The organism is Halomonas sp. Bachu 37 (assembly GCF_039691755.1).
Classification (GTDB): domain Bacteria; phylum Pseudomonadota; class Gammaproteobacteria; order Pseudomonadales; family Halomonadaceae; genus Vreelandella; species Vreelandella kashgarensis.
In genome coordinates this window covers 689,326-746,769 of record NZ_CP137552.1, presented here as the reverse complement: position 1 = coordinate 746,769, position 57,444 = coordinate 689,326, and the positions used below count along the sequence as shown (strand labels likewise).

The window sequence follows — 57,444 nt, the reverse complement described above, 5'->3', positions numbered from 1 at the left end:
AACCTACTTATGATCTAAAACTCTACGATCTAAAACCCTCGGAGATCTGAAACTCTCGGCGATCTGAAACTCGGCGAGAAGCCGCGCCTGTCAATGTTGCTGTCGGCGTAAACGCCATTGCCGCGCCACCAGCCCATGGCGAGGGGCGGCAAGCAAGGTAAGCAAGAATATCCCGGTGGCAACCAGCACGATGGCGCCTCCCGACGCCACGTCGAAGGTTACCGAGAGCAGCAAGCCAACAATGGCGGAAACTACGCCTATTGTCACGGAAATCGCCATCATCACGGCAAAGCGCTCGGTCAGCAGATGGGCGGTGGCACCGGGGGTGATCAGCATGGCCACCACGAGAATGATACCCACGGTTTCCAGGCTGGCAACGATGGTCAGGGTCAGCAGCAGAATCAGGCCATAGTGAATCACACTGGTATTGAAGCCCAGGGCCTGCGCCTGCTGTGGATCGAAGGTGTAGAGCAGTAGCGGACGATAAGCCAGCCATACGGTCAACAACGCTATCACGCCAGCCACCAGCGTCAGCAGCAGCGCCGATTGCTGGACGCCCAGCACATTGCCGAACAAGATGTGCATCAAGTGAGTGCTCGAGGAAATCTTGCTGATGATGACGATACCCAGTGCAAAGGCACCGGTAAACATCAGCCCCATGGCCGCATCCGACTTGATCCGCGTATGTCGCTCGATGGCTCCGATACCGACCGACGTCAGCGCGCCGGTGATAAATGCCCCAACGAAGAAAGGCCATCCCAATAAATAAGCGATAGCGACCCCCGGCAATACCGCATGGGAAATAGCATCGCCTAGCAATGACCAGCGCTTCAGCACGACGTAGCAGGAGAGCATGCCGCAGATGGCGCCCACCAAGATCGAGGTCAGCAAGGCGCGCTGCATGAAGTTGTAGGAGAACGGCGCCGAGAGAGCGTCGGGCAAGAGGTTGATTACCATCATCAGACCGGCAATCAGTGCCTCCACCAAGCCATTGCTCAGATTTTCAAGCAGTATCATGGGGCTTCCTCTACGGGCTCGTGTGTAGCATGACCCGTTGCCAGGCGTGCCAGCATGGCATCGTTCAGCATGTCGGCAGGCTTGCCGGCCCCTACCACCACTCGATTGATCAGCAATACGTGATCGGCATATTGCCGCGCACTGGGCATATCGTGGGTTACCATGACGATAGTGCGCCCCGCGCTTCGCTCGCGCGCCAACACTTCCAGAATCAATCTTTCACTGGGGGCATCGACGCCGGCCAAGGGCTCATCAAGCAACAGTATCTTGGCCTGCTGGGCAATCGCCCGAGCCAGTAATACCCGTTTTTTCTGCCCACCGGACAACGCGCCGATGGGGCGTTCGGCGTAGCTCGTCATGTTGACCGCCTCCAGCGCCTCATTCACGGCTTTGCAGTGGCGCGGATGCGCCCAGCGGGCCGGAAGCCGGCGACGCCAGAAGGAGTCGGCACGCATGTGGCCGTAGCGACCGGTCATGACAGTTTCCCGCACAGAAATAGGGAAATCCCACTCCATGTTGTCATGCTGAGCCATGAAGGCGATATTTCCCGCCTGCCGATGGGCGGCGACAGATTCACCGAATACCCGCAATTCCCCGCGCAAGGGTCGCATATTGCCGATCAGCAGATGAAACAAGGTGGACTTGCCGGCCCCATTGGGTCCGACAATGGCGGTCCACTGCCCTTGGGGCAAGGCCAGGTGAAGGTCGCTCAGCACCGGCTGGCGGTGATAGGCGGCATAAATTCCCGTCGCCTCTATCGCCGAGGCGAGTAACGGTTCACTCACTGGCAACTCCCAGGTTAGCCCGTATCAACTCGGCGTTATGGCGCAGCAAGTTTTCGTAGTTCGGGGCATCACCATCGGGGTCGCTTAATGAATCGACGTACAATGGACCGGCGATGGTCACGCCTGTTTCACTGGCGACGCTTTTGACATGGCGATCAGAGATGGTGCTTTCCCAGAAGATGGCGGCCGGCTGCATCTCGTTGATCTTGTCCACCACGCGCATCACTTGGCTGGGTGCCCCTTCCGTTTCAGAATTCATTCCCCAGATGCCGTCATGTTCCAGCTCGAAGGCCTCGGCGAAATAGCTAAACGCGGCTTCACTGGTGATCAACAAGCGCTTCTCTTCGGGTATTTCGGCCAATACTTCTTTCAATTCACCATGCAGCTCGTGCAGTGACTGCGCCAATTCATCCGCCCGAGCATGGTACGCCTCGGCCGCGGAGGGGTCCGCTTCCGCCAGCGTCTCGGCGATCGCCTGGGCATAGGCCGCACCGGCACGCGGATCCATCCATACATGCGGGTCGGGCTCGCCGCTAAAATCCCCGGTCACGATAGGCTGGGCCGGGTAGCCGCTGGCCTCGGCCAGCCCCACCACGGTCGCTTTTTGTGAAACCGTGCTCTCGACCTGGTACATCCACTGCTCGAGGTTGTAACCGTTATAAAAGATTACATCGGCTTTTTCGAGAGTCATGAAACTGCTGGGAGTCAGTTCCCACTCATGCACTTCCGCTCCCACCGGGGTCAGCACACTCACGTCGGCATCTTCACCTGCCACCTGGGCAACCAGATCCCCGATGACCGAAAAAGTCGCCGCTACCCTTAGCGGATCATCGCTTGCCTGGGCTCCCACGACATGGAGCGAAAGCAGTAAAACACTCGTTACAACCCTCTTGGTCTTCACCGACCCCCTCCTCGAGCTTGGCCAAAACGTGGAAAACACGCAGTGAATAAAGGCAAATGTAAGACAGCCAAAAGCATCATGCAAATGATTTAGCCTTGGCTAACTTCCCTTGAAAACCGATCGGCTCAAGCCTTGCTCCAGTCTGCTCGGTTGCTGGTGACAAGCAAGTTGGTTATATTCCGCGCATGAGCGACTCCTCGACGACCCCCCCATCCAGCTCGCCACACCATGTCTCGGACGCCCTGCCGCCAACCGAGCAGCACGCACGCCAGTACGAAACCGTGCGCAATGCCCACGAGACGGAGCTGGTCGAGGATTATGTCGAATTGATCGGGGATCTGCTGGAACATCAGGGCGAGGCACGCTCGGCGGATATCGCCCAGCGGATGGCGGTAAGCCAAGCGACCGTATCGAAAATGATTCGGCGGCTCAAGGAGTTGGGGCTGGTCAACAGCAAGCCCTATCGCTCGCTTTTCTTGACCGAGGCCGGCCGGGTCATGGCACGTAATTCAAGAGAACGCCACGATATCGTGCTGCATTTCCTGCGTGCACTCGGTGTCAGCGACACCACCGCCCGCATCGATGCCGAAGGCATGGAGCATCATGTCAGTCAGGAAACCCTGGAGATCATGCAGCGCTTCACTGAGCAGCACCGCCCTGCATGATCCGACCTGCCTCGCCTACTAGCCTGATCTCGGCTTGGAGAATGCACTCGGCTCGATGCTGCCCACGCGGCGACCGATGACCATCTCCGTAACCCAGCCGACCAGAATCGACGTATAGCCTTGCTGGCACGCTTCGCTGCTCATGGCGTGGTCGGCCCCATCCAGAATGCGATGCGTCAGGGAATGCGCGCGCTCGAACGCCCTGCGATAGCTCATGGTAGTCGCATGAGGGATAAGGTGGTCGTGCTCCGCCTCGACAATCAGAACATCTCCCTCGAATGCAGCACACGCCGCCAAGGCCCGGTTCTCGCTCGGGGAGACGGGCGCATTTCGATACTCGGCGATATCTTCTCGATCGAGCTGTCCTTTAGGCACGCTCCAATTTTCGTCTCGATAGAGTGCGGGCACGCTTAACGAAAGCCATTTCACTGGGCGTCGCGTGGTCAATATCGACGCCAGATAGCTGCCGTAGCTATTGCCCACCACGGCGATATCTCCGCCATCGATGGTCGGATGGCTGGCGAGCTGATCGTAGGCGGCGATGACATCCTCCAGATTATCCGCCCGGCTGACGGATTGTTGCTGAGCCAACGTCCCCCCATGGCCGCGCAGATCGAATGTCAGACAAACACAGCCAAGCCCGGCGATCCCTTTGGCGCGGTGCAGGTCGTGCTCCTGGCTGCCTCCCCAGCCGTGCACGAACAGTACACCGGGAGTGCGCGACTCAGGAGTGAGAAAGGTTCCGGCAATCTGGTCATCTTCTACCGAGACCTTAATGGCTTCGCTGTACGTCGACATAGGAATCTACCGTTACACACTTCGTGATGGGGCCGACCTGTGCATCATCACCGCTGAAGAGAATGGTCGCATGAGAAGGCGGTGCCTGCTGGGTACCATAGATTTCCATCGATGAGGCCCGAATGACCTGACCCTCCGCCGCCGACCGCAGGGCTTCCAAGGCAAAGACTTCCGCACTGCTGGCGCCACCGATACGCCATGATTGTTCCAATACGCCGGAGATATGACGCCCCTGACTATCACGGCCATATGCCACGTCGTAATTGCGCCGCGAGGCGAAGAAACCGGGAAAGCACTTCGTTGCTGCAACGTCATAGGTCTGTGCCTGGGCTACCGCCAGCCTGATCTCTTCAGGCAGATCGAGCGCAAGTAACGTATCGAAACCGCCCTTGACGATGACCAGGTCCGTTCCGCCATAGACCATGTCTCCACTGTTGTCTTCGGTAAGGTGCTGGGTACCGAAATAGGAAATGAGCAGCTCGCCTACCCGTACCTGGCCAACACTATGGGTGACGATGTCTTCAATGTGTTCCTCCAGCACGAGACCGTAGGTCGCTATCTCATTTTCATCCAGTGTCGCCAGTATCTCCTCGAGCTCCTCGAGGCGGCTGATCAGCGCCTGACCTCGCCCGGCAGTAGAGCGCACCAGCTTCGTGCGCAGCGGCCCCCTCTCGAGCAGTTGCGCTCCTGCTTTGCGCGCATCATCCAGTGAAAACACGGAGAATCCGGCAAATACAGCGTCGCTCACTTGCCGAGCGAAATTGCTGGACCACCCCTGCGGCGCTTTTGCATCGAGGCTGATAAGAGGATGCGTAATCGATTTCGTCGCGATGAATGGCTGAGGCACGACACCGCCGAACAGATCATGCTCACTTCGTATGCCCAGCCGACGCGCCTTGTCTACATCGGTAATGGTGTCGATGGGGACAAAATACACGTTGTCGTCGTCATGCAGGGATGGATCGTACTCGCCTGCGAACTCCAGCCCTTGAAGCTTCGCAAGCCTCTTGGCAAGTTCGCCATGAGTGATTCGTTCATGCTCGGTTTCGTGAACATGATCGGGATAGACCACGACCCTGCCACACGACGGTTCAATAGGCGTCATTCTCCCGCTCCATGAGTCATGACAGTCATACCAGGAGCACCCCGCTACTATTCGCTCTGGCCTTATTGCGTGACGACACGGGTGATCAATGGAATCGATACGTTGCCTGATACAACGTAGTTAACGGCAATGATTTATCCAAGCGAGCAGCCTGGAGCTGAACAGGGCGAACTGGTGTGAAATGACCTTAGGCTCAGGCTAGTCACTGGCTTTATCGGTCTGTTGCGGACAATACAAAGGATAGGTGCAGGTAGCTGATCTAGTCAAAGCTGGCGGCTGTCGATGCTCAGTTTAGAACTTTTTTGAGAGAACATTTTAGTCAATGCGTCAGGGGGCTAATGAGATCGTTGCTGAGATATTTGTGCCGCCTCCTCCATAAGCATTGGTGTCGCATTTTGAGGCATCGGATGAAGGGTCCACATGGGGAAGTTTAGGACTGACATTTTTAGGAATGCGCCCAACCTGGGGGTGGCAATTGATCCAATTCCTACGAGCCCCTTCCCAAAATTGCCGACCTTCTCGACCTTCAAGGATAGTAAAACAGCCGGGGAATTTCTTATTCAGATTCTCAATCTCTTTGATTGCCCCTCTCTCAACCAGCACTTTTGCCGGCCAGGCACCGTCTCCCATCCATGCGATCACATTATCCGAGCAAGACTCCGTTGTTGAAAGTGCAGCCCGAAACCGACTTGCAAAACCATTACCATGGGGCTTTTCACGGTCATCATAGGCAAACACGGACTTTTGAAACGACCAGCCATGGGGAGTCGCCGAACGCATTTTCAAGCCAAAACCATGATACACGCCGTGAGGAGCTCTTTTTTTATCTGGATGTGGCACAGGCTTAGTTCGAATCAATACTTCATTAAGTGTTACCAGATTTTTTCGATAAGCATCGGATGATCCTCCTGCCGGATCTGTCGCTACTGCTTGCATCACACCGTCAAATAGCGTGTCCTCGACAAGCATAGTCTGCATTTGGGTCTCCTCAATGGCATCGTCATAAATGTTTGAAAACCATGTGTTGCGCACAATATGACGATTGTAAGACGTGACTGCCTTGTGTTTGCGAGGAACGAATAAGCCGACTCCATCCTCTCCGACGTTGTCTATGCGCGCACCATCGATGATCGACCTATCGGATACCAAAAGTATTGCTCGCCCACGAGGTCTTTGCTTTGCCTCCCTCCAATTCATTTCAGGATCGTTGGTTCCAATAAACGTACCGCCCGTAAAGCAGACAGGAGTAGGCAGTGAACTGCCGTTGACAGAGCCACTACTTATTTTTACAGGAAGGCCGTTGGGTGCATCAGGAAACTTTCGTTGGTGCCAAATTCCATCTCTGGCGTCAAACCGGGCTTCTACCGGCACCCGCTTGCTGCCAACGGCGTAGAGATTGAAATTATCATACTTATGGTCACCACTGAGGTCCGTAATAGGCCCCTTATAGGTTTTAAGGCATGAGAATGTGTCATCGACATACTTATCCATGTCAGGGGCAGCAGAGCTATCTTTTTTATCCGCAGCTGAGTCATCTTGATTCTGGTCGGACTGTCTCTCCTGGTTGATTTTTTCAGACATCAACTGCTCCCCCAAACCCTTGGCCTCATTTTGATAAAAGGCAGCCATAGGTCCGATGACTAAAAAGAGTCCCAGAAATTTAAGTTTATATTTCATAGTCTCCCTGGCGATCAGTCATCAACATCAAGTTTATAATTTGGCTTTCAGCAGTCTCTTTTTGCTATAAACCGTTGTCTAACATCAGGCTTGGAGAAATACTGTTAGGCTTAATTTCAACGAACGTATCGATACCCGACGCACTGACTAAGCGAAAATCCGGGTGTACAGAGGGGTCTTGGCTTCGTAACAATAATGAAAGCCCTCGGGCTGCGCTTCAAAAGACACGACAGCATCCGAGTATTCAAACTGGAACAAGCATCAAATTCGAGCGAGGACTCAACGGTTAGCACGCCATAGTTTTTGACGCTGACAAATTTGTAGAGATTTTTGACGAGGGAGGGGCGGAGCTTTCGGCGATACATGGCATCACCATTTCTGTAGTTGTGCCACTAAGAAATAGTTTATGCCAAGTTTTTTTGCAAATTATGACAAGTCTTGTGAAAACTGTGCCAAGTTTCGTTGAGAACGACAACAGAAGAAATGGAGGCGGCCCCAAAAGCCACATCCCGGCACACGCATCCACCACTACCGTTGCTCCCTTCCGGGCCTGGCGGGGTTCGCAGTTTAGCGTTGCGAGAGGACCTAAGGGGCCACCATAAACGCAGCGTCTATTCAAACGCCTGACTGAAGCTGGTGGCTACGCCCTGATTTGAACAGGGGACCCCATCATTATGAGTGATGTGCTCTAACCAGCTGAGCTACGTAGCCTTTCCGCCTTCAGCGGGTGCAGATTATGCCTTGCTTGGCGGACGAAGGCAAGCCGGATAAAGGCTTGCCTTGCGCAGAGGCGGGAGCAGGCCTTACTTTTCCAGCGCTGCGCGAACAGCAGAGGTGCCGTCTTCACCATCACGAGTGGTCACCCCTTCCAGCCACTCGTCGAGCAATTCATCGTTCTCCTGCAGATAAGCACGTGCCGCCTCGCGCGGGTCCTCGCCCTCATCCATGAGGGCGCTCATCACCTGGTTCTCCATTTCCAGAGTGAAGGAGAGGTTATTCAGGAATTCACCCACATTGGGACATTCATCGGTGTAGCCGCCGCGGGTGTTGGTATAGACCGTGGCGCCTCCCAGGTTGGGGCCGAAGTAATCGTCTCCGCCCTCGAGATAGGCGATATCGAAGTTGGTGTTCATCGGATGGGGTTCCCAGCCCAGAAATACCATCCACGTCTCATCGGGCACCCTGGCGCGCAATTCAGACAACATTCCCGCCTCGCTGGAATCGATCACCTGCCAGTCCGACAGATCGTGGGCGTCATCCTCGATCATCTGCTCGATCATTTCATTGCCATCGTTACCCGCCTCGATGCCATGAATACTGCGTTCGAATCGCTCGGCATGTTCGTTCAGGTCGGCGATGGATGTCACGCCGGCATCATGTACATACTGGGGAACCGCCAGTGTGTACTTGGCGCCTTCAAGATTGGCGGCAAGCCGATCGACCTCGCCACGTTCGACATACGGGTCGCTGATGGAGGCCATGGAAGGCATCCAGTTACCCAGAAACACGTCGAAATCATTGTTGCGCATCCCTGCGTAGGCGATCGGCACCGAGACTGTATCGATGCTCGTGGCATAACCCAGCGCTTCCAGAACTTCCGTGGCAAATGCGGTCGTGGTGGTGATATCGGTCCAACCAACTTCGGCAAATCGTACTGTCTCGCACTGCTCCGCTTGAGCCATCACCGGAAGGCTGACTGTGCCACCCGCCAGCGCCATGGCGGCGAGCAGAGTTTTCGGCGTAAGAATTGAGGTTTTCATAGAGGCTCCTGATATTTAGTCGACGCTCTGTTTATTAATTGAACGTTCAATAAAAAAATGCAACCATATGTAGGTAACCATGCTCACGCTTGGCTTTCAAGTGCCGGCGCTAACACAGTAGAAAGACGCAGTAGCTAGACAGGAGTCCGTTGTGCCCAAGGTTGGAATGGAACCCATACGCCGCAAGCAGTTGATCACGGCCACAATGGTGGCGATCGACGAAGTCGGCCTGGCGGAAGCCACGGTGATGCGTATTTCCCGCCACGCCGGCGTCTCGGCAGGCATTATCAGTCATTATTTCGGCGGCAAGGATGGGCTTCTGGAAGCGACCATGCGCCAGATCCTCACCGACTTGAGCGATGCCGTGGCCGCCAGGCGCCGGAATCTCGTCGATGATTCCCCACGCGCCCATATTGGCGCCATCATCGAAGGTAATTTCGATCGCACCCAGGTTACCGGACCGGCCGCGAAGACCTGGCTGGCCTTCTGGTCCAGCAGCATGCACAAGCCCATGTTGCAACGGCTGCAGAATGTCAACGACCGCCGTCTCTACGCCAATCTCTGTTCCCAGTTCCGCCGCGTCATGCCTCGGGAAAACGCACGTAATGCCGCCCGTGGGCTAGCCGCCATGATCGATGGCCTATGGCTCCGCGGCGCCCTGACGCCCGAAGGGCTCGACGCCGACCAGGCACGCCGCTTGGCACATCAATATCTCGACCAGCTGTTGGCGTATCACCTCCCTGATACCGCTACATCTTCGTCCGCAAACCCGACTGCACAAGGAGCTCGGCATGACTGATTACGCCTCTTTCTCCGCTACCAATACTCGCTCGAATACTCACTCCGACATGCTTCCGCTTTATATTAATGGCCGTCGGGTCGATGCCACCTCCGGCGAAACTTTCAGCGTCACCAACCCTTTTGATGGCAGCCCGCTGGCGGACGTGCAGACGGCGAGCCAGGCCGATGTCGATGCCGCCGTCGAATCCGCACAGGCCGGACAGCGCCAGTGGGCCGCAATGACTGCCATGGAGCGTACGCGCATCATGCTGCGGGCCGTGGCGATCCTGCGCGAGCGCAACGATGAGCTCGCCGAGCTGGAAACCCGCAATACCGGCAAACCGATCAGTGAAACCGCCGGTGTCGACATCGTCACCGGGGCCGATGCCCTGGAATATTACGCCGGCCTGGCGCCCGCCATCGAAGGTAGCCAGATACCGCTGCGCGAAAGCTCCTTTGTCTACACCCGCCGTGAACCGCTGGGCGTGATCGGCGCGATCGGTGCCTGGAACTACCCCATCCAGATTGCCTGCTGGAAAGCGGCTCCCGCGCTGGCGGCGGGCAACGCCATCGTCTTCAAGCCCAGTGAAGTCACGCCGCTCACTACCTTGGCGCTTGCCGAGATATTCACCGAGGCTGGTCTGCCCGATGGGGTCTTCAACGTGGTGCAAGGCGATGGCCGCGTCGGCGCCATGCTGACCGAGCACCCGGGCATCGCCAAGGTGACATTTACCGGCGAAGTGGGCACCGGCAAGAAAGTCATGGCGGCGGCTGGCGGCTCCACGCTCAAGGAAGTCACCATGGAGCTGGGCGGCAAGTCACCGCTAATCGTGTTTGCCGACGCCGACCTCGATCGCGCCGCCGATGCCGCGATGATGGCCAACTTCTACTCCACGGGTCAGATCTGCACCAACGGTACTCGCGTGTTCGTCGAGCGCAGTATCAAGGAAGCCTTTGAAGCCAGGCTGGTGGAACGCGTCAAGCGTATAAAAGCCGGCGACCCGATGGACCCGAGTGTCAACTTCGGCCCGTTGGTGAGCTTCGAGCATCAGCAGAAGGTGCTCTCCTACATTGAGCTTGGCAAGGAGCAAGGCGCTCGCGTTCTGATCGGAGGCGATACCTGGAATACGGGCGACTTCGCCAATGGTGCCTGGGCCGCACCCACGGTTTTCACCGACTGCACCGATGACATGCGCATCGTGCGCGAAGAGATCTTCGGTCCGGTAATGTCGGTTCTCGCCTTCGATGACGAGGATGAAGTCATTCGCCGCGCCAACGACACCCATTACGGCCTTGCCGCAGGGGTATTCAGCGAAAGCCTGAGCCGGGCGCACCGCGTGATTCATCAATTGCAGGCCGGTATCTGCTGGCTCAATACCTGGGGCGAATCGCCTTCGGAAATGCCGGTGGGTGGCTACAAGCAGTCGGGAATCGGTCGTGAGAACGGTATCGAAACCCTGGGCCATTACACCCAGACCAAGTCGATCCAGGTGGAGATGGGTCCCTTCGAATCGGTGTTTTAAGGAGCCGTTTATGAGCCAACGTGAATATGACTACATCATCATCGGTGCCGGCTCGGCGGGAAACGTGCTGGCCACACGCCTGACCGAAGATCCCGAAATTCAGGTATTGCTGCTGGAAGCCGGCGGTCCGGATTATCGCTTCGATTTTCGCACCCAGATGCCCGCCGCCCTGGCTTATCCGCTACAGGGCAAGCGCTATAACTGGGCATTCGAAACCGACCCCGAGCCGCATATGGACGGCCGCCGCATGGAGTGCGGCCGCGGCAAGGGCCTAGGTGGTTCATCGCTGATCAACGGCATGTGCTATATCCGCGGCAATGCGCTGGATTACGACAACTGGGCCAAGGAGCCGGGCCTGGAAGATTGGGACTACCTGAGTTGCCTGCCCTATTTCAAGAAATCGGAAACCCGCGATATCGGCCCCAACGACTATCACGGCGGCGATGGCCCGGTAAGTGTTACCACTCCGAAAGGGACCAACAATCCGCTTTACCGCACCTTTATCGAGGCGGGCAAGCAAGCGGGCTATCCCGAGACCGATGACGTCAACGGCTACCAGCAGGAAGGCTTCGGCCCCATGGACCGTTTCGTCACGCCCAAGGGTCGTCGTGCTTCAACCGCCCGGGGCTACCTGGATAGCGCCAAGCAACGCAGCAACCTGACCATCGAGACCCACGCGCTCACCGACGCGATCGAATTCGAGGGCAAGCGGGCCGTGGGCGTGCGTTACGAGCGCAAAGGGCAACCACAGCAGGCCCGCGCCCGCCGTGAAGTCCTGCTCTGCGGCGGCGCCATCGCCTCGCCGCAGATTCTGCAGCGCTCCGGCGTTGGCAATCCAGAGTTGCTCAAGCAACTCGACATCCCCGTGGTACATGAATTGCCTGGCGTGGGCGAGAATCTCCAGGACCATCTGGAAATGTATATCCAGTACCAGTGCGAGGAGCCAATTTCCCTCTATCCGGCACTCAAGTGGTACAACCAGCCCAGGATCGGTGCGCAATGGCTGTTCAACGGTACCGGCGTCGGCGCCAGCAATCAGTTCGAATCCTGCGCCTTCATCCGCAGCCGCGATGAGGAACAGTGGCCCAACCTGCAGTACCACTTTCTGCCCATAGCCATCAGCTATAACGGCAAGAGCGCGGTGCAGGCACACGGCTTTCAGGCTCATGTCGGTTCGATGCGCTCGGAAAGCCGTGGCCGGATTCGCCTGGTGTCGAAAGATCCCCACGCCGCACCCAGCATCCTGTTCAACTACATGGCGAAGGAAAAGGACTGGCAGGAATTTCGCGATGCGATTCGCCTGACCCGTGAAATCATCGCCCAGCCTGCCTTCGACAAGTATCGTGGCCGCGAGATCGCACCGGGCCCGGAAGTACAGAGCGATGAGGAGCTGGACAACTTCGTCAAGCAGCATGCGGAAACGGCCTATCACCCCTGTGGCAGCTGTCGTATGGGCGAAGGCGAGATGGCCGTCACCGATGGTCAGGGGCGCGTTCATGGCCTCGAGGGGCTACGCGTCGTGGACGCTTCGCTCTTCCCGGTGATCCCCACCGGCAATCTCAACGCGCCGACGATCATGCTGGCGGAAAAAATCGCTGATCGTATTCGCGGCCGCGCCCCCCTGCCCCGCGCCAAGGTGGATTATTACGTGGCCGGCCAGACGCCAGCCAAGCGTGCGACGACTGCAGCGTAGATAGCATTTTTCTGTAGCTTTTACTTATCTTTATCCCGTCTCAGGCCTTACTCTGTGGTAACAGATAAGGCCTTTTTTGTTCGCTACAGCAAGGCCGATAGGACTTGCAGTGAACCAAGCCCCTCTGCCACTATTCAAACAACTGTTCGAGTTTCTGCTTTCAGCATAACAAACCATGGAGATTACTCATGCTCACCCTTCTGCTCATCGTGCTGGCCGTGGTCGGCCTGCTGGTGGTGATGCGCCGCGAAGCCGGTGCGCTACCGGCACTGGCAGTGCTCGGTATTCTAGGGCTGGTTGGCCTGGCGCTGGATGCCGAAGTCATCGGTGTCATCCTGTTGATCGGAGCCGCCGGGGTAGCCGCTGCGGGCCTTCCCGCACTGCGCCGCACCTGGCTGACGCCGCGCCTGTTCGCCATGTTCAAGAAAGTGGCGCCCAAGGTGTCCGCTACCGAGCGTACCGCCCTGGAAGCGGGTACCGTCTCCTGGGACGGCCAGTTGTTCTCGGGTAAACCGCAGTGGAACACGCTGCTCGAGTACAGTGACGCCGGTCTTACCGAGGAAGAGCAAGCGTTTCTCGACAATCAGTGTGCCGAGGCCGCCGGCATGTGCAATGCCTGGGAAATCGCCCGTGAGCGCGCCGACCTGCCCCAGGAATTGTGGGACTTGCTCAAGCGCGAAGGCTTCTTCGGCATGATCATTCCCAAGGAGTACGGCGGCTTGGGCTTCTCCGCCAAGGCACAATCCATGGTGCTGCAGAAGCTGTCCGCCAACGAGACCCTGATGGTCACCGTAGGCGTTCCCAACTCGTTGGGCCCGGGTGAGCTGCTGCTCAAGTATGGCACCCAGGAGCAGAAGGATCATTACCTGCCACGCCTGGCCGATGGCCGCGAAATTCCCTGCTTCGGCCTGACCGGTCCTCGCGCTGGTTCCGACGCCACTTCGCTGCCCGATACCGGGATCGTCTGCAAGCAAGAGGTCGATGGCCAAGAAGTTCTCGGCGTGCGCCTGAACTTCGATAAGCGCTGGATAACCCTCGCTCCCATCGCCACCGTGGTGGGGCTGGCCTTCCGTCTTTTCGACCCCGAGAACCTCCTGGGCGCCGATGAAGATCGCGGTATTACCCTGGCGTTGATCCCCCGCGACACTGCCGGCATGGAGATCGGCCGCCGCCACCACCCCATCGGCAGCCCCTTCATGAACGGGCCGATCAAGGGCAAGGACGTTTTCGTTCCGCTGGATACCATCATCGGCGGCCAGGACATGATCGGCCAGGGCTGGCGGATGCTGGTCGAATGTCTCTCCATCGGTCGCTGCATCACCCTGCCCTCCGGTGCCACCGGCACCGCCCGTTATGCGCTCGGCTGGAGCGGTGGTTTCACTCGCGTACGGCGTCAGTTCAACGTCCCTGTGGCCGAGATGGAAGGCGTACAAGAACCGTTGGCTCGAATCGCCTCCCTGGCTTACATCGCCCAGGCTACCGTCTACCAGACCGCCAACCTTATCGACCATGGTGAAAAGCCTGCAGTACCCTCGGCGATTCTGAAAAGCCAGCTGACCGAATTCCAGCGCGTCCTCCTCAGCGATGCCATGGATGTCCACGGCGGCAAGGCAGTAACCCTTGGCCCGCGCAACTACCTGGGCATCGGCTACAGCGCCAACCCGGTGGCGATTACCGTGGAAGGCGCCAACATCATGACCCGCAACCTGATGATCTTCGGTCAGGGCGCGATTCGCTGCCATCCTTACGTGCTCGAAGAGCTTGCCGCCAAGGATAACAACGATGCCAAGGCGTTCGACAAGGCCTTCTTCAGCCACACCGGCTTGATCTTCGGTAACGCCGCGCGAGCCTTCACCCTGGGTCTCGGCCTGGGCAAGGCCAGTGTGCCCTTCGATGCACCGGCGGCGGTCTATGCCAAAGACGTCTCGCGGCTCTCGGCCGGTTTCGGCCTGTGCGCCGATGCCGCCATGGCCAGCCTGGGCTCGGCGCTGAAAAAACGCGAAATGCTCTCCGCGCGCCTCGGCGATGTGCTGTCCAACCTTTACCTGACCTCCATGGTGCTCAAGCAGTGGCAGGCGGGCAGCAAGGTCGAAGGCGAAGAAGCGCTTCTGCACTACAGCTGTCGTTTCCTGCTGCATCGCGCCGAGCAGGCGTTCGTCGAGATCTTCGACAACCTGCCCAACCGCGCGCTGGGCAAGGTGCTCAACGCCATCGTGATGCCCACCGGTCGCCGCTGGGACAAGCCCCACGACGATTTCGCCCGCGATATCGCCCACCGCGTTTCCACGCACAGTGCATTGCGCAGCAAGCTGCTCGAGAACACTTGGGATACTGATGACGGCCAGGTACGCAACCCGCTGGCTCGCTACAATGCCTTGCTGGTGGATTACGATCGTGCGGAAACGATCTATCGTACCGTCAACAAGGCCTACGCCAAGGGCGAGCTGCCGCAGACCGCCTTGCATCCTGAAGCGCGTATGGAAGCCGGCCTGGAGAAAGGCCTGGTCAGTGAGGAAGATGCCGCCTTCATGCGCACCTTCGAGGCCGAAGTGCTGGAAATGCTCACCGTGGATGATTTCGCCTACGAGGAGTTCGCCAGTGACAAGAGCTCCTTGATCGACCACAACGCCAAGGCGTCTTCTTCGGAACCCGAACAGGCGTAAATCGAAACGATATCGTCTACTTGCCGACGGCCCTTGCAATGCACGGGCCGTTTTTTCGTCGGTTACCGCTGCCTTACTTGTTTGTCTTCTCTTTGCTTGTCTTTCATTGGCTTGTCTTTTGTTGCTTTGTTTTCACCTGCCGCTTATTCAATTGCGCAAGCAAACGAAGATACTGACGCAACCGGCCCATTGCGTGTTCGTTATTGATACACTATCTTTCGAAAACGAAAATAAGAGCATTCTTCACTATCCACCTCTCCTCAAGGTTCGCTTGGTAAAGCGATGATTCCTCAACTGCGTTTGGGTCGACTATGAAACTTCGCAACAGCAATCTCGACAGGCTTGCCAACGACGATTTCGATGTGCTGATCATCGGTGGCGGCATCAATGGTGCCTCGGCCGCCGCGGCACTGGCGGGCAAGGGCGCCCGGGTTGCCCTGATCGATCGCGGCGACTTTGCCGGAAGCACCAGCATGCATTCTTCAAACCTGGTGTGGGGAGGTATCAAGTACATGGAGAGCCAGGATTTCGCGCTGGTGCGTAAGCTGTGCAAGAGCCGTAACCACCTGATCAAGCATTATCCTTCCACGGTCGAGGAGATCCGCTTTCTGACGACGATTACCCGAGGGTTTCGTCATCGCCCCGGTTACCTCTATATCGGCACCTGGCTCTACTGGCTGCTGGGCAACGGTTTTACCCGTATTCCACAGTTACTTTCTCCCAAACGCATCAAGGCAACGGAACCAATCATCGACGCGAGCCAGGCCGTCGGTGGCGTCGAATACTCCGATGCCTATCTGCACGACAACGATGCCCGCTTCGTCTTCAACTTCATTCGTCACGCGCTGGACCACGGCGCCAGCGCGGTCAATTACGTCGAGTCTCTGGGCGCCGAATACCGGGACGGAACATGGCATACCCAGGCACGCAACGTGATCGATGGCAGTACATTCACGATTCGATCCAAGGTACTCGTCAACGCTGCCGGCCCCTGGGTCGATCAACACAATGAGCTGACTGGGCAGAAGACCCAGTATCAACACCTGTATTCCAAGGGCATTCACTTGATCGTGCCCCAGCTGACCGATTCCCAGCGCGTACTGGCCTTTTTCGCCGACGATGGGCGGCTTTTCTTCGTGATTCCCATGGGCAATCGTACCTGTATCGGTACGACCGATACCTACATGGAGCATCCCGAGGTGGAGATTACGCAGGACGATATCGATTTCGTCCTGGACAACATCAATAAACGCCTGACGCTGGACAAACCGCTGACTGCCGACGACATCATCTCGACCCGTTGCGGGGTGCGACCGCTGGCGGTAAAAGCGAGCCAGGACAGCGAACGCGATTTTCTCCAGCTGTCGCGCAAGCATGTGGTGGACATCAATCCCGTGAGCGCGCATATCAGTATCTTCGGTGGCAAGCTGACCGATTGCCTCAATGTCGGCGATGAAATCAGCAGGGAGATCAAATGCCTGGGTGTTGACCTACCCTTCCCCGACGACAAGTGGTACGGCGAACCTCCCGCCGCGGTCAAGCAAGCCTTCATGCAGCAGGCGGCGAGGATGCGCCTTGACGACATGACGCCTGCCACCTCATCGGAACCCCTCAGCAAGCGTTTATGGCGTCGTTATGCGGCCCAGGCCCTGGATATGCTAGAGCAGATCCGCGTGGACCCGCGCCAAGGGGAACTGTTGATCGAAGGGACGGAGTACATCCGTTGCGAATTGCGCCAGGCCCACCGCAGCGAAATGATTACCCGGCTGGATGACTTCCTGCGCCGCCGCGCCAAGATTGCTCTGGTAGTCGGCCATGAGGAATTGCGGAAATCGGAAGGATTGAAAGAAGCCTGTCGGATGCTGTTCGGTGACCAGGCGCAGCAACGCTTCGATGAGTACTTTGCCAATCCCCCCGACTCGGTGCGATTTACATCGCAGCAGCCCTCTCCCGAGCCGCTGCATGTTTCCAGTTAAGCTTTCCCGGTCGAGCTTCTTTTCGCTTGAACTAGGAAGTGGAACGCACCCGCGAGACGGCGTCCAGCCACCCCTGGTAAAGCGGCTCACGGGTGGCTTCGTCCATCTTCGGCACGAAGCTTCTCTCACAGCGCCATAACTGCTCGATATCCTCGAGCGTGCGATACCAGCCCAGGCGCAACCCGGCCAGATAAGCCGCCCCCAGGGCGGTGGTTTCGAGGATATGGGGGCGATCGACTTGTACGCCGAGCATGTCGGCCAGGAACTGCATCAGCCAGTTGTTTTCCACCATGCCGCCATCGACCCGCAAGCGGCCAGGCGAGGCCTCCATGTCGTCGTTCATGCAGTGCTGGAGATCGCGGGTTTGGTAGCATACCGCCTGCAATCCGGCGGCGACGATTTCCGCAATACCGGTATCGCGAGTCAGCCCGAAAATGGCGCCTCGAGCCTTGGGGTCCCAATGGGGAGCGCCAAGACCGGTAAAGGCGGGCACCAGGTAGACACTATGGCCAGTGCGGGTTTCCTGCGCCAGCGCTTCCGTCTCGGAGGCATCGGCGAACAGGTTCAAGCCGTCACGCAGCCATTGAACCGTCGCCCCCGCCACGAAAATACTGCCCTCCATGGCGTAAGTGGGCTTGCCATCGAGGCGATAGGCGATGGTGGTCAGCAGACGATTGCGCGACACCGCTGGCGTATCACCAGTATTGACGATCATGAAACAGCCGGTGCCGTAGGTGCTCTTGCCCATGCCCGGCTGGAAACATGCCTGCCCCACCAACGCCGCCTGCTGGTCCCCCGCCACCCCGGCAATGGGCAACTCGGTTCCCAGCCATTGCGCCTCGGTCATGCCGAAGTCGCAGCTGGAATCCTTGACCTCGGGCATCAGGCTTGCAGGAATGTCAAACAACTGCAGAAGCTCTTCGTCCCACGCCTGGGTATGAATATTGAACAGCGCCGTACGCGAGGCATTGGTTGCATCGGTGACATGCCGCTTGCCCCCGGTCAGTCGCCAGATGAGAAAGCTATCCACGGTGCCGAACGCCAGTTCGCCACGCTCGGCACGCGTTCTGGCCTCGGGAACGTTCTCCAGCAGCCAAGCCAGCTTCGTGGCCGAAAAATAGGGGTCGATCAGCAGCCCGCTTTTGGCCTGGACAAGCTCGGCATGGCCTTGATTGTGTAAAGACTGGCAGTATTCCGACGTCCGACGGTCCTGCCACACAATCGCATTGTAGAGCGGCTTGCCCGTATGGCGATCCCACAGGAGCGTGGTCTCGCGCTGATTGGTAATCCCGATACCCGCCAGCTCCTCGGCGGTGACTTCCGCCTTGGCAAGCGCATCGCGACAGGTCGCGATCACCGTGTCCCAGATAGCCTCGGGATCGTGTTCGACCCAACCGTCATGGGGAAAGTGCTGGGTGAATTCCTGTTGCGCTATCGCCACGACCCGGGCCTGACGGTCGAAGAGAATGGCGCGGGAACTGGTCGTCCCTTGATCTATGGCGAGAATATAAGAGGACATGGAAGGCTCGCTTTATCGCATGGTTTTTGTGTTGTACCTGGTTTTTTGTCTCGTGACCGGGTTCATCGTGTCGTTATCTAGGCAAGATAGACCGCCACATCATGTTGAACGAGAAGCCGCTCGATCGATTCCGGTGGTCTACGGTCGGTAAACAACGCATCCAGTTGAGAGATATTGCCCTGGCGCACCACCGGGTTGCGATGGAACTTGGAGTAGTCGGCGGCCAGATAAACGCGCCGGGAATTGGCGATGATCGCCTGTGCCACCCTCACTTCCTGATAGTCGAACTCCAGCAACGAGCCGTCTTCATCGATACCGCTGATGCCGATAATGCCGTAATCGACCTTGAACTGGTCGATGAAGTCGATCGTCGCCTCGCCGATGATCCCACCATCGCGAGAGCGCACCTGGCCGCCAGCGACGATGACCGTGAAATCCTCCTTGTGCTGCAGGATCGCCGCCACGTTGAGGTTGTTGGTGATGATTTCCAGCCCCTGGTGTTCCAGCAGTGCCTGAGCGATGACTTCGTTGCTGGTGCCGATATTGATGAACAGCGAGGAGTGGTCGGGTATATGCTGGGCCAGGCAGCGAGCGATGCGTTCCTTCTCTTCCAAATGCAAGGTCTTGCGGGTGCTGTAGGCGGTATTGACCGTGCTCGATTCAACCCCGACACCGCCATGCACGCGCCTCACCCGTCCTTCATTGGCCAGGGTATTCAAGTCACGTCGAATGGTTTGCGGGGTTACCGCAAAATGGCCGGTGAGCTGCTCGATGCTCATGTAACCCTGCTGGCGAACCAGTTCGACAATGGCATCCTGGCGGTATTGTTGATTCATGGACACGGCCCGTTACGTTAGTCGTTCACATCCGAGCATCACAGGGTAGCAAAATTTTCATAACCTGATACCGAGCGATCCCCGAAAGATGCCGGTTCCAAGCGGCCGCTCAGCCCGAAAGCGGCCATACCAGCAGGATCATCGGTATGGCAGTCAACAGGACCACCATTGAGAGCGGTAGCCCCAGTTTCCAGTAATCACCGAATCGGTAACCACCCGGTCCCAGTACCAGGGTATTCGACTGGTGGCCGATCGGCGTCAAGAAAGCACATGAGGCGCTAACCGCCACCACCATGAGAAACGGGTCCAGCGAGGCATCGAACCCCCTGGCCAGGCTAGCGGCGATAGGTGCCATCAACAGTGCAGCGGCAGCGTTGTTGATCACGTTGGAAAGCACCATCGACAGCAGGAAAAGCCCGACCAGGGTAAAGATGATCGGCAGGTTCTCCCCCAGGCTCAGCATCACTTCGGCTACCAGAGCGGCTCCGCCGCTGGTCTCGAGAGCTTGGCCCACCGGCAGCATGGCGCCCAGCAGCACGATTACCGGGCCATCGATCGCCTGATAGCCATCGCGCAAGGGCAACACGCCGATCAATAGCGATACCAGGGCTGCTCCACTCAAGGCGACGGCAGCAGGCAATAGATCCAGCAGCATGATGGCTATCGCCAGGGCAAAGATGGCGATGGAAGCAATCAGCATACGCGGCCGCCCTAATGTCAGGTCCCGCTTGGCCAGGGGCAGGCAGCCCAAGGTGGCCAGACTATCGGCAATCTCGTTTTCACTGCCCTGGAGCAGCAATACGTCGCCGGTACGAAACTGGATATCGCGCAATCGTTGCTTGAGCCGGCTGCCATCGCGAGCCACTGCCACCAGGTGCAAGCCGAACTGATTGTGCAGGCGCAATTGGCGAACGTTGCGGTTTATCATCATCGAATCGTTGCGAACCACGGCCTCGATCAGTTGCAAGCCTTCGGTATCGATTTCAGTGGCATCGGGCTTTTCCGACTTGGCTTTCTCTTTCTCGCGTTTCTTCTTGGTTTCCCGTTCGGCTTCATCTTCGAGCTCATCAGCCTCGACCGGCTCGGGAATGGCGCTCAGGCCGGCCTTGTCTTCCAGCAGTTTCAGTTCTTCCGGGCCCGCTTCCAGCAACAGGATGTCGCCCTCTTCCAGGGCTCCATGAAAGGCGTAACCGGCTCGTCGATTGTCGTCGCGAACTACCGCCAGCACCGGGATCGTCTCCTCCAGGGCGTCGTGCAACTCGCGCAGCGTCCAGCCCTTGGCCTTGGTATCCTCGCCGACCTTGAGCTCGACAAGGTAATTGGCGGTATCGAACATCTCCTCCGTGGTCGCTTGCGCTTGGCGCCGTGGCGTCAGGCGCCACCCCACCAGCACGATAAAGACCAGGCCTGCGACAGCCACCGTGGCGCCCACGGGAAAGAAACTGAACATGCCGAAGTTCTCGCCGGTCTCGTTGCCACGATATGTTGAAATGATGATGTTGGGAGGCGTTCCGATCAGCGTGGTCAAGCCACCCAGCAGCGAACCGAAGGCCAAGGGCATGAGTAGGATCGAGGGTGAAGTATCGTGCTCGCGGGCAAGGCGTATCGCTACCGGGAGCAATAGGGCCAGCGCTCCGACATTATTCATGAGACCGGAAAGCACCAGGACGGTGCCGGTAAGCACGAGCAGTTGAAGCGTCAGGCGTTCGCCGACTTTCAGTACCTGGTTGGCGATGACATCCACCACGCCTGAGCGCTCGAAGCCCCGGCTGATCACCAGCACCGCCGCTACCGTTATCACCGCCGGGTGACCGAACCCGAGAAAAGCGTCTTCGGCAGGTATCAATCCCAGGGCTACCGAGCTCAATAGCGCTGCCAGAGCCACCAGGTCGTAGCGAAAGCGCCCCCAGATAAATGCCACCAGCGTCAAACCCAGAACAATAAATACCCAAGTACTGTCCGCCAGTGACATTGCCGGCTCCTCGTTGCGATCAAAAGGTAAGCGTGATCAAGACGAGCAGCAAAACAGCCTTGAGCATAAAAATCCAGTGCCGGTCACATCCCGGGCCTCCCGCTGGCAATGCAAGCCGGCCTGGCGCCTCTCGCTCAAGCTTCAGAGCCACCCCGAGGCGGCTCGGAGAAGGGCAGTGGAGCGCTGCCGCGACGCACCTCGAAGACGTTGAGCGTCATCGCCACCAGAGCGTAGTAACCGAACACGCCCACCAATTCGACCACCGCCGGCTCGCCGAAGGTTGCCACGGCCTCGTCGTAGAGCGCCTCGTCGACGCGCCGGGTGGTATAGAGTGACTCACCCAGGCGTACGACCAGCGCTTCGTCGTCGCGTACGAAGTCAGGCTTGCGCCCTTCGCGCAGGGCCTCGATCACGGCCTCGGAGACGCCCGCCTCGCGGGCGATGGGTGCGTGGATCTGCCACTCCGCCTGTGACTGCCACCAGGCGGCGGTGAACAGGATCGCAAGCTCGGTGAGCCGCAGTTCGAGGCGGGTGTCATAGCGACAGAAGGCGCCCAGGCGCTGGGCGTGATCGGCCAATGCCGGGCTGTGAATCCAGGCCAGAAAGGGGCCGTCCAGATTGCCGCGCGGGCCGCTCAGGATGGCGTCCAGCACGCGACGCTGCTCGGGCGCCATGTGCGCCTCGTCGAGGGGCGAGAGACGGGATTCGATGGACATCGGGTGGGCTCCTTTACGGGTGATCGAGAACGGTCTTGAGGGTCGCGTCGAGCTTATCGACGATCTCGTCCAGGTGGTATTCCTCGAGGATGAACGGCGGCGCCAGCAGGATGTGGTCACCCCGCTGACCATCGAGGGTGCCGCCCATCGGGTAGCACATCAGGCCGTGATCCATGGCCGTACGCTTGATGTCGGCATGCAGCTTGCGGGACGGATCGAACGGCGTCTTGTCGGCGCGCTCGGCCACCAGTTCGAGGCCGCGGAACAGCCCTCGCCCGCGGATATCGCCGACATGGGGATGCTCGCCGAAGCGATCCTCGAGCCGCCGTTGCAGTTCATCGCCCAGCCTGCGCACACGGGGCAGCAAGTCGCGGGATTCGATGGCCCGCTGCACCGCCAGCGCCGCGGCACAGGCGGTGGCATGGCCGATGTAGGTGTGGCCGTGCTGGAAGAAACCCGAGCCCTCGGCGATGGCCGCGCGAATCCGCTCGCTGACCAGTGTCGCGCCGATCGGCTGGTAGCCGGCCCCCAGGCCCTTGGCAATGGTCACCAGGTCCGGCGACACGCCCTCCTGCTCGGCGGCGAACAGGCTGCCGGTACGTCCCATGCCGCACATCACCTCATCGAGGATCAACAGGATGCCGTGGCGATCGCAGATCTCGCGCACCCGCTTGAAATAGCCCGGCACGGCGGGCACTGCACCCAGCGTCGCGCCGACCACCGGCTCGGCCACGAAAGCCATCACCCTCTGTGGCCCCAGTCGCTGGATCTCGGCCTCGAGCTCTTGTGCCAACCGCTCCCCATAGGTTTCCGGCGTCTCGCCCGGGGCCTGGCCGCGATAGGCGTAGCAGGGGCTGACATGGCTCACCTCCACCAGCAGCGGCTCGAACTGCCGTCGCCGCCAGGCATTGCCGCCGGTGGCCAAGGCGCCGAGCGTGTTGCCGTGATAGCTCTGGCGCCGCGCGATCAAGTGACGTCGCTCTGGCTCACCGCGCTCGATGAAGTACTGGCGAGCCAGTTTCAGCGCCGCCTCCACCGCCTCGGACCCGCCCGACACGAAGTAGACCGATGACAGCCCTTCCGGTGCGCGCTCGACCAGGAAGTCGGCCAGCGCCTCCATGGGCTCGGTGGTGAAGAAGGAGGTATGTGCATAGGCCAGCTGCCCTACCTGCTCGCGGATCGCCTCGATGACCTCGGCATCGCTGTGCCCCAGACAGGACACCGCGGCGCCACCGCAGGCGTCCAGGTAGCGCCGACCATCGGTATCGATCAGGTACGGGCCCTCGCCGCCCACGGCGGTGGGATAGTGCTGTTTCAAGTGACGGTGGAACACGTGGCTCATGCTGTTCTCCACGAACTTAAGCAAATATAAAATTCATTCTGTATAAAAGGAAATATATTTGCAAATACTTCCAATGCCGGACTGACGACGAACACCTCGAGGGCTACAATGCCCTCCTCGCTCGCCACTCTTTTTGTCACTATTCATGCCACTTTTTGCTTGCCGCCAGGAGCCCGATCCCCGCCATGACGTCCCCCTCGCCCCTCCGACCGGATACCCTCGCGGACCTCGAGCGCCTGCTCGCCGACATCGAGGCGGGAAACGCCTCGCTACGCCTGGGCAAGCGTTCACGGCAGGTGCTGTCGGCGATGATCTCCGCCCCCCAGCAAACCGCCGTCTCGTCGATCAGTGACCTGGCGGAGCGACTGGGGGTCAGTCCGTCGACGCTGTCGCGCCTGGCCCAGCGGCTGGGATTCGACGGTTTCGGGGGGCTGCAGGATGTGTTTCGGCGCCAGGTCACCGAGGGCAAGAGTTTCTACAGCGACCAGGTGTCCCGCTTGCTGGATGGCACGGGCGAGAGTGACGCCCTTGCCCGGCTGGCTCGGCTGGGACGTCAGGAGAGCGCCAATATCGGCGACATGGTGTCGGGAATGGATGGCGAGACCTTCACACGCTGCGCACGGCAATTGGTGGAAGCCCGGCGGGTGAGAATTCACGGCATGCGCCAGTTCGCCTCGCTGGCCTCATTCATGGCCTACGGGCTGGGCATGCTGCGCCCCGATGCGGCGCCGCTCGACGCCATTCGCCATGGGGTCGCGGATGCCCTGGCCCAGCTCGGCGAGGACGACGTGCTGGTGGTGGTGAGCTGCTTTCCCTATACCTCCAGCGTGCTGGCCACCGCCGAGGTAGCTGCCCGACAGGGCATTCACGTCATCGCCCTGACTGATGCCGCCGGCTCGCCGCTGGCCAAGATCGCCCACGACAGCTTCACGGTACCCAGCCACAGTCTGTTCTTCAGCAACAGCATGTGTGCCTTCATGTTACTCGCCGAGGGGCTGCTGAGCGAAGCGGCGAGTCTGATGGGCGATGCGGGCCTGGCTGCCCTCAAACGGCGCGAGCGATTGATCGGCGAGCTCAAGGAATCGCTGTGACTCCAGCCCTGGCCAGGGCCAGCCAGGATCAGAGCACAAAAATGGTGGAGCCAGTGGTCTTTCGGGCCTGGAGCGCATCCTGCGCCTTGCCGGCCTCGGCCAGCGGGTAACGGTGGCTTATATCGATTTTCACCTTGCCGCTTTCGAGCATGTCGAAGTACTCCCGGCACATCATTTCCAGACGCTCACGGGTGTCGGCATAGCCGTTGAGGCTAGGTCGAGTGACGAACAGCGAGCCCTTCTGGTTGAGGATGCCGATATTGACGCCATCCACCGGACCGGACGAGTTACCGAAGCTGACCATCAGCGCACGAGGTTTCAAGCAGTCCAGTGAGGTTTCCCAGGTATCCTTGCCCACCGAATCGTATACCACGTCGCACATTTCGCCGTCGGTGAGCTCGCGCACCCGCTCCACGACATCTTCTTCGGTGTAATTGATGGTCGCCCAGGCGCCATTGGCCATGGCCAGCTCCGCTTTCTCTGGCGAACTGACGGTACCGATCAATTTCACACCCAGCGTCTTGGCCCACTGGCAGGCGATCGAGCCGACACCACCCGCTGCGGCATGAAACAGGATCGTCTCCCCGCCCTTGAGAGGATAGGTCTGGCGCAGCAGGTACTGCACCGTCAAGCCCTTGAGCATGCTGGCGGCGGCGGTCTCGAAATCAATCGACTCCGGCAGTACCACAACCTTCTCCGCCGGCAGGGTGTGATGTTCGGCGTAGGCACCCAGCGGCCCTTGAGCGTAAGCCACCCTGTCGCCTTCCTTTAGATGGGTCACATCTTGACCGACGGCATCCACCACTCCAGCGCCTTCCGTGCCCAGGCCCGAGGGTAGTTGTGGCGCGGGATAGAGGCCAGTACGGAAATAGATGTCGATGAAATTCAGGCCGACCGCCTCGTTACGCACCCGCACTTCGCCGGGGCCGGGTTCCACCGGCGAGGCATCGACGACTTCCAGAACGTCGGAACCGCCGGTGCGAGAAAACTGGATACGTTGGGACATGAGAACACCTGTTGAGTGGCAAGGGATAGCGCAAACCATCCAACCGCGTCATGGCGAAGAAATCAACCATCCGACATACGGCTATCAACCAGCCCGCGCCATCCTCGAAGTGTCATCCCGTCATGCTAGGCTTTCCATCATCCTTTACGTTATTCAAAGCCGAGAGCGCATAAACATGATCCATCCCGCCATTTCGCTACCCCGCTTGATTGCCCATCGCGGTTTTTCCGCCCAAGCGCCGGAGAACACCTTGTCGGCGGTGCGGGCCGCCAAAGAGGCAAATTGCTCCTGGGTCGAGCTGGATGTTCAGCTGCTGGGCGACGGCACACCGGTCATCTGGCATGACGCCGATGTGGCGCGCTGCTCCGATGGGCGCGGCGCCTTGCAAGACTTCAACTGGGCGAGTGCTTCCAAATTGGATGTCGGGAGCTGGTTCGGCGACTCCTTCAACGGCGAGCGTATGGTCCAGTTGAAAACCATGCTGTCATTGCTCGACGAGCTGGACATGGGCGCCAACCTCGAACTCAAGGTCAACAAGGGCCGCGACGCCATCGCTCTCGTGGACCGCGTGATTCCCATGATTCTCGATGCGCTCCCCGCCGAACGCCTGGTCGTGTCGTCGTTCGACTTGAACGCGCTCAAGAGGACCCGCGAATTGGCCGGCCCGGACCGCCTGGCACTGGGTAGCCTGTTTACGAGTCTGCCGCCGGATTGGGCGAAACGATGCCAGGCGGTGACGGCCTATAGCATTCACGTGCATTGGCCGCGATTGAAACGTGCCCAGGCCCAGGCAATGCGAGAAGCCGGTTACCAGGTGCTATGCTACACCGTGAACGACCCGAGCGCTTTCGAACCCCACTGGGCATGGGGAATCAAGAGCGCTATCACCGATGTCCCGGCGAGTTTCCAGCGCTTTCTCGGTGACGAGACCACACAGTGACGTCAATCAGTCAATGTCCTGGTTCAGCCCAAGCCATCGAGGTGCCTTATGGTTAGCGCAACGATTCCTCTCAACCCCACCGTCGAGAAAGTCACTCGTCGCATCGCGGCCCGCTCCGCCGAGCGGCGGGCACTCTACGAGCGGCGCATGGAGGAACAGCACCGCCGTGGCGTACACCGGGCCGAACTCTCCTGCGGCAACCTGGCCCACGGTTTTGCCGCTTGCGGCGCAGATGACAAGAACAGCCTCAAGCTGATGAATAGCGCCAACCTGGGCATCGTCTCCGCCTATAACGACATGCTTTCGGCGCATCAACCACTGGAGAGTTTTCCGGCCATCATCAAGCAAGCCGCCCGCGCCATGGGCTCCACCGCCCAGTTCGCCGGCGGAGTTCCCGCCATGTGCGACGGCGTGACCCAAGGCCAGCCGGGCATGGAACTGTCACTCTTCTCCCGCGATGTGATCGCCATGGCGACTGCCGTGGCTCTTTCCCACAACATGTTCGATGCCGCCCTTTATCTGGGAGTGTGTGACAAGATCGTGCCCGGCTTGTTTATCGGGGCGGCTCGCTTCGGCCATTTGCCAGCGCTGTTCGTTCCCGGCGGCCCTATGGAAAGCGGCTTGCCCAACAAGGAGAAAGCGCGCATTCGCCAGCTCTACGCCGAAGGCAAGGTCGGCCGGGAAGAGCTGCTGGAAGCGGAGTCCCAGTCCTACCATAGCCCCGGCACCTGCACCTTCTACGGTACCGCCAACTCCAACCAGCTGATGATGGAAATCATGGGACTGCATCTACCGGGAGCGTCCTTCATCAACCCCGGCACGGCGATGCGCGAAGCTTTGACCCGCTACGCCGCGGAGCAGGCCGTGCGCAACAGCCAACCCGGCGGCGACTACCGGCCGTTCTATCGCCAGGTGGATGCCCGTGCCATCGTCAACGCCATGGTCGGTCTGCTGGCCTCGGGCGGCTCCACCAACCATACCCTGCACCTGGTGGCGATGGCGGCGGCGGCTGGCCTGACCATCGACTGGGATGACTTCACCGCCCTATCCGCGGTGGTGCCGAGCTTGACGCGTATCTACCCCAACGGCCAGGCGGACGTAAACCATTTTCAAGCTGCCGGCGGCATGAGTCTGCTGATTCGCGAACTGCTGGGCTCGGGCCTGATCCACGGCGATATTCCCACCGTTTTCGGTACCGACCTCAGCGCCTACACTCAAGAGCCGTTTCTGCAGGACGACAAGCTGGTCTGGCGCGAGGGACCGCAACAGAGCCTGGATACCGGGGTACTTCGTCCGGTAAGCGCGCCCTTCGCTGCCACCGGCGGATTGACCGTGCTCGACGGCAATCTGGGTCGCGGTATCATCAAGATTTCCGCCGTGGACGAGGCGCATCGCGTGGTGGAAGCGCCGGTAAAGCTCTTCGAAGACCAGAACCAGCTCCAGGCGGCCTTCGACGCCGGCGAGCTCGATCGCGACGTCATCGTGGTGGTGCGCTTCCAGGGCCCTAAGGCCAACGGCATGCCCGAACTGCACAAGCTCACCCCCTACCTGGGCGTACTGCAGGATCGCGGTTTCAAGGTCGCCCTGGTCACCGACGGGCGCATGTCGGGCGCCTCCGGCAAGGTTCCGGCGGCGATCCACGTCACGCCGGAAGCCGTCAATGGGGGCCCACTGGCCAAGCTAAGAGAGGGGGATGTCATTCATCTGGATGCCAATACAGGCGAGCTGAATGCCAAGGTGTCCGCCGACGAGTGGGCGAATCGCAAGGCTGCAGACGCCCATTTGGCGCATTACCACAGCGGCCTGGGTCGAGAGCTCTTCGGCGGCTTCCGCCATCTCGCCGCGGACGCCGAGGAAGGTGCCGGGGTGTTCGGGGGCTTCGAGGCCGAGGTGCTAACCCTGGAGCTGGAAAAGATCGCTCAGGAGGATCAATGACCCGCCTGGCTCTGATCGGCGATATCGGTGGGACCAACGCCCGCTTCGCCCTGGTCACACCGGGCGAGGCCGAGCCGCGGCACGTTCACACTCTGCCGAGCGCCGACTACCCCGGCCCGGTGGAGGCGGCACGCGACTATCTGGCCCTCGTCGGACTGAACGCCGACGACGCGCCGCGGGAGGCGTGCCTCGCCTTTGCCTGCCCCGTCGATGGCGACCGGATGAGCATGACCAACGGCCCCTGGGCCTTCTCCCGCCGGGCGGTCCAGCAGACGCTGGGCCTGTCGCGCTTCAAGGCGATCAACGACTTCACCGCCCAGGCCCTGGGCGTGACATGCCTTGCGCCCGGTGACATCATCGCGGTGAAACCCGGCAAGGCGAAGCCCGACGCCGTCCAACTGGCGTTTGGCCCCGGCACCGGGCTCGGCGTGGCCGGGCTTTTTCCCGGCCGCCACTGGCACCTGCTGCCAAGCGAAGGTGGCCACGTAGCCTTCGCCGCCACCGACGCGCACGAGCACGGCCTGCTGCGCCACTTCCAGAGGCGCTACGATCGGGTCTCGGTGGAGCGCATCCTCAGCGGCCCGGGGCTGCTCGAACTCTACCTGGCCCACTGCTCGCTGGCGGGCACCCCGCCTCGCTGTGCGTTCCCCGCCGAGGTCACCGTGGCCGCCGATGAAGGCGACGCCTTAGCCCGTGAAACCCTGCTGCGCTTTCTCAAGATCCTCGGCGATATCTGCGGCGACGCCGCCCTGACCCTCGGCGCCCGTGGTGGTGTCACCCTGTGCGGAGGAATCCTGCCGCGGCTGCGCGACTGGCTACCAAAAAGCCGCTTCGCCGTGGCCTTTGCCGCCAAGGGGCGCATGAGTGCCTATACCGCCGCCATCCCGGTGCGCCTGGCCGTCTCCCCCTGGACGGGGTTGCTGGGTGCCGCCGCGGCCTTGCGCAATCCCCAGATCCATTGACTGAGCGGCGGCCCGGCGCCCCTGTACCTGCTGGGCATTACCCTGAGGCGGACAGAGCTGAGTGGGAACTTATAACAGTACAATAGCTATACGAAATCGCCAAAAAAGCTTTACAAAACCACTACAAAAGACTGATAGTCTGGCTTCTTATGAAGCCAAGACAGGTCAGCTTTCATGCGTAACAACGGCCCCACGACCCAGAAAGAATTTTCGCTGCGGGACGACGACGTCCTGATCTCCAAGACCGACCCTCGTAGCTACATCACCTACGCCAACCGTCGTTTCATGGAGATCAGCGGCTTCGACTACGACGAGCTGCTGGACTCACCCCACAACCTGGTCCGCCATCCCGACATGCCGCCCAGCGTCTTCGCCGACATGTGGCGCGACCTGCAGGCGGGCCGCTACTGGTCGGGGCTGGTCAAGAACCGGCGCAAGAACGGCGACCACTACTGGGTGCGCGCCAACGTGGTGCCGATTCGCGAGAGTGGAGAGCTTCAGGGCTTTGCCTCGATCCGGGTCAAGGCGGGGGCCGAGGAGATCGCCCACGTCGAGGAGGTCTATCGCGACATCCGCGAGGGCGGCGGCCGCTACGGGGTCAGGCACGGCAAGCCCTACCGCCGCGGACTACTCCACGGCCTGGCCCGTCTCGACCGCCATGGCCTGCAGACGCGCACCGCTCTCGTCAGCAGCGCCATGCTGCTGGCCACGGCCAGCATCGGCATGGCGGCGGCGTGGCGGCTCCACGACGTCGCACCCGATGCCGCGCTGTGGCTGGGCGGGGCGGGTGTGGTCGGCGGCGCGCTCATGGCGACGCTCAACTGGCGGGCCGGCGAGGCGACCCGGCGCTCGCTGCAGCGGGCCAATGACTTCGCCCTGCAGGTGGCGGCCGGCAACCTCAAGGCGGAGCTGCCGGCGCTGGGCCGGGGCGAGCTGAGCCAGATGCTGGGTTCGCTGAACTTCATGCGCCGCTCACTGGAGGGGCTGATCGGCGATGTCAGTGGTCGCGTCGGAGTGGTGAGCCCCGCGGTGAGCGGGCTTATGCGCAACAACGAGGCCATGGCCGGCCGCCTCGAGCAGCAGGCCGCCTCAGTGCAGCAGACCGCCGCCAGCGCCGAGCAGATCAGCGCCACGGTGAGCCAGAGCGCCGCGCACGCGCGGCAGGCCAGCCAGGCCACGGTGGGCAACGTCGCGGAGGTGGACCAGGCGGCACGGACCATGCAGGCGCTGGCCGCGTCGATGCAGGCCATCACTCGCCAGGCGGAGAACATGGCCGGCATCGTCGGCACCATCGACTCCATCGCCTTCCAGACCAACATTCTGGCACTCAACGCCTCCGTCGAGGCGGCCAGGGCCGGCGAGCACGGCCGCGGCTTCGCCGTGGTAGCCCAGGAGGTGCGCAAGCTGGCCAGCCAGTCGGCGGACGCCGCCCACCAGGTGCAGGGGCTGATCGGCCGCGCCCGCGACGAGATCGAGCAGGGACAAGAGCACACCGGCGAGGCGGAGGCCGCCATGCAGCGCATCCGCGACGCCAGCCACCGGGTCAACGACCTGATGCGCGACATCAGCACCGCCACGACCGAGCAAAGCGAGGGCATCGGTCAGATCAGCCAGGCCATCGGCGAGATCGACCGGGCCACCCAGGCCAGCGCCGGCAGCATGCACGACTATCGGGCGGCTACCGCCTCGTTGAACGCGGAGGTGGAGGCACTGTCCCACAGCGCCCTGGCGTTCCTCTCCCGGCCCGCCGCCACGGCCGGCTCACTGACGGCGCCGCGCACGCCCGCCGGGCCGACTCCCCACGCGGCACGGCGAGACCTTCCCCCCTCGCCACGCAGACACAGCGTCGTCGCGCCGACGGAGCAAAGCGAGGCGTGTTAACGTCGCGCAGCAACCTCAAAGATGGAATCGCTGCGCCGCCTGACGTGCCAATTCGCGGATTCCATCCCAGTCTTCCGCTTCCACCATGTCCTTGGGGGTCAGCCAGGAGCCACCGACGCACATCACGTTGGGCAGCGAAAGATATTCCCCGGCGTTGTCCATGGAAATACCGCCGGTGGGACAAAAGCGCGCTTCGGGAATCGGCGCCCCGAAAGCCTTGAGCGCCTTGGCGCCGCCGCTGGATTCCGCCGGGAAGAACTTGAACCGGCGATAGCCATACTGCCAGCCGGTCATCAGCTCGGATACGGTGGCAACTCCCGGCAGCATGGGCACCGGACTACCGACCCCATGGCGATAAAGGGCTTCGGTAGCCCCCGGCGTCACCACGAAATCCGCGCCGACCTGCTCGGCCTGGCGGTACTGGGCGGGAGTCAGCACTGTGCCTACGCCGATGCTGGCGGCAGGAAGCGCATCGCGCAGCCGCTTGACGGCTTCGAGCGCACACTCGGTTCGCAAGGTGATCTCCAGCACACTCAAACCGCCCTCCACCAATGCCCGACACATCGGCACGGCATCTTCCAGGCGCTGGATGGTAATCACCGGAATGATCTGCGCCTTCAAACAGATGCTGTCGAGTTCCGCGGTACGCGTGGAAGGGAGTTGTTTATCCAATGTCATGCTCAAGGTTCTCCGAAATCGTCAGGGGGCCCAGTAAATTGCCAACGGACAAGATAAAAAGGCCCGGATAGGTAGCTTGCGCACATCATCACCGGTCAGGGCTCTGGCCAGCACTTGGCGCTTGTCCTCTCCGGTGATGTGCAGAAAATGCCGGCGCGCCTGATGCAAGCGTGCCGCGCTCAAGGTAATGCGCGGCTGTGGCTGGCTGGGAGTGCGTACCGCCACCAACGCATCGTCGGACGCCAACGCCAGTTCCAGCTCACGGCTATCGGGAAAAAGAGACGCCGTATGGCCATCGGCACCCATGCCCAGGACTACGACCGAAGCAGGCCAGGCAAGTGTTTCGACTTGCTGGCAAAGCGTGTCCACGCCCTCCTCGGGCGTGCCGTCCGCGGTGGTCAAGGCGAAGAAGGTGGCACTTTCGGCCTGTGCCTGCAGCAGGTGTTCACGCACCAGACGCGCATTGCTGTCGGAGTCGACTTCACTCACCCAGCGCTCGTCAGCCAGGGTGATATCGACGCGCTCCCACGGTAGCTGCTGCACTGCCAGCGCCTGGAAGAACGCCACGGGAGTCGAGCCTCCCGAAACCACCAGCAATACGCGCTGCCGAGTGACCAGGTCGCTTCTCAGGGCTTCCGCAACGGCTTCGGCCAGTTGCTCGGCAAGTTGCCGACGCGCTTCGCTCATGATTACCTCCCTAGCGGCTTTGGTGTGATACCGCTCAGTAGTCTTCGTACCAGCTGCGGCCATCTTGGGTGATCATGGCGATAGACGCCACCGGCCCCCAGGAACCGGCGGGATACCGCCGGGGTGGCTCCTCACGCGCTTCCCATTCGGCAATCAAGTGGTCACACCAGCGCCAGGCATGTTCCACTTCATCGCGACGGACAAACAGGTACTGCTGCCCTTTCATGGCTTCCAGCAGCAGGCGCTCATAGGCGTCGGGTATGCGGGACTTGGAAAACGCGTCGTTGAAATCGAGATGCAGCGGACCGGGACGCAAGCGCATACCCTTGTCCAGCCCACTATCCTTGGTCAGCACCTGCAAGGCGATCCCTTCCTCCGGCTGCAGGCGGATGATCAACTTGTTGGTCGCCAGTCCGCGCTGGTCGGGGTCGAAGATATAGTGAGGCTGCTGGCGAAAGTGGATGACGATCTGCGAGAGTTTCTCGGGCATGCGTTTACCGGTACGCAGATAGAACGGCACCCCGGCCCAGCGCCAGTTGGCCACTTCGGTCTTCATCGCCACGAAGGTCTCGGTACGGCTTTCGGTATTGGCGCCCTCTTCTTCCAAGTAACCGGGGACATTCTTGCCGCCGCTGTTGCCGACCGTATATTGACCGCGCACCACATCACGGCCCAGCGCTTCGCCGGTAAATGGCTTGAGGGCCTTGAGCACCTTGACCTTCTCGTCGCGGATGGCGTCGGCATCCAGGTTGGACGGCGGTTCCATGGCGATAAGACACAACAACTGCAGCAGGTGATTCTGTACCATGTCGCGCAACTGGCCCGCCTGGTCGAAATACCCCCAGCGCCCTTCGATTCCCACCTTCTCGGCGACGGTGATTTCGACATGGGAAATGTGATTCTGATTCCATTGCGTCCCGAACAGCGGGTTGGCAAAGCGCAGCGCAATCAGGTTCTGTACCGTCTCCTTACCCAGGTAATGATCGATACGATAGATCCGCGACTCCGGAAAGACATCGCCGATGGCGTCGTTGATATCGGCGGAGGACTCCAGGTCATGGCCGATGGGTTTTTCTACCACCACCCGACAGGATTCATCCAGGCTATCGCTGCGTTGCAGATGCCGACAGATATCGCCGTAAAGCGACGCGCCTACCGCCAGATAGATCACCAAGGGTGATGGGCGTCTTGTTTCGCGCCATTGGCGAATGGCGTTATAGCCTTCCGTCTGGGTGAAGTCGAGGCGCACGTAATCCAGCCGGGCAAGAAAACGCTCGAGCACAGTATCGTCCAATTCCACGGGCTTGGTATAGCGCGTGAGCGTAGTTCTGACTTGTTCCTTGAACGCGTCGAGCTCCAGATTCTGCCTGGCCAGTCCCAGCAATCGCGTGTCGTCAGCCAGCAGGCCTTCACGGTCCAGATGGTAAAGCGCGGGTAAAAGCTTACGCTGGGAAAGATCTCCCAGCGCGCCGAATAGCGCCAGATCGACGGTTTCCTGAATTTCCTGGGTTTTCGCCCCCGAAGCGTTGCGATGGCTCATAGCCTTACCTTGCCCCATCAAATTTCACTCTAGCGAATCAGAATGCGCCAATTGACGTTTTTTTTGAACCCGGCCAGTCTTTCAACTGTGGTCGGGCTGTTGCAACTATGTACTGCCTAAGCTGGGATCGCGCGACCCGTAACACACCAGCCATCAATCAGGAGAAACGGCATGGCACCACGAGTGAACTATGGGCCTGACGATGCCCTGCTAGTCATTGACATGCAAAACGATTTTTGTGAAGGCGGCGCGCTCGCCGTGACCGGCGGAGCCGCCTTGGTGCCGGGCATCAACGACCAGATCCAGGCGGCCAAAGAAGCCGGCGCGTTGATAGTGGCATCGCGTGATTGGCATCCGGTGGACCATGTCAGTTTCACGCACCGAGGAGGAAACTGGCCGGTTCACTGTGTTCAGGATACCCCCGGCGCCGCCTTTCACCTGGGGCTCGCCCTGCCCAACGATGCGATACGGGTCAGCAAGGCCACGGCATTCGATCGTGACGCTTACTCCGCTTTCGATGGCACCGGCCTCGGTGGCTATCTCAGGGAGAAAGGGATAAAACGGGTCATACTGTGCGGGCTGGCGCTGGATGTCTGTGTGCAGGAAACCGCGCTGGAGGCCCGCCGGGAAGGATTCGCCACACTATTGCTTTCTGCCCTGAGCGAGCCGGTCTACAGCGAAGCCCGAGAGGCCTGCTACCAGAACCTGCAGAATGCCGATATCGAGATCGTCGCTTGAGTCCCGCACCAGGTCATGACCAACCGCCAGCTGCCGGCATGAATACCGGCTTTCCGAAGATTTCGCCCTGGTGAAGCCGCTGACCGTAAAGCCGCTCCAGGGCGTCGAGGGTCAGCATGGCGTCTTGCGGCCCCCAGCACGCCTCGCCATCGGGGTAAAGCAATAGTAGATTGTCGCACCAGCGAGCCGCGAGATTGACGTCATGTAGACACATCACCACCGCGCACCCCGCTTTGGCCTGGCGGTGGAGAAGTTGCATGGCGGCGGTCTGGTGCTGCAGGTCGAGATGATTGCTCGGCTCGTCGGCCAGCCATACCTCGGGGTTCTGCGCCAGTACCGTGGCGAATGCCAGGCGCTGGCGTTCTCCACCAGAAAGCGTGGTGACCAGGCGGTGGGCCAGGTGCTGGATACCCAATTGGCGCAAGGCGTCGTGTACAGCCTGGAGGTCGTTGTCCCCTTCCCGTTGCCACAGGGAAAGAAAGGGATGGCGCCCCATCAAGGCCGTCTCGCGAACCGTAGCGGGAAAGCCATCGTGGCGCTCCTGAAATACCACGCCCAGGCGCTGGGCCACCTGTCGCCGGCGCCAATCGGTCATGGCCTTGCCATCCAGCCACACGCTTCCCGAGCAAGGTTCACGCAACCCCGCCAGCGTGTGCAACAAGGTGGTCTTGCCCGCCCCGTTGGGGCCGAGTACCCCCCAGATTTGTCCAGGCTCGAAGGCGATATCCAGCGCCCTGCCCTCACTACGCTCAGGAATATCGATTACCAGACCACACGCCTCCAGCAGACCCATCAGCGACTCCGATAGAGCAGATAGAGAAAAGTCGGCACCCCCAGAAGCGCCGTAATCACGCCGACCGGCAACTGCTCGGGAGCGATGACGGTACGGGCCATTGTGTCCGCCAGCACCAGGAAGGTCCCGCCGGCCAGCGCACAGGCAGGAAGCAGCATGCGCTGATCGTTACCCCACACCAGGCGCAGCATATGCGGCACCACCAGGCCCACGAAACCGATGCTGCCCGCTGTGCTCACTGCCATTGCGGTAAGCAATGCCGCCACGACGTAGATCAACCATTCCAGGGGTTTTACCGCGACCCCCAGCGCTGCCGCCTGCAGCGGGCCACGCGCCAGGACGTTCAAGCTGCGCCCCAGGGGTATGCCCGCCAGGCAAACCAGCCCCAGCAGGACGAGGGCGGACCAGGGAGAGCCGGCATGGGAAAGATCGCCCATCATCCAGTAAAGCATGCCGGGCAACCGCTCCATCGGGCTTACCGCCAGCAACAGCGTGATCACCGCGCCCCAGCCCGAAGCCACCACCACACCCGTCAACAGCAGTCGCGAGGGCGACCAGCTACCGGTGCCGTGGGCCAGGCCGAAAACCAACAGGGTCGACAGCATGGCACCGACAAAGGCGGAGCCCGAGACAAGCATGCTGCCAAGCCCTGCCAGCATAGCGGCCATTGCTCCCACCGCCGCTCCCCCCGAAAGCCCCAGCACGTAGGGGTCGGCCAATGGGTTGCGCAGCAGTACCTGCATCAATGCCCCGGCGACCGCCAGTAGCCCGCCGGTGGCGAAAGCGGAGAGCGAACGCGGCAGGCGCAGTTCCAGAACCAACAGCTGGGTAAGTGGCTCGGCACGGCCTTGCAACAGCGCCATCCATTCGCTGCTGGAGATCGTCATGCTGCCGATAGCCAGGGACACCATCAGAGCTATCATCGCGGCGATCGACAATATCAGCAGAGTGGGAAACAGCGGTCGTGTCATGCAGAGCTCGGTATGAGGGGATCAACGCCGCATGCGAGCGTCTTGCAGTTGCTCGCATAGCAAGGCGGTGCCTTCCGCCAGTCGTGGAGTGGGACGCTGAAGCAACGAAGGCGGCACCAGAAACAGATTATCACGCTGCACCGCGGTCAACTCGGGATAGACCCGCCACTGTTGCAGCCACTGGGTGTCATCCTCACCCCTGCCGCCGCTGACGATGGCGTCGGGATCAGCGGCCAGCACCGCCTCCAGGTCAACCGGAGGCGCCAACCGCTCCAGGCCCGCGAATATATTGATTCCGCCGCAACGTTCGATGGCATCGCTGATCCAGTGTTCGCCATTGACGGTCATCAAAGGCGAGTGCCACACCTGATAGAAGATCGTGATCGGGTCTTTTTCACCATAACGCTGCTGCAGCTGCGCCATGGCTTGGCGAAACCGCTGGGCCTCTTGCTTGGCCTGATCCCCGGTAGCGGCCAGCACTCCCAATCGCTCGATGGCGCCGGCGATTCCCTCGACGTCGTTGGGCTCGAGGTAGAACATCGGTATGCCCAGGGCCTGCAGGGTTTCCATCTGCGATGTCGGATTGCCGCTCGCCCAGCCCAGCACCAGATCTGGCCGCAGGGCGGCCAGGGCTTCAAGATCCAGACGCGAATGTGAGCCGACCCGGGGAAGCTCGGCCGCCTGGGGCGGATAATCGCTATGGCTTACCACACCCACCAGGGCCTTCCCCGCTCCCGCTGCGTAGGCGAGCTCGGTCGCCCCCGGCGATAACGCCACGATTCGCCGTGCCGGCGTCTCCAAGCATACGCGTCGCTGCTTATCGTCAACGGCGCAGCGCTCGGAATCGTCGGCTAGCGGCTGAGAGATACCGTCGGACTGGGCCGTGGCGGCTTGCCCTCCCAGCAGAAAGGCAAGCACCAGTAACAAAGCTCGATTCATGTGACTCCACACCCCCCGAGCGCTTTTATCGAGCACCTTTATTGAGCCCCGTAACGCAGCGTCAGGAACACGCTACGCCCGGCATTCTGGTAGTCGAAGGGAGACGATTCGAAAGTGACTGGATCGAAATCGGAGCCTCGAGCGGTGACGTAATCCTTATCCAGCACGTTATCCACCGTCACCCGCGCCGACCAGTACGGGGCGAAGGCCCAGCCCGCCCGCAGGTTGAGCAGGCCAAAGCCGCCAAGGTGTTCTTCGTTGACAGCATCGTTGTAGCGATCCCCCAGGGCGATGAGCGACGCGCCCACCGTCCAGTCGGCGATCTCGCGATCCACATCCAGGCGCAGGCTCTGCTTGGCCCGACGCACCAGGCGGTTACCGCTATCGCGATCTTCCGGGTCGGTATAGGTCAATGCCGCCTGCAGGGTCCAGTCATCCAGTTCGGCCCCTGCCGAGAGCTCGGCGCCGCGAATCCGCGCCCGATCGACGTTCTCGGGAAGATAGTTCTGATCCAGTCCGATCAGATCATCGAGGTCGGTCTGGTAGGCGGCCAGATCCCAGAAATAGTTGCCGTAGTTGCCCCGCACACCGAGCTCGAACGTACCCGATGTTTCCGCCTTCAAGTCGGGATTGCTGTAGCCGGGGTAGTAGAGATCATTGAAGGTGGGCGCGCGAAAGGCGGTGCCGTAACTGGCGCGCAGGGTGTGGTGGCTATCCAGTTCGTAACCCAGGGCCAGGCTCCCGGTGACCTCCTCGCCAAACGCCTCGTTATCGTCGTAGCGCAGGCTCGCCTGGGAAATCAGCGGCGAAAAGTCCAGCAGCGCCTGGGTGAAGACCGCCGCATTGTCGCGGTGACTCTCATCGAAACGGGTGGTGCCTGTCACCCTGTCTTCGCTGTACTCCGCTCCGGCGATGAAACGGTGAGCTCCCATGCTCAGGGTGTTTTCCCAGCGTGCGGTGTGCGTGCGAGTATCGAAAATGGCTCGCCCGGACAAGGCCTGGCTATCGCGTTCATCGCGGGCTTCCGACAGGCTGAGCCGCGTCGACCAGTTGGAGCCAAGCGGTGCTTCCGCGTAGACGCCCAGTACCTGCTGGGTGAAATCTTCATCCGCCGGTCCCGATTGGTGATATTCGGTATTGCCCCGGGCGCGCAAGCCGAGCAGCCCCAGCGTCAGGTCGTTATCAAAAGTATGCGATAGCTTGACCAGCCCGGTGGTGTTATCGAAGCCCTTGTCGCCCTCGCCTTCGCGAACTTCGATGCCACCGGTAGTGAAATGGCTGCCGGCAAAGCTGTAGCGGGTGCCGCCTTCGCTGCCCGAGAAAGTGGCACTGTAGCGCTGGGTGTCGAAGGAACCGCCACCGACGGAAACAGACGGATGGGGACCACCCTCATCGGCGGTCTGGGTAAATAGCTGCACCACGCCGCCGACCGCATCGGCGCCGTATAAGCTGCCCCGCGGACCACGCACGATTTCCACCCGCTCGAACAGTTCGGGATCAAGAAATTCCCAGGAAGCCGCACCGCTGGTGGCCGAGCGCAGGCGGATACCGTCGATCATCATGACATTGGCGGCACTGCCCGTGCCGCGCAGGAAGACACTGCTCTGCTTGCCGTAGCTGCCCTGGGTAGTGACATCCACCCCCGGCTGAGCGCGCAGCACATCCGTGATGGCGTCCGGATTCTGGCGACGCAAGGCGTCTTCGTCGATTACCGTTACCGAAGACAGGCTCTGTTCGGCGGTGACCGGAGCCAACGCGGCGGTGACCACCAGCGGATTCAGCGTCTCGTCGTTCGGCGTCTGTGCGTGAACAGCCGTTGCCAGCGCCGTCAGGCTGAATGCCGCCAGGCCGCAAGAGGCGAGAGAGAGGTTTTTCATGAGGAGGAGTCCCTTGCTTGGTGTGCGCACCCGCACCCTTTTTTCATTGGTGACCAAGTCGGGACAGACGTAAACGAGGAAGGCAGTCTTGCAGTCAAGATCAATCACTGCGGACGCGCACCACCCCGCAGCCGCCCACCGCAACTCGGTATTATCCTCCAGGCCGGTCTCCGGGCTGACGAATGAGCATTGCGCTCCGACTAGCCGCCTTCCCATGCAATGACACAGTGGCATGAAGGCTAGTCTCGATTCGATCACCGTTGCGGGGGCAGCGTCGGAATGGCTTCTGGAGCGCACCGACTTCCCGTTTCACTGGCATAGGCATAGCGCCAGCACCTGAAAGTGCCGGTAAACTATCAATCCCGCCTCGAACCGTCAACGCCGGTGGGTTCGTTACCACTCCAGGCCAGACGAGCGGCATTGCCCATCACGCTCAACGAGCTGGCCGCCATGGCGGCAACCGCGACGAGCGGGGGGATCGCCATCGTCACCGCCAGCCCTAGTGCCAGGGTATTGTATATGGCCGACAGCACCAGGTTCTGGCGCATGACCCGACGGGTCCGGCGAGCGATATCCAGCGCCTCGACCACGCCCGTTATTCCCGGGTTGAGCAGCTGGATCGCCGCGCTTTCCCGCGCAGCGCTGCTGGCGCCTTCCGGGGCCATGCCGACTCCAGCAGAAGCCAGGGCCAAGGCATCGTTGATGCCGTCGCCGACATACAGCACCGGGCCGGGAAGCGCCTGGAGCAGGCGCGCCTTGGCTTCGGGAGAGCGGCCGGGGAAGCACTCCCGGGATGAAAGGCCGACACTGCGCCCCAGCTCGTGCACCGGCCCGGCCCGGTCGCCGCTGATCAAGGCCAATACCATCCCCTGGTCACGCAGGGTCTGCAGCGCGGGGACCGCATCGACACAGGCCGACTCGCCTAGCGTAAATGTAGCCACCCAGCGTAGATCCCGGCATAGCAGTACTTCGCTGGCAGCGGCCTGGTTGGAAACGCCATGAACAGAAACGGGAAGCTCGGCTCCCAGGGACTCCAGCCACTCGCGGCGCCCCAGATGCAGCACAGTGCCGTCTTCAAACGCTACCCACCGCCCTTCCCCGGGCTGCTCTTTGCTCTCGAGTGGCGGGGCATCCTGAGATGACGAAGAAAAAGCCTGGTCATGAGCCCAGCGCCGTATCGCCCGGCTCAAAGGGTGTTCGCTATCCCGAGTGGCCCGATTCGTCAGGCAAGCCACCTCATCGATGGGAATACTGTCGGCGTGACGATACTCCCTTAGCTGGGGTTCGCCGGGGGTCAGGGTACCGGTCTTGTCGAAAGCTACAGCACGTGTCATCGCCAGGGTTTCAAACACCGCAGGGTCGCGAAACACCACGCCCCGGGCAAGCGCCCGGCTGCTACCCGCAAGGCTTGCCAGCGGCACGGCCAGCCCCACCGCGCAAGGGCACGCCACAACCAGCACGGAGAGCGCACGCACCAGCGCCTCATCCAGCGCCACTCCCGTCAACAAAGCCAGCACCAGGGTCACGCCTGCCAGCCCTAGCGCCAGAGGACTCAGCCATGCAGCGAAGCGGTCGGCAAGCCGCTGCAGCTCCCCCTTGCGCGCTTGATAGCGCCACATTTGCTCGCGCATGGCATCCAGGCGGCGCCCGCCCACGCCCGCCGAAACCTCGAGCTCGAACGCAGGCCCCACATTACGACACCCGGCGTGAACCTTGTCTCCCGGCAGCATCCGCCGGGGAGTGCTTTCTCCGGTCATGGGCGCGGTATCGATCCATACGGGGACGTGGCGAATAATGCCATCCACCGATAAATGGCCCTCGGCCTCGATTTTCACCACATCGCCCGGCTCGACTTGCGGCAATGCACAGGCCTGCCAGTGCCCCGCCTCAAGCCGCTCGAGCGGCCCATTGGGAATATTCAGGGCGTCCAGGGCTCGTAATCCCCGGTGGCGACACAGAGTATCGACCAGCCGCCCGACCAGTAGAAGCACGATCAACATCACTGCGGTATCGAAATAGACGTCGGCGATGCCTTGGCTCAGCAACCATAGAGAAACCGCAACGGCGCCGAGTACGCCCAGACTGATCAATACATCCATGCCCGGCCTGCCCGCTCGCAGCGTTCGCCAGCCCGCCCGATAGAACGGCAAGCCGGCATAGCCGACCACGGGAACGGAAAAGGCAGCGGAAACCCAGGCCAAGACCAGCTCAAGCGATGAGGTAGGCAAGGCGCCAACGTAGATCAACAATGACGCCAGCATCGTCCACATGCCGAAAACCGTCGCCACCAAGAGACGCAACGCCAGGTAGCGGCTCTCTCTTTCCAAGCGGCCGTGGGCGTCCAGGGTGGACTCCGGTGGCGTCAGTCGGTAGCCCAGCCGTGACACCACAGGTGCCAACGTTTCAAGAGAAAGCGTCGAGGCGGCGCCGCTGACCAACAGGCTGGCGCTGGGGTAATGTACGCTCGCCTCTCTTATGCCGGGCAGCCGCTGGAGACACGCCTCGACGGCCAGGGCACAACTGGAGCACCACATCCCCTCCAGGCTGAAGAGCGCTTCTGCGTGGCCGGCCTCGCCGGCGGAAGCACTCTTCTCAGCATGGGGCGCCTGGTCAGAACCAAAGGACGTCATGGGCGGGGTTTCAAAGCCATAGCTTCAAAGACACGGAGGAACGCCGATTACCGGCACGCCCACGAACAGCACCGCTACGGCAGAAGTAAGATAAAGGCCGGCAGAGACCAGGGCGCAGAAATGTGCCGCTCTTACGCTGGTATGCCGTGACGCGCCAAGGCAGCGCCAGGCCAGCAAGCCAAGCCCTGCCGCACTGGCCACGGTCAACAGCCCCAGCACGACGTTGAGCCAGGTGAAGGGGCCTTGGTCTGTAGCCGGGGGAGCCACACTACACACGACCGCATGTCCGCCGTACATGGTCACGAACCATGCACTCCACAAGGTGAGGCCCATGACCAGATGGAGCGGATGCGTCCAGATGCTCAGTTTCATGGCGAGCCCCCCAACAGCCGGGGAAGCAGCGCGATGGAGCCCACCAGCAGCCAGTAAGTGCCGACATTGTAGCGCCACAGCTGCGCCACCACCGCCGGTTCGAAAGGCGCGTGGGCGCCCACGAAGCCGTACCTCACTCGCATGCCCTGCATCAGAGCCAGAATGGCGCCCAGCCCCCCATGCACAAGCAGGTAGCCCAGACCTACCGCCAATACCGCGTCATGGGCGGTTCGGGTGACGTCCAGTTCGGCCGCCCACAGCGCCAGCCCTACCACCGCCACCTGGCCGAGACCCAGCGCACCGATGGCGAACATGCCCGGCCCCAGGCCGTTGTCGGCACGGCGGCGCAAGCGGCGCAGCATGACCTCCAGCCACCCCATTCCGGCCGTCACCAGCAGCCCACCGATGACCAGCAGGGTCAGCGAAAGCGGTGATTCATCGGGCATGCGCCATAGCGGTGAGACAGTCCATAGGTAGAACCAGCCGAATAAAAAGGACAGATAGAACGACGCGTTGGCCAAAAGCGTCACCGACATCGTCCATAAGCCGGGCCCATCCATGGTTCGCGAATGCAAAGGAGGATCGCCCAGTTCACGGTGCGCGTCCGGTGCGGCCTTGGGGTGAGCCCCGTTTTCCCATGACCAGCGCAACAAAAAGCCCGCCGCCACCAGCGTGGCGATACCCGCCAGCGGATACAAGCGCAGCAACAAGCTGATGCACACCACTGCCAGGGCCAGTGCGGCGAACAGCGGCCACCAGGAGTTGCCCGGCAGGTGAATCACTTCACGCACCTTTCCGGTCAACGGATCGGTTCCCCACAGCTCCCGGCGGCCATGATTCGCTACCGCCAGGCCATGGCGGCCTTGGGCGATCGTTCTGGGTAGATCGGGCCGGTCCCACAAGGGATCGCGACCTTCCACCTCGGGCAGGCTGACGAAATTGTAGGGACTCGGCGGCATGGTAAGCGCCCACTCGAGCGTACCGGCATTCCAGGGGTTCTGCTTGGCGGGCTTGCCGAAACGAAAGTGCAGCGCAATATCCAGCAACATCATGGCGATCCCCGCCGAGAGGATGAAGCCGCTTACCGAGGAGAGCAGGTTGAATATTTCCCATCCCTCCTCAGCGCCATAGGTGTAGACCCGCCTCGGCATGCCCAGTAAACCTGTCCAGTGCATGATCAAGAACGTGCCGTTGAAACCCAGGAAGGTCAGCCAGAAGCCCCATTTGCCCAATGTCTCCGACGGCATTCGACCGGAGAACAGCGGCAGCCAGTAATACAGCCCCCCGATCAGGGGAAAGAACATTCCTCCCACGAGAACGTAATGCATGTGGGCCACGACGAAATGGGTATCGTGAACTTGCCAGTCGAAGGGAACCAGCGCCAGCATCACCCCGGTAAGCCCTCCGCAGACGAAGATGACCAAAAACCCCACAATCCACAGCATGGGCAACTGCATGCGCGGTTTTCCCAGCCACAAGGTAGCCAGCCACAGAAATATCTGGATACCCGTGGGTACCGCAACCAGCATGCTGGCGGCGGAAAAGAAGGTCAGGGCCAGCTGCGGGATGCCCACCGTGAACATGTGATGGACCCATAACCCGAAGCTGATGAAACCGGTGGTGATGACGGCGAAGACCGCCCAGCCGTAGCCCACGATGGGGCGCCCGGCGAAAACCGGGATCAAGGTCGACACGATCCCCGCCGCAGGCAGAAAGATGATGTAGACCTCGGGATGGCCGAAGAGCCAGAAAAGGTGCTGCCAAAGTATCGGGTCGCCACCGCCGGCCACATCGAAGAACGGCATGCCCGCCGCGCGCTCCAGCTCCAGCAGTATGCTGCCGAGGATCAACGGCGGAAAACCCACCACGATCATCAGCGCCATCGCCAGAATGTACCAGGCGAAAAGCGGCATCTTGTGCAGAGCCATGCCCTGGGTACGGGTCCGCAAGATTGAGACCGTAAGTTCCACCCCGGCGGACAATGCCGATATTTCCACGAAGGTGATACCCAGCAGCCAGAAATCCGACCCGAGCCCGGGGGAGTACTCCTTGCTGCTCAGCGGGGTATACATGAACCAACCGCTATCCGGTGCCGTTTCCAATACCAGACTCGAGAGCAGGATCAGGCCGCCGAAGAGATAACACCAGTAGCCCAGCGAGGTCAGCCGCGGACATACCAGATCCCGCGCGCCGATCATCTTGGGAATCATGTAGATCGCCAACCCCTCCAGCATCGGAATGGCGAAGAGAAACATCATCACCGTGCCGTGCATGGTGGTGACCTGGTTATAGATATCCGGCGACATGAAATTCTGCCCCGGGAACGCCAGCTGGGCACGAATCAGCATGGCCAGCAGCCCGCCCACCAGGAAGAATGCCATGCCGGTGAGCATGAAACGCAGCCCCAGAGTGGTGTGGTTGACGATGGTGAGAGCCTTTATCCCGCTGGGATTGCCCCAGACGTCATAAAGCTCATCGTGCAGGCGCTGCGTTTCTGCCGTGTAGGATTTCGGTTTGGATTGAGTCATGGGTTCAATGTCTCCAGCCAGGCGCCTATTGCATCCAGGGTCTCCGCTTCCATGTCATCGTGGCTCGGCATGCGGTTGCCCGGCTTGAGTTGCTGGTGGTTTTTCAGCCAGCGTGCGATGGCGCCCTCCTCCATTGCCAATGTGCCAGCGCCCAGGGCGGGGCGGGTGCCAACATCGGACAGATCGGGGCCGTCTTCGCCATCGGAGAGGCCCGCCACCCGGTGACACCGTGCACAGTTGTCCATGAAAGCCTCGCGTGCCGGCGCCTGAGCCTCGGACCGCACGGCCAGAGACTGTAATGATTCACGCTGACGTTGCGCCAGCCAGGCTTCGTAGTCGTCGCGCTCCATCGCCTCCACATACAACTGCATATGGGCGTGTTGCGTACCGCAGAATTCCCCGCACTGGCCGCCAAAGACACCGGCGGCATCGGCTTCCAGACGTATCCGGTTGGTGTGGCCTGGCACCATGTCGATCTTGCCACCAAGCCGTGGCACCCAGAACGAATGGATGACGTCCGCCCCGGTGACATGAAAGTCCACCGGCTCGCCCACCGGCATCACCAATTGGTTGGCGGTCACCACCTCGCCGCCTTCCGCGCCCGGGTAACGCACCTCCCACCACCATTGATGGCCGATAACCTCGATGACATCGGGCGGGTCATTCAAGGGAATCGGCAGCATGCGTTGCCCGGCGGGAATACCGAAAGCCAGCAGCGCCACGATGGAAACGCCGGGCAACAGCAGCCCACCGCCGACGATCCAGCGCCGGGCGATTCGCCGCTCCTGCTCCTGGGTGCGCTCAGGCCTTTCTCCTCGGCGAAAGGCATAAAGCCACAACACCACGACGACGACGAATACCAGGGTAAAGAACCCCAGCATCGCCCACCACACCAGGGCCACATCGGCGGCGGCCTGCCCAGCGGGCGCTAAAATGGACTTGTCACCGGCGCATCCACTCAGCAACACTATGATTGAACCAAGACCCAAGGGAACAATCCCACGCCGGAACCAATGCTCAAGGATGTGAACATGGCGGAAATCAAAGAACATACGATCAAGAGCCGGGCCGCTATCATCGGCCACCCCTTGCACCCGCTGATGATCCACTTTCCCGTCGCCGCGCTGATGGCCCTGGTGGCAAGCGACTTGGGCTACATTCTCAGCGGCGATCCTTTTTGGGCTCGTGTCAGTCTCTGGCTCGCCGGAGTAGGCGCCTTCGGTGGCTGGATCGCCAGCATTGCAGGCATCATCGATCTGGTGACGGTCAAGGGAATTCGGCGGCTGGTGAATGGCTGGAGTCATGCCATCATCGCGGTGATGATGCTGTCGCTGGCCTCGCTCAACTGGCTGATGCGTTTCAGTGATACGGATCTCATCCTGCCGTGGGGGTTCGCGGTCTCGCTGGTGACCAGCGTCATGATTGCCCTGGCAGGCTGGCTCGGAGGGCGCCTGGTGTACGAACATGCGGTTGGCGTGGAACTGGAGAAATGAACGACACCCACTGATGCCGCCGCTTATGCAAGCAGGCATGCGGAGCAGGTACGTTTGAAAAAAAGTCGTCAGAAAAAGCTTGGGCATAGCGGCTCAACTCCACTCCATGGGTTTTGCCAGGACCAGAAAAAGCACCGACACGATACAGCCCGAGGCCAGCAATCCACTGGCTATGCAGCCCCGCTTGACCCCTTTGAACAGACCCGCCTCAAGGCGCAGGATCCACCAGCCAAGCCCGCCATGCGCTGCCACCATCCCCATGACGGCCATCAGCTTCAATACCAGCCAGCCACCCAGCACGCCGTACCATAAAAACAGCAAGGTGCCGGAAAAGATGGCCAGCAGCGCAGCGGGCGTGGCAATGGAGTTGTAGAAAAAACGCGGCATCTGCGGCGAGCCCTGGGCAAAGCCCGCATCGACTCGTGCGCGCATCGACTGGGTGACCAGGGCGGGCAGGTAAATCAATGAACCGCACCATATCACCAGCGCAATGATATGCAGTAGTTTAAGCCAGGGCATCGCAGCATCCTTGCGTTGACATCAGCATGATCGGTTACTCGCAACGTTGAGTAACCTTACCTTAGCACTTCGTTATCGCAAGGCCACTATCCTCCAGGCCCGCGAAATTATCTTACACGCACTTCATAGCCGGTAAACTTACGCAGGTTTATCACGCCGCTATCCAGCATCAGGTACTGACCTTTTATTCCCATCAGGGTGCCGCTGACCTTAGGCTGCTTGTCGAAGTTGTGCGACACCACCTTGGTGGGAAACGTCTGGACGGGATAGTGAAAACGGAGTACCGGATTCACGATTTCCTTCACCGCCTCGCTGCCGAAGCGTTCACGCAACTGGGCAAGCCCTGGTGCCAGCAGGGCGAGCAAATGCCTGCGCTCGGCCTCCAGGTCGATCTCCGCGACCGCCCCCTTGAGCATGGCTCGCCAATTGGTGCGATCGGCAACCTGCTCCTTGAACAGCATCTCGACCAGGCCCGACTGCAACCGCGTATCGACTTCGAGGATCGGCAGCGCCTGGATGGCACCCTGATCCAGCCAGCGCGTCGGCATCTGCGTCTTGCGGGTGATTCCGACCTTGAGCCCCGATGAGTTGGCAAGATAGACCACATGAGGCTGAAAGCAGAACCGCTCCCCCCACTGCGGCTCCCGGCAAGTTCCCTGGTGGTAGTGGCAGGTTTCCGGCTTGACGATGCAGGTATCGCACTGCGCCAGTCGCTTGAAACACGGATAACAGTGCCCCTGGCCGAAACTCTTGCGCGTGGCGCGACCACAGTTCGTGCAGGCAATCGCCCCGCTCCACTCCAGCGACAAGGGCGTACCGACGCGTTCGTTGAGCGGCAGACGATGGTCCCCCGCGCGCAGGGTATAGGCCACCTCGCCGCCGGGCTTCACCTCAGCCGCCATTTTCACCAGGCACCCTTCTATCGCTTCACTCACTCCGCGGCGTTCCTGGCCAGGCCAGCCATTTCCGGTGTGACATTCGTGCCAGCCGCATCAGCACCGCAGGTACGCCGCTCCAGGTAACCTACCCGCTGGTCCAGCGGCACATTGTTTTCCACTTCGAAACGCATAACGGCCTCCAGGCAAAGCTCGGTCTGTTCCGGCGTCAAGCGCCGACCATCGGGCCATTTGCGCAGAGCCACCGCTTGTTTGAGGCTGGCGTAGATTTCCGGTGTCATCTGGCTGATCATTTTGTCGAACGTCATGTCACTCATCGCAGACTCCTGTACGCGACCGGTACTCAGAACGGTACTCGTAATGGGTACTCAAGAAGAAGAATATCGCATGGAATGATACCAGCCCGTGGCCAGGCCCACGACCAGGCCACCGAGATGGGCTTCGTTTGCCACGTTGCCGAACCCCACCACGGCGGCAAAGTCGGTCATGGTGAAAACCATCCACCCGAGCATGAATACCACCAGCATCTGGGGCACGAAAAAGCCGCTGCGGGGCACTCGCCACGCCATCAACCACACATGGCCCAAGAGCGCATACACCACACCGGACATCCCCCCAAAAAGGACCGTTCCCGTGGCGTACTGGGCCAGGTTCGCGCCGATGCCAGCTACCAGTAGTAGCAGCAACATGATTCGGCTTCCCTGCATGACTTCCACCTGACGGCCGAAATACCACACCCACATCAAGTTGAAGATCAGGTGCATCCAGCCGAAATGGAGAAACGCGGGTGACAAAAGCCGCCATACCTGTCCCGAGGTCATGCTTTCCATCAGCGTACCGAATGCCAACCGACCGCCTTCCACGCCCACCGGCACAATCGTCAAGGCGACGATCAATTGGTCGCCAAACACGCCTGCCAAGGCAAAGATGACGAGGCTAATCAGAATCATCGCCGCCGTTACCGGAACACGGCGCAGCGCAGGCAGGGCCACGGAAGCAGTGCGAGGCGCGGATTGGCCCGCAAGCACAAGGGGTTCGCCGCGCTCCCAGCGCTGCACCAGCGCCTGCATGGACTGCTGCCTTGCTGGATCGGCAATCCAGAGAAGCTGCCCATCGGTTTCCTGGGTGATTCGATGCCCGATTCGGTATTTCCACAGGGCCTGGCGCAACTCGCTCGTATCTGCACCGTGGGGCAATAGCATCACTGGATGCATAGGATCTCCAGTCGGGGTATACAAGAATTCAAGCGCAAGTTTCGCACAAAAAAAATCCGGCGGAGGGGGCCGCCGGATAAATTAAAGCAAGGGATCATTCAAGGGAACACTTACTCTGATAGCCGGTATGTCGGGAAGTTCAGCCCCGCTTAAAAAAAATAATGTAATATTTTGTACACTGCCATGAAGTCGATATCGATCGTGCACCGGGTTCGCTATTCAAAATCGATTTCCCATGGCCGCGGCATGGCGCGCTCCTCCTGCGGCACTCGCAGCCATACGAAATTGTCGGCATTCAAGCGTGTCTCACCGCTCCAACGATAGGCAACCAGGCGACCATACTTGACGGCGCTGTAGTCCAGACAGGCGATGTTACCGGTGGGCAATGCGGGAATACCCTCACACCAGTAATGGCCAATGAACAGCGGCGGCTCGTCAGGCCCATAGTAGCTCAAGCGCGACTTCTCCTCGGCACTCAAGGGGTGGCTTTCAAGCTCTCCAGGCAAGTTATCGGGCTGAAAGACCACATCACCCCACGTTTTAGGCGCTTCAGCCCAGAAATGCGTACGAAAGCTACGCCGGGTGAACCCATCGCCGGAGTGGATTTCGATCCCCGGCGGCAAGGGAATGTTCGTACCACGGGTCAAACGATCCATGATTTCAAACGCTTCACTTCCCGCCGTTTCCGATTCGATCAGAAATTCGCTATCCATGCATGCATCGGGACGGCGGGCGAGAAATCGACGAATCAGCGCCTCGTCCCAGCAGGCGTGAACGACACGCAATCCATCCAGCTCCAGACATAGCGGAATGCGCATGAACCACGCAAGGACATCCTCCCACTCCGCCGGGTGGTCACGATACTGCTCGAGGGTCTCGTTAATGACACGATTATGCCGGGGACTATGCTCGCGTAACCAGCGCTGGCCGGCACTGCCGGGAGCCGGATGGGAATAGGCCAGCGCATTGTATTCGTGGTTGCCCATGACGATATACGCTTCGCCCTCTTCCACCATGCGTCGGGCGATGGTCACTGCCAGGCGAATCCGCGGCCCACGATCGACCAGATCCCCCAGAAAGATCACCTTGCGCCGGGGATGCCGATAGACACCTCCACGCTGGTGATAACCCAGCTTTTCCAGCAGAGCTGCCAAGGTGGCACCACAGCCGTGAACATCGCCTATCAGGTCGTAGCCTTGCAGCGTCTTCCCGCTTGTTCGACCGTGCATTTTCAATCCCCCAGGCGGCTGCTCCAGCCCAGCTTGCTACGCAGGACCTCGTAGAAGTTATGGCCCACTGGGTGCACCAACTGGACACGCTGCGGCTTGCGCCGTATCACCAGCACGTCGTCCGGCTTGGCCACCACGCGGGTCTGGCCGTCGCAGCTGACATGGGGATAGGTCTGGTTGGTTTCGCCGATGTGGACCCGAATCTCGCTTGCCGCATCGATCACGATGGGCCGACTGGAAAGCGTATGCGGGAACATCGGCACCAGGGTAATCACGTCAAGCTTGGGGTCCATGATCGGACCACCGCCAGAGAGCGCGTAGGCCGTGGAACCAGTGGGAGTGGCAATGATCAAGCCATCGCTGCGCTGGCTGTAGACGAACTGGCCATCGATGAAGAGTTCGAACTCGATCATGCGTACCGCCTTGCCAGGATGTACCACAACCTCGTTCAAGGCATCGCCGTTTCCTACCGAGACGCCATTGCGATAGAGTTCGGCGTCCAGCAGAAAACGCTCCTCCAGCTCGTACTCCCCCGCCAACACTTCACCGACACGGGTTTCCAGCTCGTCCGGGGAAATATCGGTAAGAAACCCCAGCCGCCCGCGATTGACACCGAGAATCAAGGTTCCGCTGTGACACAGCGCCCGGGCGGCGCCGAGAAGACTGCCGTCTCCTCCCACCACGATCACCAGGTCGCAGCGCTGGCCGAGCATACGGCGGCTGGCTTCAACCTGCCCGTGGCCCGGCAGTACCGTTGCCGTGCGGTCCTCTATGATCACCTCGTAGCCGTCTCGCACCAGGTAACGAACAAGCCGCTCGAGGGAATCGACGACCTTGTCACTACCCAGCCGCCCGATCAGGCCGATAGTCGCGAAAGGCCGTTGTGCCGGCCGGGACGAGCTGGCGGCCGGCGGAGAATGCGCAACGCTTCTTGACATACCTCGAATCTCTGGCGAATCAACGGCCATTATGCGGACACCCGGCCCAGCGAGCAAACCGGGCTATGCCGGTACCATCCGCCGCTTCACCCACCAGTGGTTGAGCCATAGCGAACCCGCCATGATCAATGCGCCCAGCAGCAGGCGGCTCAGATCCGCCTCGCGATTCCATATCACCAGATTGACCAATAGCCCTGCGGGAATCAGGGCGTTATTCATGATCGCCAATGTGCCCGCATCCACCTGGGTGGCTCCTTGATTCCAGATGAAGTAGCCGCCTCCTGACGCCGCCAGCCCCAGCCACGCCAGCACCCCCCACTGCACCGGTGTCGATGGCAACGCAGCAGTATTGCCCAGCAGCAAAAACGCCGGCAGAGCCACCAGCAGAGCGCCGATGAAGAACCAGCCGAAGACATTGTGCCAAGGTAGGTTTTCCGGCAACTCGGCCGCCAGGCGCCGATACCCCACCTGGCCCAGGGCGAAACACAGGTTCGCGCCTTGCACCACCACAAAGCCCAGCCAGAATTCGTTATTCACGCTGTCGTACCGAATCACTCCGGCTCCTATCACCGCCAGCAAGGCGGTCAGCAGGTAGATCGGCGTAAAACGCTTGAACAGCAGATCATCGAGCAGCGCGATATATACCGGCGTGAAGATGGTGAACAGCAACACTTCCGGCACGCTCAGCAAAAGGAAGGATTGATAGAAGAAGATGTACATCAACCCAAGCTGCACGGCCCCTAGCGCCATCAGCGCCAGTCGCTGTCGACTGGCAAGCAAGCCAGGACGCAGCAGCGGCAAGAACACCAGGGCAGCCAAGGCCACGCGTAGCAATACCGCAAAGTAGCTGTCCACCTGACCGGCGAGATATACCCCGATCAATGAAAAGGAGAATGCCCAGAGCAACGTAACGCCAACAAGCCGACCCATCAGTAAACCTCTATCAGTTAATTGGTTTACTGATGAGTATACCGCCTAAGCCACTCTTGCCAAGCCTTTCCTCATTCTTGCTTCTTATGCTCAAGCGCCTCACGGTGAGCTTCCTTGTCGATCTTCTGATCGAGCGATTCAGCGCCTTCGGCCAGGTCGTCATGGTGACGTTCCCAATCTTCCCAGTCGTGGGGCGTACCCGATTTCGGCCGGTGGTTGCCTGCTCCCCGCGCCCGCTCCCACGCCTTTTCCTCCAGGGTATTGGGACGATCGGGATCGCTCTCCTGCGTGACTCCCTTGCGGTTGAGATATTCGCGTGCATCCATCTGAACCTACCTCCTACTAACTGAATAGTGCCGTCGCCGAGTTGAACTGCGCCGTCGCCAGAGCGTTGAAAACCCTCTCTGCCTCGATGCGTGCTTAGCCCATGAATAACCTACAGTGAAGAGTATCGCTGGGCTTTTTCAAGGAGCGCGATCATGATCCCGAAGACCCCCGAAACCGTGCAAGACATCATGTCCCGTGACTGCTATCGGGTCTTGCCCGAGACTTCCATCACCACGCTGGCCCAGGGCCTGGCATTGCACCGGCTGCCAGGCGTACCCGTGGTCGATACTCATGACCGCTTGATCGGTTTCATCTCCGAACAGGACGTCCTGAGCAAGGTATTAGGAAGTGTATATCACGATGACGAAGCCCCGTTGGTGAAAGAGCTGATGCGTCACGAAGTGGTCTCGGTAGGCCCCAACAAGAGCATTACCGACCTCGCCCAGGAGATGAACGGGCTCAGACCCAAGGTCTATCCGGTAGTGACCCAGGGCCGGCTGCTGGGTATCGTCACAAGGCGTGATGTACTGAACGCGCTGCTGCTGATCCGACGCCACTAGCTTTCCTTCGATACGCTCTCACGACCGCAAGTCCGATGATATAGAACTGTAAGAGCGCGCAAATGAGCTGGCGCCTTACAAGCCGGGGATGAAGACAAAAAAAACCGCCACTCACAAGAGCAGCGGAAACAAGGGATCGAAAACAAAAGCCAGAGCAACAACCCTAGCGACTGCTATCGCTGTGTTGCCTGTATCACTTCAGACACTTGAAGCAGAAAAAGTTCGCGAAAAATGCGAAAACTTCGTCTCGAACCCAACCAGGCGTATACTTGTCGTCAGTGGAATGAGATGCATCCAAGCTGCAATCCAAGTAACACGGAGCGAATGAATGGCGCTGTTTTTTCTGGTCTTCGGGGTGTGTTTACTGGTAGTAGGCGGCATGGTGATCATCTTGATGAGCACCAGCACACCGCGCTACCGCACCGAGCCCAAGGATCTGCTGGTGCTGTTCGACAAGGCGCTTTCCAGCGAGGTGAGCGAAACGGAGTGGAATACCATCATCGATTATCCCATCCGCCACGATGAATACCTCAATGGCATCCGCCGTCGGGCCGCCCACTTGATGGAAACCCATGGCCGCCATTGGCAGATCGCCCAGGGCAAGCCCCTGCTCAATGCGGACGGACAGGCCGAACTGCAAGCACTACGCGATCACCTGGCGGCACATACCGCCTTGCGCTCACGCTAGATCCACTTGCGCGCGGTTTTTCAGGAGCTGCCCCATGCCCAGCATCATTCGTCAGATTCCCCTTGCGCGTGCCACCCAGCATCATGCGCATGATTTCCATCAGGTAGTCATTACCCTGAGTGGAACCGCGGAGTTTGAAATCGAGGGCCTGGGCGGACACGTGGATGCCTTTTCGGGCTGTATCGTTCCCGCCAACCACGAGCACTACTATTCGGGCAGCGGTCACAATCGCCAACTGATTCTCGACCTTCCCGAAGACGCCCCCGCCCTTACTGGGGAGCACCGCGAGCTGGTGGCCCTGTTCGACGCCCCGCGTTTCTTCACGCTGGATAACGCGCTACGCCACTACCTGGCGTTCGTCGAGATGGAGCTCGATCAGCAACAAGGCGGTTTCCAGGGAGCCGGCATGCTGCAGCAGGATCGTCTGGCCGCCACGCTTCTCGGCTCACTCAAGGCGCGCCTGGGGGACACGCCAGGCAGCCGCAACCGCCTGGATATGCCGCTCTTGAATCGCTACATTCACCAGCACCTGGCCGAGGAGCTTCGTGTCGCCGACCTGGCCCGTCTGGCCTGCTTGAGTGAAGCGCATTTCACCAGTTGCTTCCGCGCCCAGACCGGGCTGTCGCCCTGGCAATACGTCAAGCGCAAGCGCCTGGATGCCGCTCGACAACTACTGCTGAATAGCCGCACGCCATTGGCCGACATCGCCTTGCAGACGGGATTTGCCAATCAAAGCTCGCTTTCCCATGCCTTTCGGCGCAGCTATGGCCTGTCACCTCGTCAATTACGCCGGGAAGCACAGGCTCATCCGCTAGGCGAAGCGGTAATTTCGCCACAATTCACGAACCGTCTGGCACGCCTGTAGGCTCTACTAAAGTCGTAAACTTACGACGCTTGCCACGAATTCGACATGTTTTGACGCGGAACCGACATGCAGTCAACGGCTCCGCCCTCTACATTCAACCGTTAACTTGGGCATAGCGCCCGGTAACACCTTTCCGTTATTGCTTAGACTCTCGGGGGCTTCGATGCTCAACGCCAAGAAACTACGTGACTCTGCCACCTGGCAAACCGACCTCGACACACTGATGGCACAAGTCAGCGACCATTACGTGGTCGATGAAGACACTTATGTCAATGAGCTAATCAAGTTGCTGGATACGGATCGCGAAGATTTCGCCCGCATCGAGAAGCACACCGCCGAGTTGATTCGCGATGTACGCCAGATGGATACCGCCGTCGACACCATCGACGAGCTGCTCCAGCAGTACAGCCTCGACACTCACGAAGGCTTGATGCTGATGTGCCTGGCCGAAGCCATGCTGCGAATCCCCGACAGTGCTACCGCCGATGCGCTGATCGAGGACAAGCTCGGCCCGGCGGACTGGAAGGCCCACGTCGGCAAGAGCGAGTCCTGGCTGGTGAACGCCTCCACCTGGGGCCTGCTGATGACCGGGCACGTGCTCAAGCTGGACCACCCCCGGGAAGGCCAGCCTGCCTCGTTCATCAACCGCATGGTCAACCGCATGGGCGAGCCCGTCATTCGCCGCGCCATGTATGAAGCGATGAAGATCATGGGCAAGCAGTTCGTGCTGGGGCGAGACATCAACGAAGCCCTGAAACGATCCAAGCCACTGTTCGATAAAGGCTACACCTACTCCTACGACATGCTGGGCGAGGCCGCACGCACCCGCGACGATGCCAAGCGCTATTTCGACGACTACTCCAGGGCCATCGAGCAGGTGGGCAAGACCTGCAAGTCATTGAGCGACAAAACTCCCGCCCCTTCGGTCTCGATCAAGCTGTCGGCACTGCACCCGCGTTATGAATTCGGCCGTCGCGAGCAGGTCCTGGTCGAGCTCGTCGATACCGTGAACCAACTGGTGACCAAGGCGCGGTCGCTGGGCGTCGCCCTCACCATCGATGCCGAGGAAGTCGACCGCCTGGAAATTTCCCTGGAAGTCTTTCGTGCCATCTACGAAGGTGAAGCGGCCAAGGGCTGGGGGCACTTCGGCCTGGTCGTCCAGGCGTATTCCAAGCGCGCCCTGCCGACTCTGCACTATCTCAATCGCCTGGCCGACAAGCAAGGCGACGAGATCCCGCTGCGCCTGGTCAAGGGCGCCTACTGGGACAGCGAAATCAAGGAGTCGCAACAGCTTGGCGTGGACGGCTATCCGGTATTCACCCGCAAGGCATGTACCGACGTGGCCTATCTGGCCTGCGCCCAGTTCCTGCTTTCCGATGACACCCAGGGGCGCATCTTCCCCCAGTTCGCTACCCACAACGCCCACACCGTCACCACCATTCTGGAGCTGGCCAACCACGGTAGCCGGCCATTTGAATTCCAGCGTCTGCACGGCATGGGCGAAGCCTTGTACGAAGCAGCCCTGACGCGCGCGCCGAAAGGCACCTATTGCCGTATCTACGCCCCGGTAGGCGCCCACAAGGATCTGCTGCCGTACCTGGTTCGCCGCTTGCTGGAAAACGGCGCCAACTCCTCTTTCGTCCACCAACTGGTGGACCCGGAAGTGCCGGTCGAATGGCTGTGCCAGCACCCGGTGGACAGCCTGCGCCAGTACAAGACGCTCTCCAACCCGAACATTCCCCTGCCGCGGGATATTTACGGCCCCGAGCGGCGCAACTCACGTGGCGTGAATCTCAATGTGCGCAGCCATTACGAGCCGCTGATGACGCAAATGGCCGGTTTCATGGACACCACCTACCGCGCCAAACCATTGCTGGCGTTCGAGGTCGCCGACGATGCCGCCCAGACCAAGCGCGTGACCAGCCCTTTTGATCGTCGCCAGGAGGTAGGCAGCATTCAGTGGACCACCAAGGAGCAGGCCGGTAAGGCGCTGGACGCCGCCTGGGCAGCCTTCCCGCGCTGGGAAGCGACGCCGGTTGCCGAGCGTGCCGCCATCCTGCGCCGTCTCGGCGACCTGATGGAAGAACACATGGCGGAGCTGATGACGCTCTGCTCCCGTGAGGGCGGCAAATTGCTGACCGACGGCGTGGACGAGATCAAGGAAGCGGTGGATTTCTGCCGTTACTACGCCATGCGTGCCGAGCAGATGTTCGGCGAGATTACCGAGCTGCCCGGGCCGACCGGTGAATCCAACCGTTTGATGATGGGCGGCAAGGGGGTCTTTGCCGCGATCAGTCCATGGAACTTCCCGGTTGCCATCTTCTGCGGCCAGGTGGTGGCCACCGCGGTTGCGGGTAACACGGTACTGGCCAAGCCGGCGGAACAGACCTCGATCGTCGCCCATCGCGTCATAGAGCTGTTGTATGAAGCCGGCATGCCCCGGGATGTCGTGCAGCTGCTGCCCGGTGACGGTCCAACCGTAGGCAGTG

The 57,444-nt window shown here is 60.6% G+C and carries 48 protein-coding genes, 1 tRNA gene, 1 other RNA gene, 1 pseudogene and 1 riboswitch (1 of these 52 only partly in view); of the genes and pseudogenes, 17 read left to right on the top strand and 34 right to left on the bottom strand.

Translation table 11 applies throughout. The features are described from left to right. Positions 1-90: 90 nt before the first annotated feature. Genes R5M92_RS03345 through R5M92_RS03335 form a run of 3 tightly spaced genes read right to left on the bottom strand, consistent with a single transcriptional unit; the run spans position 91 to position 2,703 of the window. The gene (locus R5M92_RS03345; protein WP_346797845.1) at positions 91-1,017 is read right to left on the bottom strand and encodes a metal ABC transporter permease; all 927 of its coding nucleotides are present in this window, start codon (positions 1,015-1,017) and stop codon (positions 91-93) included. After that, a complete protein-coding gene (locus R5M92_RS03340) occupies positions 1,014-1,808 on the bottom strand; it encodes a metal ABC transporter ATP-binding protein (RefSeq protein ID WP_417339054.1) in 795 nt (264 codons plus the stop codon). The genes R5M92_RS03345 and R5M92_RS03340 overlap by 4 nt, the downstream gene beginning before the upstream one ends. Next, positions 1,795-2,703, bottom strand: a complete 909-nt coding sequence (locus tag R5M92_RS03335) for a metal ABC transporter solute-binding protein, Zn/Mn family (RefSeq protein ID WP_346797841.1) — start codon at positions 2,701-2,703, stop codon at positions 1,795-1,797. The genes R5M92_RS03340 and R5M92_RS03335 overlap by 14 nt, the downstream gene beginning before the upstream one ends. A gap of 185 nt (positions 2,704-2,888) precedes the next feature. On the opposite strand from R5M92_RS03335, the gene mntR reads away from it, so the two are divergent. Beyond that, on the top strand, positions 2,889-3,368 hold the full coding sequence (mntR, locus tag R5M92_RS03330) for a manganese-binding transcriptional regulator MntR (RefSeq protein WP_346797839.1): 480 nt from the start codon (positions 2,889-2,891) through the stop codon (positions 3,366-3,368). 18 nt (positions 3,369-3,386) lie between these two features. Here mntR and R5M92_RS03325 read toward each other — a convergent pair whose 3' ends face one another. The 6 genes from R5M92_RS03325 to choX all read right to left on the bottom strand — a co-directional run bounded on the left by R5M92_RS03325 (position 3,387) and on the right by choX (position 8,708). Next, on the bottom strand, positions 3,387-4,166 hold the full coding sequence (locus tag R5M92_RS03325) for an alpha/beta hydrolase (protein ID WP_346797837.1): 780 nt from the start codon (positions 4,164-4,166) through the stop codon (positions 3,387-3,389). Next, entirely contained in the window at positions 4,141-5,271 is a 1,131-nt protein-coding gene (locus tag R5M92_RS03320; RefSeq protein ID WP_346797836.1) for a DUF3182 family protein, read from the bottom strand. The genes R5M92_RS03325 and R5M92_RS03320 overlap by 26 nt, the downstream gene beginning before the upstream one ends. Before the next feature lie 327 nt (positions 5,272-5,598). Next, on the bottom strand, positions 5,599-6,948 hold the full coding sequence (locus R5M92_RS03315) for a hypothetical protein (protein WP_346797834.1): 1,350 nt from the start codon (positions 6,946-6,948) through the stop codon (positions 5,599-5,601). A 493-nt stretch (positions 6,949-7,441) separates the two neighbouring features. Beyond that, an RNA gene (ffs, locus tag R5M92_RS03310) (signal recognition particle sRNA small type) lies at positions 7,442-7,538 on the bottom strand. A 44-nt stretch (positions 7,539-7,582) separates the two neighbouring features. Beyond that, a tRNA-Met gene (locus R5M92_RS03305) sits at positions 7,583-7,659 on the bottom strand. A 92-nt stretch (positions 7,660-7,751) separates the two neighbouring features. Continuing rightward, complete coding sequence (gene choX, locus R5M92_RS03300; protein ID WP_346797832.1) at positions 7,752-8,708, bottom strand: choline ABC transporter substrate-binding protein; 957 nt, start codon at positions 8,706-8,708, stop codon at positions 7,752-7,754. 151 nt (positions 8,709-8,859) lie between these two features. Between choX and betI the strand changes: the two genes are divergently transcribed. From betI to R5M92_RS03275, 5 genes are all read left to right on the top strand, one after another. Continuing rightward, entirely contained in the window at positions 8,860-9,507 is a 648-nt protein-coding gene (betI, locus tag R5M92_RS03295) for a transcriptional regulator BetI (protein WP_346797831.1), read from the top strand. A gap of 49 nt (positions 9,508-9,556) precedes the next feature. Next, entirely contained in the window at positions 9,557-11,011 is a 1,455-nt protein-coding gene (gene betB, locus R5M92_RS03290; protein WP_346799226.1) for a betaine-aldehyde dehydrogenase, read from the top strand. Between the two features lie 10 nt (positions 11,012-11,021). Beyond that, the gene (betA, locus tag R5M92_RS03285) at positions 11,022-12,704 is read left to right on the top strand and encodes a choline dehydrogenase (protein ID WP_346797829.1); all 1,683 of its coding nucleotides are present in this window, start codon (positions 11,022-11,024) and stop codon (positions 12,702-12,704) included. Positions 12,705-12,892: 188 nt separating this feature from the next. Then, a complete protein-coding gene (locus tag R5M92_RS03280) occupies positions 12,893-15,367 on the top strand; it encodes an acyl-CoA dehydrogenase (protein WP_346797828.1) in 2,475 nt (824 codons plus the stop codon). 311 nt (positions 15,368-15,678) lie between these two features. Next, on the top strand, positions 15,679-17,343 hold the full coding sequence (locus tag R5M92_RS03275; RefSeq protein ID WP_346797827.1) for a glycerol-3-phosphate dehydrogenase/oxidase: 1,665 nt from the start codon (positions 15,679-15,681) through the stop codon (positions 17,341-17,343). 31 nt (positions 17,344-17,374) lie between these two features. Here R5M92_RS03275 and glpK read toward each other — a convergent pair whose 3' ends face one another. The 5 genes from glpK to R5M92_RS03250 all read right to left on the bottom strand — a co-directional run bounded on the left by glpK (position 17,375) and on the right by R5M92_RS03250 (position 23,728). Next, the gene (gene glpK, locus R5M92_RS03270; RefSeq protein WP_346797826.1) at positions 17,375-18,862 is read right to left on the bottom strand and encodes a glycerol kinase GlpK; all 1,488 of its coding nucleotides are present in this window, start codon (positions 18,860-18,862) and stop codon (positions 17,375-17,377) included. A gap of 77 nt (positions 18,863-18,939) precedes the next feature. Continuing rightward, a complete protein-coding gene (locus R5M92_RS03265; RefSeq protein WP_346797825.1) occupies positions 18,940-19,698 on the bottom strand; it encodes a DeoR/GlpR family transcriptional regulator in 759 nt (252 codons plus the stop codon). Positions 19,699-19,807: 109 nt separating this feature from the next. After that, positions 19,808-21,670 (bottom strand): SLC13 family permease, encoded by a 1,863-nt coding sequence (locus R5M92_RS03260; protein WP_346797824.1) that lies wholly within the window; start codon positions 21,668-21,670, stop codon positions 19,808-19,810. A 134-nt stretch (positions 21,671-21,804) separates the two neighbouring features. Further along, a complete protein-coding gene (locus R5M92_RS03255; protein ID WP_346797823.1) occupies positions 21,805-22,386 on the bottom strand; it encodes a carboxymuconolactone decarboxylase family protein in 582 nt (193 codons plus the stop codon). A gap of 13 nt (positions 22,387-22,399) precedes the next feature. Beyond that, a complete protein-coding gene (locus R5M92_RS03250; RefSeq protein ID WP_346797821.1) occupies positions 22,400-23,728 on the bottom strand; it encodes an aspartate aminotransferase family protein in 1,329 nt (442 codons plus the stop codon). 185 nt (positions 23,729-23,913) lie between these two features. Here R5M92_RS03250 and R5M92_RS03245 point away from each other — a divergent pair, with 185 nt between their 5' ends. Next, positions 23,914-24,819, top strand: coding sequence for a MurR/RpiR family transcriptional regulator (locus tag R5M92_RS03245; RefSeq protein WP_346797820.1), 906 nt, complete (start codon positions 23,914-23,916; stop codon positions 24,817-24,819). Between the two features lie 28 nt (positions 24,820-24,847). Here R5M92_RS03245 and R5M92_RS03240 read toward each other — a convergent pair whose 3' ends face one another. After that, entirely contained in the window at positions 24,848-25,825 is a 978-nt protein-coding gene (locus R5M92_RS03240; protein WP_346797818.1) for an NADPH:quinone reductase, read from the bottom strand. A gap of 175 nt (positions 25,826-26,000) precedes the next feature. Between R5M92_RS03240 and R5M92_RS03235 the strand changes: the two genes are divergently transcribed. The 4 genes from R5M92_RS03235 to R5M92_RS03220 all read left to right on the top strand — a co-directional run bounded on the left by R5M92_RS03235 (position 26,001) and on the right by R5M92_RS03220 (position 31,543). After that, positions 26,001-26,765 carry a glycerophosphodiester phosphodiesterase family protein gene (locus R5M92_RS03235; protein WP_346799224.1) on the top strand — a complete coding sequence of 255 codons (765 nt, stop codon included), beginning with the start codon at positions 26,001-26,003 and terminating at the stop codon, positions 26,763-26,765. Between the two features lie 48 nt (positions 26,766-26,813). Then, complete coding sequence (gene edd, locus R5M92_RS03230; protein WP_346797816.1) at positions 26,814-28,700, top strand: phosphogluconate dehydratase; 1,887 nt, start codon at positions 26,814-26,816, stop codon at positions 28,698-28,700. After that, positions 28,697-29,662 carry a glucokinase gene (gene glk, locus R5M92_RS03225; protein ID WP_346797814.1) on the top strand — a complete coding sequence of 322 codons (966 nt, stop codon included), beginning with the start codon at positions 28,697-28,699 and terminating at the stop codon, positions 29,660-29,662. The genes edd and glk overlap by 4 nt, the downstream gene beginning before the upstream one ends. Positions 29,663-29,836: 174 nt before the next feature. Continuing rightward, entirely contained in the window at positions 29,837-31,543 is a 1,707-nt protein-coding gene (locus tag R5M92_RS03220) for a methyl-accepting chemotaxis protein (protein ID WP_346797812.1), read from the top strand. 15 nt (positions 31,544-31,558) lie between these two features. Here the strand turns inward: R5M92_RS03220 and R5M92_RS03215 are convergent, their stop codons facing one another. Genes R5M92_RS03215 through zwf form a run of 3 tightly spaced genes read right to left on the bottom strand, consistent with a single transcriptional unit; the run spans position 31,559 to position 34,448 of the window. Further along, entirely contained in the window at positions 31,559-32,221 is a 663-nt protein-coding gene (locus tag R5M92_RS03215; RefSeq protein WP_346797811.1) for a bifunctional 4-hydroxy-2-oxoglutarate aldolase/2-dehydro-3-deoxy-phosphogluconate aldolase, read from the bottom strand. Between the two features lie 21 nt (positions 32,222-32,242). Beyond that, the gene (pgl, locus tag R5M92_RS03210) at positions 32,243-32,908 is read right to left on the bottom strand and encodes a 6-phosphogluconolactonase (protein WP_346797809.1); all 666 of its coding nucleotides are present in this window, start codon (positions 32,906-32,908) and stop codon (positions 32,243-32,245) included. A gap of 34 nt (positions 32,909-32,942) precedes the next feature. Continuing rightward, the gene (zwf, locus tag R5M92_RS03205; RefSeq protein ID WP_346797807.1) at positions 32,943-34,448 is read right to left on the bottom strand and encodes a glucose-6-phosphate dehydrogenase; all 1,506 of its coding nucleotides are present in this window, start codon (positions 34,446-34,448) and stop codon (positions 32,943-32,945) included. A 171-nt stretch (positions 34,449-34,619) separates the two neighbouring features. On the opposite strand from zwf, the gene R5M92_RS03200 reads away from it, so the two are divergent. Beyond that, complete coding sequence (locus tag R5M92_RS03200) at positions 34,620-35,186, top strand: isochorismatase family protein (protein WP_346797805.1); 567 nt, start codon at positions 34,620-34,622, stop codon at positions 35,184-35,186. Positions 35,187-35,199: 13 nt separating this feature from the next. Here the strand turns inward: R5M92_RS03200 and R5M92_RS03195 are convergent, their stop codons facing one another. The 8 genes from R5M92_RS03195 to coxB all read right to left on the bottom strand — a co-directional run bounded on the left by R5M92_RS03195 (position 35,200) and on the right by coxB (position 46,285). Then, the gene (locus tag R5M92_RS03195; protein ID WP_346797803.1) at positions 35,200-35,979 is read right to left on the bottom strand and encodes an ABC transporter ATP-binding protein; all 780 of its coding nucleotides are present in this window, start codon (positions 35,977-35,979) and stop codon (positions 35,200-35,202) included. Beyond that, entirely contained in the window at positions 35,979-36,950 is a 972-nt protein-coding gene (locus R5M92_RS03190) for an iron ABC transporter permease (protein WP_346797801.1), read from the bottom strand. Before R5M92_RS03190 ends, R5M92_RS03195 begins: the two co-directional genes overlap by 1 nt. 21 nt (positions 36,951-36,971) lie before the next feature. Next, entirely contained in the window at positions 36,972-37,889 is a 918-nt protein-coding gene (locus tag R5M92_RS03185; protein WP_346797799.1) for a cobalamin-binding protein, read from the bottom strand. Between the two features lie 38 nt (positions 37,890-37,927). Further along, positions 37,928-39,766 carry a TonB-dependent receptor domain-containing protein gene (locus R5M92_RS03180; protein ID WP_346797797.1) on the bottom strand — a complete coding sequence of 613 codons (1,839 nt, stop codon included), beginning with the start codon at positions 39,764-39,766 and terminating at the stop codon, positions 37,928-37,930. Positions 39,767-39,909: 143 nt separating this feature from the next. Continuing rightward, positions 39,910-40,121: riboswitch (cobalamin riboswitch) on the bottom strand. Position 40,122: 1 nt separating this feature from the next. Next, positions 40,123-42,396, bottom strand: a complete 2,274-nt coding sequence (locus R5M92_RS03175) for a cation-translocating P-type ATPase (protein WP_346797795.1) — start codon at positions 42,394-42,396, stop codon at positions 40,123-40,125. Positions 42,397-42,420: 24 nt separating this feature from the next. After that, complete coding sequence (locus R5M92_RS03170) at positions 42,421-42,768, bottom strand: hypothetical protein (RefSeq protein WP_346797793.1); 348 nt, start codon at positions 42,766-42,768, stop codon at positions 42,421-42,423. Then, complete coding sequence (gene ctaD / locus R5M92_RS03165) at positions 42,765-45,296, bottom strand: cytochrome c oxidase subunit I (RefSeq protein ID WP_346797791.1); 2,532 nt, start codon at positions 45,294-45,296, stop codon at positions 42,765-42,767. Before ctaD ends, R5M92_RS03170 begins: the two co-directional genes overlap by 4 nt. Further along, positions 45,293-46,285: a cytochrome c oxidase subunit II gene (gene coxB / locus R5M92_RS03160; RefSeq protein WP_346797789.1), complete on the bottom strand. Its 993-nt coding sequence runs from the start codon at positions 46,283-46,285 to the stop codon at positions 45,293-45,295. Before coxB ends, ctaD begins: the two co-directional genes overlap by 4 nt. 42 nt (positions 46,286-46,327) lie before the next feature. Between coxB and R5M92_RS03155 the strand changes: the two genes are divergently transcribed. Further along, positions 46,328-46,789 (top strand): DUF2231 domain-containing protein, encoded by a 462-nt coding sequence (locus tag R5M92_RS03155; RefSeq protein ID WP_346797786.1) that lies wholly within the window; start codon positions 46,328-46,330, stop codon positions 46,787-46,789. A gap of 93 nt (positions 46,790-46,882) precedes the next feature. On the opposite strand, the gene R5M92_RS03150 is transcribed toward R5M92_RS03155, so the two are convergent. The 8 genes and pseudogenes from R5M92_RS03150 to R5M92_RS03115 form a co-directional block, all read right to left on the bottom strand. Beyond that, complete coding sequence (locus R5M92_RS03150; protein WP_346797784.1) at positions 46,883-47,308, bottom strand: CopD family protein; 426 nt, start codon at positions 47,306-47,308, stop codon at positions 46,883-46,885. 107 nt (positions 47,309-47,415) lie between these two features. Beyond that, positions 47,416-48,210: a DUF2797 domain-containing protein gene (locus R5M92_RS03145; RefSeq protein WP_346799223.1), complete on the bottom strand. Its 795-nt coding sequence runs from the start codon at positions 48,208-48,210 to the stop codon at positions 47,416-47,418. 29 nt (positions 48,211-48,239) lie between these two features. After that, positions 48,240-48,521 (bottom strand): YeaC family protein, encoded by a 282-nt coding sequence (locus R5M92_RS03140; protein ID WP_346797782.1) that lies wholly within the window; start codon positions 48,519-48,521, stop codon positions 48,240-48,242. A 51-nt stretch (positions 48,522-48,572) separates the two neighbouring features. After that, entirely contained in the window at positions 48,573-49,418 is an 846-nt protein-coding gene (locus R5M92_RS03135; protein WP_346797780.1) for a rhomboid family intramembrane serine protease, read from the bottom strand. A gap of 215 nt (positions 49,419-49,633) precedes the next feature. Further along, positions 49,634-50,647, bottom strand: coding sequence for a metallophosphoesterase (locus tag R5M92_RS03130; RefSeq protein WP_346797778.1), 1,014 nt, complete (start codon positions 50,645-50,647; stop codon positions 49,634-49,636). Between the two features lie 2 nt (positions 50,648-50,649). Continuing rightward, positions 50,650-51,585, bottom strand: a complete 936-nt coding sequence (locus R5M92_RS03125; RefSeq protein WP_346797776.1) for an NAD(+) kinase — start codon at positions 51,583-51,585, stop codon at positions 50,650-50,652. A 63-nt stretch (positions 51,586-51,648) separates the two neighbouring features. Further along, the gene (locus tag R5M92_RS03120) at positions 51,649-52,515 is read right to left on the bottom strand and encodes a carboxylate/amino acid/amine transporter (RefSeq protein WP_346797774.1); all 867 of its coding nucleotides are present in this window, start codon (positions 52,513-52,515) and stop codon (positions 51,649-51,651) included. Between the two features lie 83 nt (positions 52,516-52,598). Continuing rightward, a pseudogene (locus R5M92_RS03115) lies at positions 52,599-52,841 on the bottom strand (YqaE/Pmp3 family membrane protein); the annotation flags it as partial. A 153-nt stretch (positions 52,842-52,994) separates the two neighbouring features. On the opposite strand from R5M92_RS03115, the gene R5M92_RS03110 reads away from it, so the two are divergent. The 4 genes from R5M92_RS03110 to putA form a co-directional block, all read left to right on the top strand. Beyond that, positions 52,995-53,402 carry a CBS domain-containing protein gene (locus tag R5M92_RS03110; RefSeq protein ID WP_346797772.1) on the top strand — a complete coding sequence of 136 codons (408 nt, stop codon included), beginning with the start codon at positions 52,995-52,997 and terminating at the stop codon, positions 53,400-53,402. A gap of 328 nt (positions 53,403-53,730) precedes the next feature. Continuing rightward, positions 53,731-54,090 carry a hypothetical protein gene (locus R5M92_RS03105; protein ID WP_346797770.1) on the top strand — a complete coding sequence of 120 codons (360 nt, stop codon included), beginning with the start codon at positions 53,731-53,733 and terminating at the stop codon, positions 54,088-54,090. 34 nt (positions 54,091-54,124) lie between these two features. Beyond that, positions 54,125-54,955, top strand: coding sequence for an AraC family transcriptional regulator (locus tag R5M92_RS03100; RefSeq protein WP_346797768.1), 831 nt, complete (start codon positions 54,125-54,127; stop codon positions 54,953-54,955). A 163-nt stretch (positions 54,956-55,118) separates the two neighbouring features. After that, on the top strand, positions 55,119-57,444 hold the 5' portion of the coding sequence (gene putA / locus R5M92_RS03095) for a bifunctional proline dehydrogenase/L-glutamate gamma-semialdehyde dehydrogenase PutA (protein ID WP_346797766.1). It continues 866 nt past the right edge of the window; the window shows 2,326 of its 3,192 coding nt (coding positions 1-2,326); it begins with the start codon at positions 55,119-55,121; its stop codon lies off the right edge, out of view.

What these genes read in the sequence shown, in the direction of transcription:
- R5M92_RS03275 (WP_346797827.1), top strand. Translation starts at nt 15,679, where the DNA reads ATGAAACTTCGCAACAGCAATCTCGACAGGCTTGCCAACGACGATTTC.
- R5M92_RS03150 (WP_346797784.1), bottom strand. Translation starts at nt 47,308, where the DNA reads ATGCCCTGGCTTAAACTACTGCATATCATTGCGCTGGTGATATGGTGC.
- R5M92_RS03155 (WP_346797786.1), top strand. Translation starts at nt 46,328, where the DNA reads ATGGCGGAAATCAAAGAACATACGATCAAGAGCCGGGCCGCTATCATC.
- R5M92_RS03265 (WP_346797825.1), bottom strand. Translation starts at nt 19,698, where the DNA reads ATGAATCAACAATACCGCCAGGATGCCATTGTCGAACTGGTTCGCCAG.
- R5M92_RS03135 (WP_346797780.1), bottom strand. Translation starts at nt 49,418, where the DNA reads ATGCATCCAGTGATGCTATTGCCCCACGGTGCAGATACGAGCGAGTTG.
- R5M92_RS03250 (WP_346797821.1), bottom strand. Translation starts at nt 23,728, where the DNA reads ATGAGCCACGTGTTCCACCGTCACTTGAAACAGCACTATCCCACCGCC.
- R5M92_RS03145 (WP_346799223.1), bottom strand. Translation starts at nt 48,210, where the DNA reads ATGGCGGCTGAGGTGAAGCCCGGCGGCGAGGTGGCCTATACCCTGCGC.
- R5M92_RS03235 (WP_346799224.1), top strand. Translation starts at nt 26,001, where the DNA reads ATGATCCATCCCGCCATTTCGCTACCCCGCTTGATTGCCCATCGCGGT.
- R5M92_RS03190 (WP_346797801.1), bottom strand. Translation starts at nt 36,950, where the DNA reads ATGACACGACCGCTGTTTCCCACTCTGCTGATATTGTCGATCGCCGCG.
- glk (WP_346797814.1), top strand. Translation starts at nt 28,697, where the DNA reads ATGACCCGCCTGGCTCTGATCGGCGATATCGGTGGGACCAACGCCCGC.
- R5M92_RS03260 (WP_346797824.1), bottom strand. Translation starts at nt 21,670, where the DNA reads ATGTCACTGGCGGACAGTACTTGGGTATTTATTGTTCTGGGTTTGACG.
- glpK (WP_346797826.1), bottom strand. Translation starts at nt 18,862, where the DNA reads ATGTCCTCTTATATTCTCGCCATAGATCAAGGGACGACCAGTTCCCGC.
- R5M92_RS03220 (WP_346797812.1), top strand. Translation starts at nt 29,837, where the DNA reads ATGCGTAACAACGGCCCCACGACCCAGAAAGAATTTTCGCTGCGGGAC.
- R5M92_RS03315 (WP_346797834.1), bottom strand. Translation starts at nt 6,948, where the DNA reads ATGAAATATAAACTTAAATTTCTGGGACTCTTTTTAGTCATCGGACCT.
- mntR (WP_346797839.1), top strand. Translation starts at nt 2,889, where the DNA reads ATGAGCGACTCCTCGACGACCCCCCCATCCAGCTCGCCACACCATGTC.
- R5M92_RS03125 (WP_346797776.1), bottom strand. Translation starts at nt 51,585, where the DNA reads ATGTCAAGAAGCGTTGCGCATTCTCCGCCGGCCGCCAGCTCGTCCCGG.
- R5M92_RS03200 (WP_346797805.1), top strand. Translation starts at nt 34,620, where the DNA reads ATGGCACCACGAGTGAACTATGGGCCTGACGATGCCCTGCTAGTCATT.
- R5M92_RS03175 (WP_346797795.1), bottom strand. Translation starts at nt 42,396, where the DNA reads ATGACGTCCTTTGGTTCTGACCAGGCGCCCCATGCTGAGAAGAGTGCT.
- R5M92_RS03105 (WP_346797770.1), top strand. Translation starts at nt 53,731, where the DNA reads ATGGCGCTGTTTTTTCTGGTCTTCGGGGTGTGTTTACTGGTAGTAGGC.
- betA (WP_346797829.1), top strand. Translation starts at nt 11,022, where the DNA reads ATGAGCCAACGTGAATATGACTACATCATCATCGGTGCCGGCTCGGCG.
- edd (WP_346797816.1), top strand. Translation starts at nt 26,814, where the DNA reads ATGGTTAGCGCAACGATTCCTCTCAACCCCACCGTCGAGAAAGTCACT.
- pgl (WP_346797809.1), bottom strand. Translation starts at nt 32,908, where the DNA reads ATGAGCGAAGCGCGTCGGCAACTTGCCGAGCAACTGGCCGAAGCCGTT.
- R5M92_RS03240 (WP_346797818.1), bottom strand. Translation starts at nt 25,825, where the DNA reads ATGTCCCAACGTATCCAGTTTTCTCGCACCGGCGGTTCCGACGTTCTG.
- R5M92_RS03320 (WP_346797836.1), bottom strand. Translation starts at nt 5,271, where the DNA reads ATGACGCCTATTGAACCGTCGTGTGGCAGGGTCGTGGTCTATCCCGAT.
- R5M92_RS03255 (WP_346797823.1), bottom strand. Translation starts at nt 22,386, where the DNA reads ATGTCCATCGAATCCCGTCTCTCGCCCCTCGACGAGGCGCACATGGCG.
- R5M92_RS03345 (WP_346797845.1), bottom strand. Translation starts at nt 1,017, where the DNA reads ATGATACTGCTTGAAAATCTGAGCAATGGCTTGGTGGAGGCACTGATT.
- ctaD (WP_346797791.1), bottom strand. Translation starts at nt 45,296, where the DNA reads ATGACTCAATCCAAACCGAAATCCTACACGGCAGAAACGCAGCGCCTG.
- betB (WP_346799226.1), top strand. Translation starts at nt 9,557, where the DNA reads ATGCTTCCGCTTTATATTAATGGCCGTCGGGTCGATGCCACCTCCGGC.
- R5M92_RS03120 (WP_346797774.1), bottom strand. Translation starts at nt 52,515, where the DNA reads ATGGGTCGGCTTGTTGGCGTTACGTTGCTCTGGGCATTCTCCTTTTCA.
- R5M92_RS03215 (WP_346797811.1), bottom strand. Translation starts at nt 32,221, where the DNA reads ATGACATTGGATAAACAACTCCCTTCCACGCGTACCGCGGAACTCGAC.
- R5M92_RS03110 (WP_346797772.1), top strand. Translation starts at nt 52,995, where the DNA reads ATGATCCCGAAGACCCCCGAAACCGTGCAAGACATCATGTCCCGTGAC.
- R5M92_RS03140 (WP_346797782.1), bottom strand. Translation starts at nt 48,521, where the DNA reads ATGAGTGACATGACGTTCGACAAAATGATCAGCCAGATGACACCGGAA.
- zwf (WP_346797807.1), bottom strand. Translation starts at nt 34,448, where the DNA reads ATGAGCCATCGCAACGCTTCGGGGGCGAAAACCCAGGAAATTCAGGAA.
- R5M92_RS03195 (WP_346797803.1), bottom strand. Translation starts at nt 35,979, where the DNA reads ATGGGTCTGCTGGAGGCGTGTGGTCTGGTAATCGATATTCCTGAGCGT.
- R5M92_RS03180 (WP_346797797.1), bottom strand. Translation starts at nt 39,766, where the DNA reads ATGAAAAACCTCTCTCTCGCCTCTTGCGGCCTGGCGGCATTCAGCCTG.
- R5M92_RS03170 (WP_346797793.1), bottom strand. Translation starts at nt 42,768, where the DNA reads ATGAAACTGAGCATCTGGACGCATCCGCTCCATCTGGTCATGGGCCTC.
- R5M92_RS03245 (WP_346797820.1), top strand. Translation starts at nt 23,914, where the DNA reads ATGACGTCCCCCTCGCCCCTCCGACCGGATACCCTCGCGGACCTCGAG.
- R5M92_RS03325 (WP_346797837.1), bottom strand. Translation starts at nt 4,166, where the DNA reads ATGTCGACGTACAGCGAAGCCATTAAGGTCTCGGTAGAAGATGACCAG.
- R5M92_RS03130 (WP_346797778.1), bottom strand. Translation starts at nt 50,647, where the DNA reads ATGCACGGTCGAACAAGCGGGAAGACGCTGCAAGGCTACGACCTGATA.
- choX (WP_346797832.1), bottom strand. Translation starts at nt 8,708, where the DNA reads ATGAAAACCTCAATTCTTACGCCGAAAACTCTGCTCGCCGCCATGGCG.
- R5M92_RS03185 (WP_346797799.1), bottom strand. Translation starts at nt 37,889, where the DNA reads ATGAATCGAGCTTTGTTACTGGTGCTTGCCTTTCTGCTGGGAGGGCAA.
- R5M92_RS03280 (WP_346797828.1), top strand. Translation starts at nt 12,893, where the DNA reads ATGCTCACCCTTCTGCTCATCGTGCTGGCCGTGGTCGGCCTGCTGGTG.
- R5M92_RS03100 (WP_346797768.1), top strand. Translation starts at nt 54,125, where the DNA reads ATGCCCAGCATCATTCGTCAGATTCCCCTTGCGCGTGCCACCCAGCAT.